The following is a 54,558-nucleotide window of genomic DNA, read 5'->3' as shown; positions in this document are numbered from 1 at the left end:
GTTAGAAAAACGGGGGGTTCGAAGTTCAGTCCAGCCGCCACCATCGGCAAACGTATTTTTCTGGAATCCGCATGAATCCGTCTTTCCCCGCCGCGCCACCGGTCGAGCGCGCGGCCGAACCCACCGAGGCCAATATCCGCGAGCTCGTCTACGGCTTTTACGATCGTGTGCGCGCCGATCCGCTGCTCGGTCCGGTCTTCGACGCGAAGCTCGAGGGCCGCTGGGACGACCATCTGCCGAAGATGTGCACGTTCTGGAACAGCCTTGTGCTCGGCGCGAAGCAGTATCGCGGCAACGTGCAGCAGGTGCATCAGCCGCTCGAAGGCATCGAGCCGCAGCACTTCAGCCGCTGGCTGTACCTGTTCCTGGATACGGTCGAATCGCGCTATCAACCGGCCGCGGCGGTCCGTTTCATGGAGCCGGCGCTACGGATTGCGCAGAGTCTGCAGCTGAGCCGTTACGGCTGGGATTACAAGATTCCGGCGGAGCAGCAGGCGCTGCTCGAGCGGGTGGCGCCGAAGCGTCGGCCCCGCGATGCTGACGACGATGGCGAGCAGCCGTCGCGGCCGGCTGGGGAGCCGTTTCCCGTGCCGATCATCGGACGCTCACGGGACCAGTGAACGTCGGTCGGCGCCGACCCGCCTGACACAAACGCGCCGCGTGCGTCACCGCAGCGCCGTGGCCCGCGGTTCGGCTACTCCGCCGTCTGGTTTCCCGATGCGATGCCCCAGCGCGCGAGCGCGGCATCGTCGGTCACGCGCGCGTCGACCCAGCGCTCGCCCGCGTCGGTTTTCTCTTTCTTCCAGAACGGCGCTTCGGTCTTCAGATAGTCCATCACGAATTCGCACGACGCAAACGCGTCGCCGCGATGCGCGGCCGTCGTCGCCACGAGCACGATCTGATCGAGCGGATACAGCTTTCCGACACGATGCACGATCAGCACCTCGATGCCCGGCCAGCGTTCGCGCGCACGCTCGACGATCGCCTCGAGCGACTTCTCCGTCATGCCCGGATAGTGTTCGAGCTCCATCGTCTCGACAGCGCTGCCCTCGTTCAGGTCGCGCACGGTGCCGACGAAGCACGCGACCGCGCCGATCCTCGGATTGCGAGCGCGCAGCGCGGCCACCTCGTTGCTGAGGTCGAAGTCTTCGATCTGGACGCGAACGGGCATGGGTGACTCCTGAGGGCTTTTGTCGCTGGCGTGAACGTGATGATGGGCGTGAGCGCGGCTCAGCCGCCTGTGACGGGCGGAAAGAACGCGACCTCGCAGCCCTCGGTAATACGCGTGCTCGCGTCGGTCATCACGTGGTTGCAGGCCATGCGCAGCGCGCGGCCTTCGGCGAGCGTCTCGGCCCAGATGCCGCCACGCACGCGCAGCCACGCGCGCACGTCGCCGACGGTCGCGATGCCGTCGGGCACCTCGACGGTTTCGTCGGAGGTATTGAGCGCTTCACGTACGCTCGCAAAGTATCGAAGTTCAATCTTCATCGGGATACCGCCGGTTTGTGCCGCGCATGCCGCGCATGCCTCGGATAGCCTGCCTCAGTTCAGCAGTTCGGAAAACGGAATGAAGCGCACGGTTTCGCCGGCGCTGATCGCGTGGTTCGGCGGATTGTCGATCAGGCCGTCGCCCCACACGGTCGACGTCAACACGGCCGAGCTCTGATTGGCAAACAGTTCGAGCCCGCCGGCCGCGTTGACGCGCGCGCGCAGGAATTCGTTGCGACGATCGGCCTTGCCCTGCGTGAAGTCCGCGCGCAGCGACAGCGCGCGCGGCGCGACCGCCTGCACGCCGGCCAGCCGCAGCACGAACGGACGCACGAACAGCAGGAACGTGACGAAGCTCGATACCGGATTGCCGGGCAGGCCGATGAAAAACGTTTCGGCCGTGCCCACCGCGCCACGGCGCACCGCGCCGAACGCGAGCGGCTTGCCCGGCTTCATCGCGATCTGCCACATCGACAGACGCCCTTCGGCCTCGACCGCCGGCTTCACGTGATCCTCCTCGCCGACCGACACGCCGCCGCAGGTGAGAATCAGATCGTGCGCCTCAGCGGCCTCGCGCAGCGTTGCACGGGTCGCGTCGAGCTGATCGACGACGATGCCGTAGTCGGTCACGTCACAGCCGAGCTTCTCGAGCAGGCCGCGCAGCGTGAAGCGATTCGAGTTGTAGATCGCGCCGGGCCTCAGCGGCTCGCCGGGCATCGTCAGTTCGTCGCCGGTGAAAAACACGGCGACCTTCACGCGCCGACGCACCTCGAGCTGCGCGCATCCGACCGACGCGGCAAGCCCCAACGCCTGCGGCGTGAGTCGCGTGCCGGCCGGCAGGATCACCGAGCCCGCGCGAATATCGGCGCCCTGCGCGGTGATCCACTCGCCCGCCTGCGGACGATGCACGATCGTCACCTCGTCGCCGGCCACCTCGGTCTGCTCCTGCATCACGACCGCGTCCGCGCCAGCGGGCACCGTCGCGCCGGTGAAGATGCGTGCCGCGCTATTGGGCGCGAGCGGCGCCGGCGCATGGCCGGCCGGAATCCGTTGCGAGACCGGCAGGCGGCTGCCGTGCGCGAGATCGGCGATACGGACTGCGTAGCCGTCCATCGCGCTCGTGTGCATCGGCGGCACGTCGAGCGGCGACGTGACGTCGGTGGCGAGCACGCGATTCAGCGCGTCGAGCGTCGGCAGCGTTTCGATACCGTCGATCGCTCGCGCGGCGTCGAGCAGGATCGCCAACGCATCGGCAGTGGCGAGCATCGGAGCGCGGGGCGTGGATGTGGACATCTGGAGTGTCGAAGCCGCAGGTTAAAAGAACATTGTAGCGGCCGATGCCGTTAGCCTGGGCGGCCGGGCGTCATGGAGAGTTTTTTGCGATTTTCGCTGCGTGGCCGCCGAGGGTGCGGCCAGCGCTTTTTCGTAGGGGGGCGGGCGTCGGGATGCCGCGTGAGCCGAAAACAGCCCACACGGCCCGCTTGCCCTCGCCGGTCGCCCTTATTCGCCGGTATTCGCGACGATGAAGTCCTTCACCTTCTGCGCATCCGCGGGCACGACCTCGAAGCGCTGCGGCAGCGATTCGAGCCCCGTGAACGCCGCCGGCCGCTCCGGTTCGCGCAGCAGCGCTTCGCGGATCGTCTCGCCGAACTTGATCGGTTGCGCGGTCTCGAGCACGATCATCGGAATGCCCGGTTGCAAATGCTCGCGCGCGACCTTCACGCCGTCGGCCGTGTGCGTGTCGATCATCGTGTCGTAGCGCTGGAACACGTCGCGGATCGTCTCGATGCGGGTGTCGTGGCTGCTGCTGCCGGACACGAAACCGAACTCCCTCACGCGCGCGAAGTCGCCGCTCGCCGCGAGGTCGAAACCGCCCTTCTCCTCGACGTCGCGGAACAGTTGCAGCACGCGCGCCGGATCGCGGCCGAGCAGGTCGTACACGAAACGCTCGAAGTTCGACGCCTTCGAGATGTCCATGCTCGGGCTGCTCGTGTGATACGTCTCGGCTGCCTTGCGCACGCGGTAGATACCGGTGCGGAAGAACTCGTCGAGCACGTCGTTCTCGTTGGTCGCGACGACGAGCTTCTCGATCGGCAGGCCCATCATGCGCGCGATGTGACCCGCGCACACGTTGCCGAAGTTGCCAGACGGCACCGTGAACGACACGCGCTCGTCATTCGACTTCGTCGCGGCAAAGTAGCCCTTGAAGTAATAGACCACCTGCGCGACGACCCGCGCCCAGTTGATCGAATTGACCGTCCCGATCTTGTACTTCGCCTTGAACGCGTGATCGTTCGACACCGCCTTCACGATGTCCTGCGCGTCGTCGAACACGCCTTCCACCGCGAGGTTGAAGATGTTCGGGTCTTGCAGGCTGTACATCTGCGCGGTCTGGAACGCGCTCATCTTTTTGTGCGGCGACAGCATGAACACGCGGATGCCCTGCTTGCCGCGCATCGCGTATTCGGCGGCACTGCCGGTATCGCCCGAGGTCGCGCCGAGAATGTTCAGCGTTTCGCCGTGCTTCGCGAGCGCGTACTCGAACAGGTTGCCGATCAGCTGCATCGCCATGTCCTTGAACGCGAGCGTAGGCCCGTTCGACAGTTCGAGCAGCGACAGCGGCGCGCCGTCTTCGACGCCGAGCGTCTTCAGCGGCGTGATCTGCGCGGCGCTTTCGTCGTCTCGCACGTTGCAGTAGGTCGCGGCCGTGTAGGTCTTGCGCGTCAGCGCGCGGAGGTCTTCTGCGGGGATGTCGTCGCAGAACTTCGACAGGATCTCGAACGCGAGATCCGCGTACGGCAGCGTGCGCCAGCGCGTGAGTTCATCCGCGGTGACGCGCGGATATTCGGCCGGCAGATACAGGCCGCCGTCTTTCGCGAGACCGCCGAGCAGGATGTCGGAGAAGGTATGGCGCTCGCCGGCTCCGGCGCCGCGCGTGGAGAGGTAGTTCATAGTTCGGCCTAGTTCAGCGCTTCCATGCGAAGCTTCGTGACTTGCGAGACGACGGTCTGCAGCGCCTCGATCGACTTGATTGCGGCGTTGACCTGCTTTTCGACCGTCTCGTGCGTGATCAGCAGGATGTCGGTTTCGCCCTTGCCGTTCGCGTCGACGAGTTCCGATTCCTTCTGCAGCAGCGCGTCGATCGAAATGCCGGTGTCCGCCAGAATGCGCGTGATGTCGGCGAGCACGCCGGTCACGTCGGCGACGCGCAGGCGCAGGTAGTAGCCGCTCGTGACTTCTTCGATCGGCAGGATCGGCGTGTTCGACAGGCTGTCCGGCTGGAACGCCAGATGCGGCACGCGGTGCTCGGGGTCGGCCGTGTGCAGACGCGTCACGTCGACCAGATCGGCGACCACCGCGGACGCCGTCGGCTCTGCGCCTGCGCCCTTGCCGTAGTACAGCGTCGTGCCGACCGCGTCGCCATGCACGACGACCGCGTTCATCGCGCCTTCCACGTTCGCGAGCAGGCGCTTTTCCGGAATCAGGGTGGGATGCACGCGCAGTTCGATGCCCTTGTCGGTGCGCCGCGTGATGCCGAGCAGCTTGATGCGATAGCCGAGTTCCTCGGCGTATTTGATGTCGATCGCGGCGAGCTTGCTGATGCCCTCGACGTACGCGCGGTCGAACTGCACCGGCACGCCGAACGCGATCGCGCTCATGATCGTCGCCTTGTGCGCGGCGTCGACGCCCTCGATGTCGAAGGTCGGATCGGCTTCCGCGTAGCCGAGCTCCTGCGCGGCCTTCAGCGCGGTCGCGAAATCGAGCCCGCGGTCGCGCATCTCCGACAGGATGTAGTTCGTCGTACCGTTGATGATGCCGGCGATGTACTGGATACGGTTCGCCGTCAGGCCTTCGCGCAGCGCCTTGATGATCGGAATGCCGCCCGCCACCGCCGCTTCGAACGCGACCATCACGCCGTTGGCGCGCGCCGCCTCGAAAATCTCCGTGCCATGTACCGCGAGCAGCGCCTTGTTGGCGGTGACCACATGCTTGCCGTTGCTGATCGCGCGCAGCACGAGGTCGCGCGCGATGCCGGTGCCGCCGATCATTTCCGCGACGATCGCGATCGACGGATCGTCGACGACCGCGTTGAAGTCATCGGTCAGCGCCACGCTGCCGGCTTCGCCGCCGAGCGCCGCCGTCGCCTTGGCCGGGTTGCGCACGGCGATGCGCGCAATCTCGATGCCGCGGCCCGCGCGACGTTTGATTTCTTCCTGATTGCGGCGCAGTACCGTGAAGGTGCCGCTGCCTACCGTGCCGAAGCCCAGCAGTCCAACTTTGATCGGTTCCATGCAGCGTGTGTTTCTAATAGAGGTTTGAAAAGGGTGTCTGGGGTGGCACGAGCGGCGCGCCTGATGCGCCGCGTCACGCGCCACATCGTACGCGAGGCCGGCTCAGGCTGTGTGACGCTTGCGGTAGCCATCGAGGAAGCGCGCGATCCGGTTGATCGAATCCGCGAGGTCGTCGACGTTCGGCAGGAACACGACGCGGAAGTGATCCGGCGTCTTCCAGTTGAAGCCGGTGCCCTGCACGAGCAGCACGCGCTCTTCGAGCAGCAGGTCGAGGATGAACTGCTGGTCGTTCTGGATCGGATACACCTTCGGGTCGAGGCGCGGGAACATGTACAGCGCCGCTTCCGGTTTCACGCAGCTTACACCGGGGATCGCCGTGAGCATCTCATACGCGAGCTCGCGCTGCTTGTACAGGCGCCCGCTCGGCACGATCAGGTCGTTGATGCTCTGATAGCCGCCGAGCGCGGTCTGGATCGCATACTGGCCGGGCACGTTCGGACACAGCCGCATCGATGCGAGAATGCCGAGCCCTTCCAGATAGTCTTTCGCGAGCCGGCGGTTCTCGCCGGTCAGGCCCGAAATGGCCATCCAGCCGGCGCGGTAGCCGCACGAGCGGTAGCTCTTCGACAGGCTGTTGAACGTAACGGTCAGCACGTCTTCGGACAGCGACGCCATCGACGTGTGCTTCTTGCCGTCGTAGATGATCTTGTCGTACACCTCGTCGGCGAAGATCACGAGGCCGTGCTGGCGCGCGATCTCGATCAGGCCGAGCAGCAGTTCGTCCGAATACAGCGCGCCGGTCGGGTTGTTCGGGTTGATCACGACGAGCGCGCGCGTGTTCGGCGTGATTTTCGCGCGGATGTCGTCGAGGTCGGGCATCCAGCTATTCGACTCGTCGCAGATGTAGTGCACCGGCGTGCCGCCCGCGAGGCTCACGCCGGCGGTCCACAGCGGATAGTCGGGCGCGGGCAGCAGCACTTCGTCGCCGTCGTTGACGAGGCCCTGCAGCGCCATCACGATCAGCTCGGACGCGCCGTTGCCGATGTAGATGTCGTCGAGCTCGACGCCGTGCACGCCCTTTTGCTGCGTGTAGTGCATGATCGCCTTGCGCGCGGCGAACACGCCCTTCGAATCGGAGTAGCCCGACGAGCTGGGCAGGTTCAGGATCATGTCCTGAATGATTTCATCGGGTGCCTCGAAACCGAACGGCGCCAGATTGCCGATGTTCAGCTTGATGATGCGGTGGCCCTCTTCTTCGAGCCGCTTCGCGTGTTCGAGGACGGGCCCGCGAATGTCGTAGCAGACATTCAACAATTTGTTGGATTTGAGAATCGGTTTCACGGCGGGCACTTCATCCTGGTTGATGGCTGGGGCAAACCTTGGGCAAACGGGGCCCGGCTGACGTCACCGGGCAGCTCGGATTCACCGATACGGGAATTCGGACGCGGCGGCGCCACCGAAGGGGGCCAACTGCGAAATGGGGTCGAACTGTCGAGCGGCCGCGGCTTTCCGGGTTCCGGCGCGGGGAAAAAACGCAGCGATAGCGGGCGATGCCAGCACAGGTAGCCGGTGGGCCACGCCGATGCGCCCAGCGCGGCTTGTGGCGGCACTTGAGCGAGGGGCGCCGCAAGGCGGCTAAAAAGTTATAATTTAGCGGATTTTGGCCGACTTCCGCAATGCACCACCCGCAACGGCAAGCCTTTTCGGCCTTCTCGTGCGTCACACGCGTCGAACCGCACGGCCTGTGCGACGTGCATCCAGGCCGGTAATACGCATGACGTCTCACGACGACTTCGGAAAACCAATTTGAAATTACATCAGGATTCCAGCGGCGCGCTGAATACCGTTACCGGCTACGGCGCCGACTACGTCGAAATCAATCTGGTGCGTCACGCGGGCAGTATTCTCGTGCTGCCGGACGCGCCGGTCATTCCCTGGCCCGTCTCGTCGTTCGAGCAGCTGAGCGCCGAGCATTTCGCGATGCTGGTCGACACCGCGCCCGAAGTGGTCGTGTTCGGCAGCGGCGAGCGGCTGCGCTTTCCGCACCCGCGGTTGACCGCCGCGCTCACCGCGAAACGCATCGGCGTCGAAACGATGGACTTCAAGGCCGCCTGCCGCACCTACAACATTCTGATGGCCGAGGGCCGCAAGGTCGCGGCCGCGTTGCTGATCGAAGCCTGAGCGGGCCCGGCGCCGGCGCATCCCGCACGAGCCCGCGCCGGCGCCGGCCCCGTTCTGGCCCCCGCGCCGCGCCCGTGCGCGCGTCGTCGATAACAAGAAGGGTTGATATTTCATGAACGATACGCCGTCGAGGCTACCGCTCAACCGCACCGCAATCCTGTTGCTGGTGCTGTTTCTCGCCGTGATCTGGTTCGTGCCGCTCGGCTGGCGCCATCTGCTGCCGAGCGACGAAGGCCGCTACGCCGAAATGGCGCGCGAAATGTTCCTGACCGGCGACTGGATCACGCCGCGCTACAACGCCTACAAGTACTTCGAGAAGCCGCCGCTGCAAACCTGGGCGAACGCGTTGACGTTCGCGTGGTTCGGCATCGGCGAATGGCAGGCGCGCCTCTATACCGCGCTGACGGGCTTCGCCGGCGTGCTGCTGATCGGCTTCACCGGCGCGCGCGTGTTCAACGCGGCGACCGGCGTGTTCGCGGCGCTCGTGCTCGCCTGCGCGCCGTACTGGAACCTGATGGGCCACTTCAACACGCTCGACATGGGCCTGTCGTTCTGGATGACCCTCACGCTGTGCGCGCTGCTGCTCGCGCAGCGCCCGAACCTGCGCCTCCCGTGCGTGCGCGGCTGGATGTGGGTGTGCTGGGCGTCGATGGCGCTGGCGGTGCTCTCCAAGGGCCTCGTTGGGCTGATCCTGCCGGGCGCGGTGCTGGTGCTCTACACGCTGATCGCGCGCGACTGGGCGCTGTGGAAGCGGCTTCACCTGGTGAGCGGCCTGATCGTCTTTTTCGCGATTGTCGCGCCGTGGTTCGTCCTCGTGCAGCAGCGCAATCCGGAATTCCTGAACTTCTTCTTCGTCGTCCAGCAGTTCAAGCGCTATCTGACGCCCGAGCAGAATCGCCCCGGCGCGTTCTACTACTTCGTGCCGGTGCTGCTGGTGGGCTTCCTGCCGTGGCTGTCGGTAACCGTGCAAAGCGTGCGCCACGCGTGGCGTCAGCCGCGCCAGCCGAACGGCTTCGCGCCGGTCACGCTGATGCTCACGTGGATCGTCTTCATCTTCCTGTTCTTCAGCGCGTCGCACTCGAAGCTGCTGTCCTACACGCTGCCGATCGCGCCGCCGATCGCGATGCTGATCGGCATGTACCTGCCGCTCGTCACGCGCGAGCAGCTGCGCCGGCATCTGGCGGGCTACGCGCTGTTTTTCGTGGTCGCCGCGTTTGCCGCGCTGTTCCTGCCGCGCCTCGGCTCCCAGCGTAATCCGGCCACGCTGTACGCCGAGTTCCGCGTGTGGGTGCTCGCCGGGCTGGCCGTGGCTTTCGTGCTCACGCTGGTCGCGTTGTGGCTGAACCGCCGCGGCGAGGATGGCGTGGGCGCCAACGCGCGGGTCGGCCTCGGCAGCCTCGCCGCGTTCGGCGCGGGCTGGCTGCTGCTCGCCACGATCGCGGGCACCGGCCACGACGTGTTCGGACGCCTGAGCTCCGGCGCGCCGCTCGCTCCCGCGATCAAGGCAAAACTCGCGCAGCTGCCGCCCGACACGCCGTTCTACTCGGTCGGCGTGCTCGACCACACGCTGCCGTTCTACATCGGCCACACGATGATCATGGTCGCGCACCCGGACGAGCTCGCGTTCGGCGTGTCCGTCGAGCCGCAAAAATGGGTGCCGACGGAACAAGCATGGATCGAACGCTGGAAGGCCGATCGCTACGCGCTCGCGCTGATCCCGCCGCCGACCTACGAGCGCCTCGTCAAGCAAGGCGTGCCGATGCAGGTGATCGCGCGCGATCCGCGTCGCGTGGTGGTGATGAAGCCGCTCGCCGATGGGGCTCCCGCCGCCGCCCCCGCCTCCACGCCCGCGGCAAAGCCCTAATCCTCTCGAGAACCAGACCGTTCGATGAACCCGATTTCCCTCTTCTGCATCCTCGCCGGCGTCACGCTGAACGCCGGCGCGCAGCTGCTGCTCAAGGCCGGCACGAATGCCGTTGGACACTTCGAATTCACCCGTGCGAACATCCTGCCCATCGGCTTCAGGCTGGCAACCCAGCCGCCGATCATCGGCGGGCTCGCCTGCTACGTGATCAGCGTGGCGGTATGGATCATCGGGCTCTCGCGTGTGGACGTGTCGATCGCGTATCCGATGCTGTCGCTTGGCTACGTGGTCAACGCAATCGCCGCGTGGTACCTGTTCGGCGAAGTGATGTCGGTGCAGAAGCTGGTCGGCATCGGCATCATTCTGGTCGGCGTGGTCGTGCTCGCGCGCAGCTAGGCGCCGGGCCTCGCGCAGGAACCCGCGCGGCACACGAGCCGCCTAAGCCTGACGTAAGGTAGGGCGCGGTAAGCTGCACGGTTGCGTTTTTTCCGCCGCGGCCTTGGGTTTGCGCGTAGTTTGTGGTTTACTTCGCGCCCGTCGGGCCGCGCCCCTTTCAATCGAGCGATGCATTCATGAGCCAGTCACAAGTCCCGTTTTTGCCGTTTGTCAAACCCGAGATCGACGAGGAAACGATCCAGGGCGTCGCCGACGTGCTGCGTTCCGGCTGGATCACCACCGGCCCGCAGAACCAGAAGTTCGAGGCAGCGCTGTCCGAGTTCTGCGGCGGCCGCCCGGTGCGCACGTTCAATTCCGGCACGGCGACGCTCGAAATCGGCCTGCGCATCGCCGGCGTCGGTCCCGGCGACGAAGTCATCACGACGCCGGCCACCTGGGTGTCGACCTGCAACGTGATCCTCGAAACCGGCGCGACGCCGGTGTTCGCCGACATCGACCCGGTCACGCGCAACATCGATCTCGATCTGCTCGAAAAAGCCATCACACCGCGCACCAAGGCGCTGCTGCCGGTGTTCCTGTCCGGCTTGCCGGTCGACATGGACCGTCTGTACGCGATCGCCCGCGAGCACAAGCTGCGCGTGATCGAAGACGCCGCGCAGGCGTTCGGCTCGACCTGGAACGGCGAGCGCATCGGCAAGCTCGGCGACATCGTGTCGTTCAGCTTCCACGCGAACAAGAACCTGACCTCGGTCGAAGGCGGCGCGCTCGTGCTGAACAACGAGGAAGAAGCGGTGCTCGCTCAAAAATACCGGCTGCAGGGCATCACGCGCACCGGCTTCGACGGCATGGACTGCGACGTGCTCGGCGGCAAGTACAACCTGACCGACGTCGCCGCGCGCGTCGGCCTCGGCCAGCTGCCGCATCTGGAGCGCTTCATCGCACAGCGCAAGAAGCTCGTGCGCGCGTACTTCGCGCAGTTCGAAGGCGGCGCGGCCGTGAAGCTCGGCGTCGGCCTGCCCGTCGCGGACTTCGAAAACAGCAACTGGCACATGTTCCAGATCACGCTGCCGCTCGAAAAACTGTCGATCGACCGCGCCGGCTTCATGGGCGAACTGAAGGAGCGCGGCATCGGCTCGGGCGTGCACTACCCTGCGCTGCACCTGTTTTCCCTGTACCGCGCGCGCGGCTTCAAGGAAGGCATGTTCCCGCACGCCGAACGCTTCGGCGCCACCACCGTCACGCTGCCGCTCTTCACGCTGATGAACGAAGGCGACGTCGAGCGCGTGTGCCGCGCGGTCAACGAAATTTGCGAACACTACGGAAAGTAAGCGGACATGACTTATTCGGAACATCGCGCCGTCGCACCGGAAGTGTCGATCATCATTCCGGTGTACAACGAGGAAGCCGGACTGGCCGCGCTGTTCGCGCGCCTCTATCCGGCGCTCGATGCGCTCGGCACCGGTTATGAAGTGATCTTCATCAACGACGGCAGCCGCGACAAATCCGCGGCGCTGCTCGCCGGACAGTTCCGCGCGCGGCCCGACACGACGCGCGTGATCCTGCTGAACGGCAACTACGGCCAGCACATGGCAATTCTCGCGGGCTTCGAGCAGTCGCGCGGCGACATCGTAATCACGCTCGACGCCGACCTGCAGAATCCGCCCGAGGAAATCGGCAAGCTCGTCGCGAAGATGCGCGAGGGCTTCGACTACGTCGGCACGATCCGCCGGCAGCGCCAGGACAGCCTGTGGCGCCGCAAGGCGTCGCGCGCGATGAATCATCTGCGCGAGCGCATCACGCGCATCAAGATGACCGACCAGGGCTGCATGCTGCGCGCGTACAGCCGTCACATCATCGATACGATCAACCGCTGCGGCGAAATCAACACGTTCATCCCCGCGCTCGCGTACACGTTCGCGCAGAATCCGGTGGAAGTCGAGGTCGCGCACGAAGAACGCTTCGCCGGTGAGTCGAAGTACTCGCTGTACTCGCTGATCCGCCTCAATTTCGACCTCGTCACCGGCTTCTCGGTGGTGCCGTTGCAATGGCTGTCGTTCATCGGCGTGATCCTGTCGCTAGGCTCCGCGGCGCTGTTCGTCCTGCTGCTGATTCGGCGCTTCATCATCGGCGCGGAAGTTCAAGGTGTGTTCACGCTGTTCGCTATCACCTTCTTCCTGCTCGGCGTGATCATCTTCGCGCTCGGCCTGCTCGGTGAATACATCGGCCGGATCTATCAGCAGGTGCGTGCGCGGCCGCGTTATCTGGTCCAGACCATTCTCGAAGAACGCGACGGCGGCGCCGTCGCCGAAGCGCCGCGTCAGACAGTCGCGCAAGGCGTGCAGCCGGTGCCGGTCGCCGATCAGGGACACCAGCCATGAAGCCGCGCGCCGTCGTATTCGCGTATCACAACGTCGGCGTGCGCTGCCTGCAGGTGCTGCTCGCGCGCGGCGTCGACGTCGCGCTCGTCGTCACGCACGAAGACAACCCGAGCGAGAACATCTGGTTCGGCAGCGTGGCATCGGTGGCGGCCGAGCACGGCATCGCCGTCGTCACGCCGGCCGATCCGAAGAGCCCGGAACTGCGCGCCGCGGTGAGCGCCGCGCGGCCGGACTTCATCTTCTCGTTCTACTACCGCCACATGCTGCCGCCCGATCTGCTTGCGATCGCCGCACGGGGCGCTTACAACATGCACGGCTCGCTGCTGCCGAAGTATCGCGGCCGCGTGCCGACCAACTGGGCGGTGCTCAACGGCGAGAGCGAAACCGGCGCGACGCTGCACGAAATGGCCGCCAAGCCCGACGCCGGCGCGATCATCGCGCAGACCCCGGTGCCGATCCTGCCCGACGACACCGCCGCGCAGGTCTTCGACAAGGTCACGGTCGCCGCGGAGCAGACGCTGTGGCGCGTGCTGCCGGCGCTGCTCGCGGGCGAGGCGCCGCATCTGCCGAACGATCTCGCGCACGGCAGCTACTACGGCGGGCGCAAACCGGAAGACGGCCGCATCGACTGGAGCCAGTCCGCGCAGCAGGTCTACAACCTGATCCGCGCGGTCGCGCCGCCGTATCCGGGCGCTTTCACCGATCTGAACGGCCATCGGTTCATCGTCGCACGCGCGCGTCTGGCCGTGCCCGGCGCGCTACGCTCGGATTTGCCGCCGGGCCTGCACGTAAGCGATAATGCCGTTTTCGCAATTTGCGGCGACGGCCGCGCAATCAACATCCACGAATTGCGGCACCAGCACGATGGCGGCGAGACTGCCGTCAGTCCGGCGAAATTCGCCCAGCTCATCCAATCTCATTCATGAAAAAAGTCCTGATTCTGGGTGTGAATGGCTTTATCGGCCATCACCTGTCCAAACGCATTCTCGAAACGACCGACTGGGAAGTGTTCGGGATGGACATGCAGACCGAACGTCTCGGCGACCTCGTCAATCATGAGCGGATGCACTTCTTCGAAGGCGACATCACGATCAATAAGGAATGGGTCGAATATCACATCAAGAAGTGCGATGTGATCCTGCCGCTCGTCGCGATCGCCACGCCCGCCACCTATGTGAAGCAGCCGCTGCGCGTGTTCGAACTCGACTTCGAAGCGAACCTGCCGATCGTGCGTTCGGCCGTCAAGTACGGCAAGCACCTCGTGTTTCCGTCGACCTCCGAGGTCTACGGCATGTGCACGGACGAGCAGTTCGATCCGGAAGAATCGCAGCTGTCGTACGGCCCGATCAACAAGCCGCGCTGGATCTACGCGTGCTCGAAGCAGCTGATGGACCGCGTGATCTGGGGTTACGGCATGGAAGGCCTGAACTTCACGCTGTTCCGTCCGTTCAACTGGATCGGCCCGGGCCTCGACTCGATCTACACGCCGAAGGAAGGTAGCTCGCGCGTGGTCACGCAGTTCCTCGGCCACATCGTACGTGGCGAGAACATCAGCCTCGTCGACGGCGGCGCGCAAAAGCGCGCATTCACGGATATCGACGACGGCATCAGCGCGCTGATGAAGATCATCGAGAACAAGAACGGCGTCGCCACCGGCAAGATCTACAACATCGGCAATCCGACCAACAACTTCTCGGTGCGCGAGCTCGCGCACAAGATGCTGGCACTTGCGGCCGAATTCCCCGAATACGCGGACTCGGCCAAGAAAGTGCAACTGGTCGAAACGTCGTCGGGCGCGTACTACGGCAACGGCTATCAGGACGTGCAGAACCGCGTGCCGAAGATCGACAACACGAAGCAGGAACTCGGCTGGGCACCCACGTCGACTTTCGACGAAGCGCTGCGCAAGATTTTCGAAGCGTATCGCGGCCACGTCGCGGACGCCCGCGCACTCGTCGAACAGCAATAAGGGCGCATCCTTGGCTCGCATCGTCCTGAAGATCGACGTCGACACGCTGCGCGGCACCCGCGAAGGCGTGCCGAATCTCGCGCGCATCTTCGACCGTTTCAAGGCGCGCGCCACCTTCCTGTTCAGCCTCGGGCCCGACCACACCGGTTGGGCGATGCGCCGCGTGCTGCGGCCGGGTTTTCTGAAGAAGGTGTCGCGCACGTCGGTGGTCGAGCATTACGGCGTCAAACAGCTGATGTACGGCGTGCTGCTGCCAGGTCCGGACATCGGCGCGAGGGCGGCGGCCGAGATGCGCGCGATCCACGAAGCCGGCTTCGAGTGCGGCATCCATACCTGGGATCACGTGTACTGGCAGGACAACGTGCGCGCCAAAGATCGCGCGTGGACCGTCGCGCAAATGCAGCAGAGCCACGCGCGCTTCATCGAGGTATTCGGCACGCCGCCCGTCACGCACGGCGCGGCGGGCTGGCAGATGAACGGCCACGCGTTCGAGCAGATCGACGCGTGGGGCATGCACTACGCGTCTGATGGTCGCGGCCACTCGCCGTATCTGCCGGTGGTCGACGGCAAGACGCTCAAGCACGTGCAGATGCCGACCACGCTGCCGACGCTCGACGAAGTGCTCGGTGTCGATGGTGTCGACACGCACAACGTCGCCGCGTGGATGCTGAAACAAACCGAAAAAAATCCGCACGACCAGGTGTTCACGCTGCACGCGGAACTCGAAGGACAGAAGCTCGCGCCGGTATTCGAACAGTTGCTCGAAGGCTGGCGCGCGCAGGGCCACACGTTCGCCACGATGGGCGATTACTACGCCACGCTAGACCGCGACACGCTGCCATCGTACCCTGTTACGTGGGGTGAAATTCCGGGGCGCTCCGGCGAGTTGATCGTCCAGCCCTGAAGGGCCGCGGCGCGTTGCGAAGGTCGTCGGTAAGCACGCCGCTTGCTGCCTGCCCGTTCGCCGCGTGGCCGTCCGATCGGGCAGCCGCAAGGCAACCTCAAGGCAACCGCAAGGCCGCACGCCGACCGAATCCCCGAACAACAACAACCTCGACGACAGACCGGCCGACGCCGCGGCACCTAGCGACGCCGGCCCCAACCACCGGAGAACCTCGTGTCCATCGCAGTCGACCAACCCATCCCCGACTTCACCGCCGCCGCGACGGGCGGCGAAATCACGCTGTCAAAGCTGCGGGGCAAGAAGGTGGTGCTGTATTTCTATCCGAAGGACAACACGCCGGGCTGCACGACCGAAGGTCTGCAGTTCCGCGATCTGTATACGAAGTTCAAGAAGGCCGGCGCGGAAGTGATCGGCGTGTCGCGCGACAGCTTGCGTTCGCATGACAACTTCAAGGCCAAGCTCGAACTGCCCTTCCCGCTGATTTCCGATCCGGAAGAAACGCTGTGCGCGCTCTTCTCCGTCATCAAAATGAAGAAAATGTATGGCAAAGAGGTACGGGGAATCGAGCGCTCCACGTTTCTCATCGACGCCGCTGGCGTGCTGCGCCAGGAGTGGCGCGGCGTCAAGGTGCCGGGTCACGTCGACGAAATTCTGGAGGCTGTACAAGCGCTTTGATGCGCGTTATATTGGGCCGCAATGAGTGCCTGTCCACCCCATATTTTTCTCCGCTGCGCCAGCTCTGACGGCCGCTTGACCGGGTCCACCGGTGCCGTTCCGAGCGTGAGGCGCAATGCGAGCATCATCGTCGAGCCGCTAGCCCCGAATACCGGGGCGGCGGCTTTTTTAATTGCGCGCGACCGCTCGTTCACTGGTTCGCGCGCTTCCGTCAAGGAGCCTATCGAAGACCAGGCGAACCGGCATCTCTAGACCGAATGCGCGCCTCCTCGCGCAGACTGGGTGTTCCATGAGGACATCGTCAGAATGCGACGGGCGGCGCACGATATGCGACCCGATCATTTCGAGGGAAACCATGCCTTTGCCTACTCCCCCCAGCAAGCTCGGCAATCTTTTGTCGCCTGACGAATACAAGGCCAAAGCCGTCACGCCCGCGCGCTCCACTGCGAAAAAACAGGCGCGTGAAGGGGAATCCGCAGAGTCGGCCGATTACGGCCGCGCCAATGTTGCCACCCCGATGGCGCACGCCGCCAACGCCGCCACCACGTTGTGGCCCGTGCCCGCCGTCGAATCGCCGCCCGCCGCGCAACCCGCGCCGGCGCGTGGCCGCAAGACCAAGCAGACCGCCGCGCTGTTGCAGCCGGTTCCATCCGGACGCTCGCAGCTCGGGGGCGACGAGGCCGCAACGCAGCCGGTCGTCGCACGCGCGAAGCACCCCACGGCCGAAACAGCCGCCGCACCCGCCGCGGCGACCCCGGCCACCGCGCGCAAGAAACGCGGCACCAGCGCCGCGCCAGTCGAGGTGCAGAAGCTTTTCGTGCTCGACACCAACGTGCTGATGCACGATCCGAGCTGCCTGTTCCGCTTCGAGGAGCACGACGTCTATCTGCCGATGATGACGTTGGAAGAGCTCGACAACCACAAGAAGGGGATGTCGGAAGTCGCGCGCAACGCGCGTCAGGTGAGCCGCACGCTCGACGCGCTCGTCGCGAACGCGGGCGACATCACCGGCGGCATTTCGCTCGCGCGGCTGGGCAGCCGCGAGGCATCCGGACGCCTGTTCTTCCAGACCCGGCTGACCGCGATCGAGCCCGTCGAAGGGCTGCCCGAAGGCAAGGCCGACAACCAGATCCTCGGCGTCGTGCGCGCGCTGCAGCGCGATCGCGCGGATCGCCAGGTCGTGCTGGTGTCGAAAGACATCAACATGCGCATCAAGGCGCATGCGCTCGGCCTGCCCGCCGAAGATTACTTCAACGACCAGGTGCTCGAGGACAGCGACCTGCTGTACACGGGCATCCGCGCGCTGCCGCAAGACTTCTGGACCCGGCACGCGAAGGGCATGGAAAGCTGGCAGGACACCAAAACCGGCACTACGTACTACCGTGTGACGGGTCCGCTGTGCGCTTCGATGCTGGTCAACGAGTTCGTTTATCTGGAGCCGCAAAACGGCGAGCCGGCGTTTCATGCGCTGGTGCGTGAGCTGAACGGCAAGACCGCGCTGCTGCAAACGCTGCGTGACTATGGCCACCACAAGAACAACGTGTGGGGCATCACGGCGCGCAATCGCGAGCAGAATTTCGCGCTGAACCTGCTGATGAATCCGGAAATCGACTTCGTCACGCTGCTCGGCCAGGCTGGCACCGGCAAGACGCTGGTCGCGCTCGCGGCGGGCCTCGCGCAGGTGCTCGACGACAAGCGCTACAACGAGATCATCGTGACGCGCGCGACGGTGCCGGTCGGTGAAGACATCGGCTTCCTGCCGGGCACCGAAGAGGAAAAGATGCAGCCGTGGATGGGCGCGTTCGACGACAACCTCGAAGTGCTGCAAAAAACCGACGACGCCGCCGGCGAATGGGGCCGCGCCGCGACCCAGGAGCTGATCCGTTCGCGCCTGAAGATCAAGAGCATGAACTTCATGCGCGGCCGGACGTTCGTCGACAAGTATCTGATCATCGACGAGGCGCAGAACCTGACGCCGAAGCAGATGAAGACGCTCGTCACGCGCGCGGGTCCGGGCACGAAGATCATCTGCCTCGGCAACATCGCGCAGATCGACACGCCTTACCTGACCGAGGGCAGCTCGGGCCTGACCTATGTGGTCGATCGCTTCAAGGGCTGGGCGCACAGCGGACACGTGACGCTCGCGCGCGGCGAGCGCTCGCGCCTCGCTGACTACGCGTCGGAGATTCTCTAGGCGTTCGGAAGTCCTTTTCCGGCTTTTCATTGCAAGCCGCGTCCGGTTCGTTCCGGGCGCGGCTTTTTTATTGCGCCGACGTTCTCCGCAGGCAACACTTAGCGCACAAACTTCAAGTAATTTATCAACAATTCTTGCGGCAGCCTTGTTGGGCGGCTACCATCCCGACATCTTCAGTGAGTAAATGGGCGCTTACCGCCCGTGCCGTCTTCATGCGCCGACTCGCCCTATCGCTGCTGCCCGTCCTGCTGCTCGCCGCCTGCGCCGGCGCGCCGCCGAAGAGCTCGCGCGGGTCTGGCGGCACCGTCGTCGCGAACGGCGCCTATCACGCGCCGCCGCCCGGCTTGCCCCATTTCGTCGATCACAGCATCGGCCGCGAGGAAATCTCGATTCAGGCGATGAGCCTCGTCGGCGTGCCCTACCGCTGGGGCGGCAACACGCCCGACAGCGGCTTCGATTGCAGCGGTCTCGTGCGCTACGTGGTGCTGCGCGCGGCGTCGGTGAACCTGCCGCGCACGACGGCCGAGATGAGCGGGCGCGGCGAATCCGTCGAGCCCGAGGAAATCGCGCCCGGCGATCTGATCTTTTTCAATACGACGGGGCGCGCGCATTCACACGTCGGCATCTACGTAGGCAAGCTGCGCTTCGTCAACGCGCCATCGACCGGCGGCACGGTGCGGCTCGACTATCTGACCAATCCCTACTGGGCGAAGCGTTTCGACGGCATCCGCCGGATGGCGGGACCGGCGGCGACGCCCGCGCCATTCGATACGCCGAGCTATCAGGCGGCGGCGCCGCAAACGGAGCGCGCTGCCGCGGGCGCCGCCGCGACGGTGGCGGTTCGGCCAGCATCGACCTCTACCGGCGCGATCCCCGCGACCGGTGCAGGTGGCGGCACGCCCGTCGCGCAAACCGATCAATTCGAGCCGCCGCCGTCGGGCCTCAGCGACGCGCAACTGCAGGCGCGCTCGGCGGGCGCCGTGGCACCGCCGCTGATCCCGGCGGCTCAGACACGCATGTACGAAAGCGGCGCTCCTTCCCCCGCTCAACCGATGCAGACCGCCACGACCGCCCGCGTCCTCCCGGCAACCGCAACCGACGCGATCGACGCCGCCGCCGATGCATTCGAACCACCGCCGCCCGCTTCCATCGCGGAACGCCAGGCCCGTCAGGCACAGCAGACCGACGGCGCTGGAGCAGTGCAGCTGATGCGCGCGTCGACTGCTTCCCACGGCGCGCCCGCACCCACGCAAAGCAGCGACGACCCGATCGCCCGTTTCGCGAACGGCAACTTCTGAGGCCGTGATCTGCTATCGTCATCGATATTCTTTCGACGGCGGGTAACGACCATGGAACTCGGACTCAAAAATAAGGTGGTGCTCATTACCGGCGGCAGCAAAGGCATCGGTTTCGCCTGCGCGCGGGCCTTCGCACAGGAAGGCGCGAAGGTCGCGATCGTGTCGCGCGACCCCGCCAACCTCGCGCGCGCCTACGAACAGCTGAAACAGGAAGGATTCCACGTGCATCGCACGCGTGCCGACCTGCACGAACCGCATAGTGCCGCCGATATCGTCGAAGAAGTCAGCGCCGCGGTAGGCCCGATCGACGTGCTGATCAATAGCGCCGGCGCCGCGCGCCGGTACGACCCCGAGACACTCGATGCCGACGCATTTCGCGCGACGATGGAGGCGAAGTATTTTCCGTATATCTATCCGCAGCAGGAAGTGCTGCGCCGTATGGCCCAGCGCGCAAAGGCCAACGGCGGCGCCGAGCCGGGCACGATCGTCAATATCATCGGCATGGGCGGCAAGGTCGCGAGCGACATCCATATCGCGGGCGGCGCGGCCAACGCGGCGCTGATGCTCGCAACCGTCGGCCTCGCGCACTACTACGCGCGCTATGGCATCCGCATCAACGCGATCAATCCGGGTGCGACGCTGACCGAGCGGGTCGAGGAAGCGGTCCAGCTGGAGGCGGCGCAGCAAGGCATCGGCAATGAGGAGGCGCTCGCGCGCGGCCAGGCCCGGATGCCGCTCGGCCGCTACGCAAAGCCTGAGGAAATCGCCGACGTGGCGCTGTTCCTCGCGAGCCGCCGTGCAAGCTATGTGACGGGCGCGATCATCCCGATGGACGGCGCAAACGCACCGCTTATCTGAACGGATCGAGCGACGCGCCGGTCCTCAGGACGACGCAAGCGCGCTTTCAATCGAACTGCGTAGGGAAACCGATGCGATGCAACGGGCGGCATCAAGCCGAAGCCCGCGCGTGCTGTTTAGCCAGACTCAACCAAATCGAGCAGCGCAGGCCTGCATCGCAAGGTGATTACAGGAAGTGGTGACCCAGCCACCATGCTCCGCCGGACAGCAGCGCGGACGCCGGGATGGTCAGAATCCACGCCCACACGATGTTACCGGCGACGCCCCAGCGCACCGCGCTCAACTTCTGTGTCGCGCCGACCCCGACGATCGCGCCGGTGATCGTATGCGTGGTGGAGACGGGGATACCGAGCGCCGACGCGGTGAACAGCGTGAGCGCCCCGCCCGCCTCCGCACAGAAGCCGCCGACCGGCTTCAGCTTCGTGATTTTCTGCCCCATCGTGCGCACGATTCTCCAGCCGCCGAACAGCGTGCCGAGACCCATTGACAGATAGCAGCCGCCGATCACCCACAGCGGCGGCGCATTCGCCTTCATCGACGCAAAGCCGGTTGCGATCAGCAGCATCCAGATGATGCCGATGGTCTTCTGCGCGTCGTTGCCACCGTGACCCAGGCTGTACAGGCCAGCGGAAAGCAGTTGCAGACGGCGGAAGCGCCGGTCGACCTTGCTCGGCGGAGTGCGGAAGTACAGCCACGACACCAGCAGCATGAAGAACGAGCCGAGCACGAAGCCCAGCAGCGGCGAAACGAAGATGAACGCGACGGTTTTCATCAGACCGTCCCAGTTCAGCGCCCCCCAGCCCGACTTGGCGAGCGCCGCGCCCACTAGCCCGCCGATCAGCGCGTGCGACGAACTGGACGGAATGCCGTAGACCCAGGTGATCACGTTCCAGGCGATCGCGCCGACCAGCGCGCCGAAGATCACGTAGTGATCGACGATGTCCGGATCGATCGTGCCCTTGCCGACTGTTGCGGCCACCTTCAGGTGAAACACGAAATACGCGATGACGTTGAACGCCGCCGCGAACGCCACCGCCTGCTGCGGCTTCAGCACGCCGGTCGATACGACCGTGGCGATCGAATTCGCCGCGTCGTGAAAACCGTTCATGAAGTCGAACACCAGCGCAATGGCAACCAGGCCGGTTACGACCCAGATAGCGAGTTGTATCGATTGCATTATGCGTTTTCCAGCACGATGCCTTCGATGATGTTCGCCACATCCTCACACTTGTCCGTGATCGTTTCGAGCAGCTCGTAGATCGCCTTCAGCTTGATCAGGACCTTGACGTCGTCTTCCTCGCGGAACAGCTTCGACATCGCCGCGCGCAGCACGCGGTCGGCTTCCGATTCGAGCCGGTCGATTTCCTCGCAGGCCTTCAGGATCTGGCTCGCCTGCTTCATGTCCGACAGCAGGCTCACCGCGAATTGCACGCGCTCGCAGGTCGCCGTGCAGATATGCGCGAGCTGGCTCGCCTCCGACGTGACCGCTTGCACGTCGTACAGCGAGATCGCGGTGGCGACGTCCTCCATCAGGTCGAGGATGTCGTCCATCGTCGTGATCAGCTTGTGGATCTCGTCACGGTCGAGCGGCGTGATGAAAGTCTTGTGCAGCAGGTCGATGGCTTCGTGCGTGAGCTTGTCGGCCGCTTTCTCGGCCTTTTGCACGTTTTGCTTGTGGATTTCGGCGTCCTGCAGATTGTCGATCAGGAGCTCGAGTTCGCGGCTTGCCGAGATGATGCACGTTGCGTGCGAATTGAAGATTTCAAAGAACTTGCCCTCGGTGGGCATGAATCGACCGAACATTGGGATCCTGGAAATGGGTCACGTAATGGCTGACATAAAACCGCCATATTGTACCGTTCCGCCATCATTGCCGCACTCGCTACAGCGCCGTTACAACAGCCCCCGGCGCGTCGCGTCACTCGCTGCCGTAGAAGTTCTGCGCACCCGCAAAATTGTCGAATTTCGTGTATTGACCATGGAACGTGAGGCGAACCGGGCCGATCGGACCATTCCGCTGCTTGCCAATGATGATCTCCGCGGTGCCCTTGTCGGGGCTGTCCGGGTTGTACACTTCGTCGCGGTAGATGAACAGGATCACGTCGGCGTCCTGTTCGATAGCGCCCGATTCGCGCAGGTCCGACATGATCGGCCGTTTGTTCGGCCGCTGCTCGAGGCCGCGATTCAGCTGCGACAATGCGATCACCGGCACGTCGAGCTCCTTCGCGAGGCCCTTCAGCGAACGCGAGATTTCCGAGATTTCGGTCGCGCGGTTTTCGCCCGCCGACGAGCCGCTCATCAGCTGCAGATAGTCGATGATGATCAGCCCGAGCTTGCCGCACTGGCGCGACAGCCGGCGCGCGCGCGAGCGCAGTTCCATCGGGTTCAGACCGCCGGTTTCGTCGATGAAGATCTGTGCCTCGCTCATTTTCTGCACCGCGTGCGTGAGCTTCGGCCAATCTTCGTCGGTCAGACGCCCGGTACGCATGCGATGCTGATCGAGCCGGCCGACCGAGCCCAGCATACGCATCGTGAGCTGCGTGCCCGGCATTTCCATCGAGAACACCGCGACGGGCAGTCCGTACTCGACCGCGACGTACTCGCCGATGTTCATCGAAAACGCCGTCTTACCCATCGACGGACGGCCCGCGACGATGATCAACTCGCCGCCGTGCATGCCCGAGGTCATGCGGTCCAGATCGACGAAGCCGGTTGGCGTGCCGGTCACGTCGCTCGGATTGGCGGTGTGATAGAGCGTATCGATCCGTTCGACCACCTGGGTCAGCAGCGGCCCGATCTCGAGAAAGCCCTGGGTGCCGCGCGCGCCGTCTTCGGCAATCGAAAACACCTTCGATTCCGCTTCGTCCAGCAATTGCCGGACTTCCTTGCCTTGAGGGTTGAACGCGTCGGCGGAGATTTCATCGGCGACCGACACGAGCCGGCGCAGCACCGCGCGGTCGCGCACGATTTCCGCGTAGCGGCGGATATTGGCCGCGCTCGGCGTGTTCTGCGCGAGCGCGTTCAGGTAAGCGAGGCCACCGACCTCTTCCGCCTTGCCCGAAGTGCCGAGCGCTTCGTAGACGGTGACCACGTCGGCCGGACGCGTGGCCGCGATCAGCTTGCCGATGTGCTCGAAGATGATGCGGTGGTCGTAACGGTAGAAGTCGCTCTGCGCGAGGAAGTCGGCGATGCGGTCCCATGCCGCGTTGTCGAGCAGCAGGCCGCCCAGCACCGATTGCTCGGCTTCGATCGAATGCGGGGGGACTTTCAGCGACTCGAGTTGGGGATCTTTGGACGGTGCGTTCATGGGGAGGAATTATCGGGCAATCCGACGACGGCTGCGAGCGGAAAAAACGCCAACTCGGGGATACTCGACGCATAGTCGGGCACAAAAAAAGCAGGGGCCGGTTACCCGGCCCCTGCCCTTCACCAGCGAAGTGCTGGCTGATCCTGCGTAATGCTCAGCGGTCGACTTAGACGTGCTCGCCGATCACGGCCACCGTCACATCGACGAGAACGTCGGTGTGCAGCGAAACTTGGACCGGGTGCTCGCCAACCATCTTCAGCGGGCCTTCCGGCAGACGCACTTGCGCCTTTTCCACCGCGAAGCCTTGCTTGCCCAGTGCTTCAGCGATGTCGGCATTCGTCACCGAACCGAACAGACGGCCGTCGACGCCAGCCTTCTGATTGATCTGAACCGTCTGGCCTGCCAGCTTTTCGCCTTGAGCCTGAGCGGCTGCCAGCTTTTCAGCGGCGACCTTTTCGAGTTCTGCGCGGCGCACTTCGAATTCAGCCAGGGCTTCTTTCGTTGCACGGCGAGCTTGCTTGTTCGGAATCAGGAAGTTACGTGCGTAACCGTCCTTGACCTTCACGATGTCGCCCAGGTTACCCAGATTGACGACTTTTTCCAGAAGAATGATTTGCATTCGGATGCTCCTTATCGCGTCGTCGGGTTAGGCCTTGTGCTGGTCGGTGTACGGCATCAGCGCGAGGAAACGCGCGCGCTTGATAGCCGTGTCCAGCTGGCGTTGATAGTGCGCCTTGGTACCCGTGAGACGTGCCGGCGTGATCTTGCCGTTCTCGCCGATAAAGTCCTTCAGCGTTTCGATGTCTTTGTAGTCGATGTACTCGACGCCAGCGGCCGTGAAACGGCAGAACTTCTTGCGCTTGAAGAGCGGGTTCTGTTGCTGACGACGCTTGTCGAATTTCTTACCAGTCGGGCGGGGCATGATTAGTCCTTTCCAATGTCCTGCAATGCTGTGATGTGAAATACCAGAGTTCGCGCGTTTCGGTGCTTTTTAGCCAGAAAACCTGTGAAGAGCGTTTCGACGCCCATCTGACAGTTTTCGAGCTTGCCGCTCGCTTCGCCCGCGGCGACCGCCTGCATGGTCAGTTCGACCTGACGGGCAATGCCCGCCTCGACGACTTCCGTGCGGTGGTGCAACGTGCAGCTTGCAATCGGAACGCCGGCGGGCGTGTACCGCACCGCTTCGCGTTCGACGACGCTCGCCGTGAGTTGCAGCCGGTTCATGTACTTGAGATGCCTTCGTGTACGTGAGCGGAGCGACGCTGCGTGTCTGGTAGCTTAAATAGTGTGTCTTAAGCCTGCGCTTCGGTCGGCTGAGCGGCTGCCGACTTCTTGGCTTCTTCGCGCTGCACTTCCTTCATCATCGGCGACGGGCCGGTTTCGGCCTTCTTCATCTTGACGATCAGGTGACGCAGAACGGCGTCGTTGAACTTGAACGCGTGTTCCAGCTCGTCGAGCGTGGTCTGGTCGCATTCGATGTTCATGCAGACGTAGTGAGCCTTCGCGAGTTTCTCGATCATGTAGGCCAGTTGGCGACGGCCCCAGTCTTCGACGCGGTGGATCTGACCACCGTGCGACGTGATCGTGCTCTTGTAACGCTCGATCATGGCGGGCACTTGCTCGCTTTGATCGGGATGCACGATAAAGACGATTTCGTAATGACGCATTACACACTCCTTGTGGATTAAAGCCGCCCGGGCGTCGGAACCGGTGCGGCAAGTGAGAAGCCCAAAAGTGTAACCCGAATGGGGACGGGTTGCAAGGCATTCCGCCGATTAGACGGCGGAATCGGATGTATTTTCAAGAGCTTAGGGGTTACAGAACCGGGGAAATCGGGCCGCGGCAGCCGCTCAACCCGCTTCCGTGCGTTGACTGCCGCTCTGCAAACGCGCTCTGAGCGCCGCTTCGAAGCCTGTGAGCGCATTGGGCGCGGCGTCCGTGATCGCCCACCAGGTCATGCCCGCCGCGTCCCAGTGCGCGATCGAATAGCCGTCGTGACCGAGCGCCGCCGGCGCCGCGCCCTCCGCCGTGGACTGCGGAAACACGTACACGTCGATCACGTGCTTGCCATAGCGGTACACGAGCACCGCGACCCGCTGATGCGCGAGGTAGTCGAGCCGGCCGCCCTGAAGCGCGAAGCCGGCCGCCGCGAGGTCCTCGACCGGCGGCGAATAGTCGAGCCTGCCGTTGAACCACGGCTTCACGGTGTGACGGTCCGTCGAAATCACGTCAATGTCGCGGCCGGAGACCTGCGCGCGCACATGGCTTTCGACAAGTTCGTCGGTGAACGGCGAGGAATCGGCCGGACGATGCAGCGTCAGCGTCAGGACCGCGGCGGCCGCGCACAACGCGATCACCAGTGCCGCAAGACCGCCGTGCGCGGCCGCGCGGTTTGCACCGCCCGCGCCGAGCGGCCCGCCGAAGCCCCCGAGCCATCCGTCGAGCCACGCGGGCCACCATGCCCCGCGACGCTGACGCCCAGGTTGCTGCGTCACCGGCTGCGTCATCCCGGCGGCGGACTTCTTCGGTAGATCGTCGGGCGCCGCCGTCGCGGCCGACACCGCGGCCCCTTCGTCGACGACGCCGGGCAAGCCCGCCACGATCCGCGCCCGCAACGACTGCGGCGCCCGATGATACGGCGCCGCGCGCAGCGCGCCGCTCAGCGCGCGCACGTTGTCGCTCGCGCGCCGGCAATCGTCGCAGCTCTCGATATGCTGCTGGACCCGGCGCGCATCGGGCGCCGGCAATTCGTGATCGGCATTCGCATCGAGGAGCGGCCGTGCTTCGTTACAGTCCATCCGGCGTCTCCTGAGCGGGGTCGGCGGCAGCGCCGGGAATGTTGAGGGGCCGGCCGTCGGCAAACGCCCGGAGCTGTGTCACTGTTGCGGTGGCGGGCATACCCGCCGACGATGCCGGGCGACCGTCGCCGGAACCTTTTGTCGGCTGGGCGCAGGGGGCGGGGGGCGCGGTGGCCGCCGACCTCGCGAGTCGCCCGGACTGCGCGTCCCTATCCGACGGCGCCTCCTGCCGGCCACCCTGCCCGCCTTTACGCCCCTTGCCTACCGGCTCCCCTCCGCCTCGCTGCTGCGCCATCAACACCTCCGCCAGCTTGCGCCGCCCACGCGCGAGCCGGGACATCACCGTACCGATCGGCACATCGGCCACCACCGCGATCTCCCGATATCCCATCTCTTCGAGCTCACGCAAGATCAGCACCTCGCGATACTCGACTGGCAAACGCGCCAGCGCATCGTGCACCAGTCGCACATCCTCGTCGCGGATCAGCAGTGTCTGCGGATCGTCACCGCCTGCGCTCCAGCCGTCGAGGGTCGCGTCGTCCATCGTTTCGTCGAATTCGAGCATGTCGTGCGCCGGCGCGCGCCGCCGCCATTCCGTGTACCAGGTCCGGCGCACGATCGCGAGCAGCCACGGCCGTGCGGAGTCGCCCCGAAACGTATCGAAGAAGCGGAACGCCCGCATGAACGCTTCCTGCACGACGTCCTCGGCATCGTTCGGATTGCCGCACAGCCAGCGCGCGAGGTTGTACGCGGCGTCCAGATGCGGCAACGCCAGCTGCTGGAAGCGGCGGCTTTTCGCGGCATCGGAATCGGCATCGGCGGCGGCGCGGGCACTAGGCTCGCCCCGCGCGCGGGCGGCGTCTGAGTCGGTGGTCTGGACCACGTGGGTCCCTCCAAGGGCATGGCGGCTGCGTCGTGCGGGTCGCTGCTGTCGAGCGCCCCGCGTGGTGTGCTGACGTGTCTTTCACAGCAGAACTGGCCATAGACCCAGTTTATTCCCGACTTCCGCCAGCAATCGCCAAAAGTTCGGGCTCGCCCGCGCGCGTCTCGCCAACTGATACGCCCGCTAGTACGACGGCCGGTTCCAGTAGTCGTCGCTTGCGTACACGTCTTTCAGATAGTCGATGAAATAGCGCACCCGCGCCGGCACGTAGCGCTGCTGCGGATAGACCGCGAGGATGTCGTAATCGGGCAGCGCATACTCGTCGAGGACGGTTTCGAGCTCACCGCGCGCGAGCTGCTGCTGGATTTCCCATGTCGAGCGCCAGCCGAGTCCGAGCCCTTCCGAAACCCAGCGATGCAGCAGTTCGCCATCGTTGCAGTCGAGCGAGCCCCCCACCCGTACCGTCGCGAGCTTGCCGTTGCGGCGAAAATACCAGCCGCGGTTCTGGCCGCCTTGCAGATTGAACGCGAGGCAGTTGTGGGCCGGCAGATCCTTGAGCGTCTTCGGCTTGCCGTGACGACGGAAATACTCGGGCGTACCGCACACCACGCGCCGGTTCGACGCGAGCTTCACCGCGACGAAGTTCGGATCGACCGTGCCGCCGATGCGAATCGACAGGTCGTAGCCCTCGCGCACCAGATCGACGACCCGGTCGGTCAGATTGAACGACATCTGCAACCCGGGTTTGTCGCGCAGAAATGCGGGCGCGAGCGGCGCGACATGCTTGCGGCCGAACGCGGCCGGCGCCGACACGATCAGATGGCCATTCACCGCGCGGCGCCCCGCGCTCAGTTCGTTTTCCGCCTGATCCCACTCGCTGAGGAGCCCGCGGCAGCGCTCGAGAAACGCCGCGCCGTCCTCGCTGACCACCAGCCGCCGCGTCGTGCGATACATCAGCTTCACGCCGAGGCGCTTCTCCAGCGCGTCGATGCGCCGCCCGAGAATCACCGGCGACACGCCCTCCTCCAGCGCCGCCGCCGCGAGACTGCCCGCATCGGCGACCCGCACGAAGGTTTCGATCTGTTTGAAGCGATCCATGCTCGTCTCCCACCTGTCTCTTGCCGGGCTGATGCCGGCCGTGCGCCGGGCGTCACGCCATTCCATACTTTTTGTTTCGGAATAAGCGACCCGGACTGATCTTATCAAACCTTTGGCGCAGGCCTACAGTGTCCCTCAACCGACGTAATTACCGACATTGAGGAGACATCCATGGCCAAGATGAGAGCCGTCGACGCCGCCGTTCTGGTGCTCGAAAAAGAAGGCATCGATACCGCGTTCGGCGTGCCGGGCGCCGCGATCAACCCGTTCTACTCGGCGATGCGCAAAGCCGGCGGCATCAGCCACGTGCTCGCGCGTCACGTCGAGGGCGCGTCGCACATGGCCGAGGGCTATACGCGTGCCCAGCCGGGCAACATCGGCGTGTGCATCGGCACGTCGGGCCCCGCGGGCACCGACATGATCACCGGTTTGTACTCCGCCCAGGCCGACTCGATTCCTATTCTGGCTATCACAGGTCAGGCGCCGCGCGCGCGTCTGTACAAGGAAGACTTCCAGGCCGTCGATATCGAAGCGATCGCGAAGCCCGTCACCAAGTGGGCCGTGACCGTGCGCGAGCCGGCCCTTGTGCCGCGCGTGTTCCAGCAGGCGTTCCATCTGATGCGCTCGGGCCGCCCGGGCCCGGTGCTGGTCGACTTGCCGATCGACGTGCAGCTCGCCGAAATCGAATTCGATATCGACACGTACGAACCGCTGCCGGTCTACAAGCCGAAGGCGACCCGCAAGCAGATCGAAGCGGCGCTGACGCTGCTCAACGATGCCGACAAGCCGTTGATCGTATCGGGCGGCGGCGTGTTGAACGCGGTGGCCGAAGACCTGCTCGTGAAGTTCGCCGAAACGGTCGGCGTGCCGGTGATCCCGACGCTGATGTCGTGGGGCGCGATTCCCGACGACCATCCGCTGATGGCCGGCATGGTCGGTCTGCAGACCTCGCATCGCTATGGCAACGCGACGATGCTCGCATCGGACTTCGTGCTCGGCATCGGCAACCGCTGGGCCAATCGTCACACCGGCAGCGTCGATGTGTATACGAAGGGCCGCAAGTTCGTGCATGTCGATATCGAACCGACGCAGATCGGCCGTGTGTTCGGCCCGGATCTCGGCATCGTGTCGGACGCCAAGGCCGCGCTCGAACTGTTCGTCGAAGTCGCCGGCGAATGGAAGGCCGCTGGCAAGCTCAAGGATCGCAGCGCGTGGGTTGCCGATTGCCAGCAACGCAAGCGCACGATGCTGCGCAAGACGCACTTCGACAACGTGCCGATGAAGCCGCAGCGCGTCTATGAAGAGATGAATCAGGTGTTCGGCCGCGACACCTGCTACGTGAGCACGATCGGCTTGTCGCAGATTGCCGCCGCGCAATTCCTGCACGTGTACAAGGCACGCAACTGGATCAACTGCGGCCAGGCCGGCCCGCTCGGCTGGACGATTCCGGCGGCGCTCGGTGTGCGCGCAGCCGATCCGCAACGGCCGATCGTCGCGCTGTCCGGCGACTATGACTTCCAGTTCATGATCGAAGAGCTCGCGGCGGGCGCGCAATTCAAGCTGCCGTACGTGCACGTCGTCGTGAACAACTCGTATCTCGGGCTGATCCGCCAGGCACAGCGCGCGTTCGAAATGGACTACTGCGTGCAGCTCGGCTTCGAAAACATCAACTCGCCGGAGACCAACGGCTATGGCGTCGATCACGTCGCGGTCGCCGAAGGTCTCGGCTGCAAGGCGATTCGAGTGTTCAAGCCGGAAGAGCTGAAGCCGGCGCTGCAAAAAGCGCAGTCGATGCTCGCCGAGTTCAACGTGCCGGTGATCGTCGAAGTGATTCTCGAACGTGTGACCAACATCTCGATGGGCACCGAGATCGACGCGATCAACGAGTTCGAGGAACTCGCGGAAAAGCGCGAGGACGCGCCGACGGCGATCAGCCTGCTCGACTGAGTGTCACGCGTTCGCGGTACCCGCGGCATTCAGCGCGCACGATGCGCGAGGGCCGGGCTCACGCTCCGCGCCCTCGCCTCATCACGCCCAGCGCCATTCCCTGACCGACCTGAGAGACAAAAGCACCATGCCGAAATTCGCAGCGAACCTGACGATGCTGTTCAACGAAGTGCCGTTCCTCGACCGTTTCGCGGCAGCAGCCAATGCCGGCTTCCACGCGGTCGAATTCCTGTTTCCGTATCCGTATTCGATCGTCGAGTTGAGCGAACGTCTGCAGCAGAACCGCCTGAAGCTGGTGCTGCACAACCTGCCGGCGGGCAACTGGGAAGCCGGCGAACGCGGCATCGCGTGTCTGCCCGATCGGGTCGCCGAGTTCCAGGAAGGCGTCGGCCGCGCGATCGAATACGCAAGCGCGTTGAAGGTGCCGCAACTGAATTGCCTCGTCGGTATTCCGGGCGCGAACGTTTCCGCCGACACCGCCCGCGCGACGATCGTCGAGAACCTGCGCTTTGCCGCGCGCGAGTTGCAGAAGGCCGGCATCCGGCTGCTCGTCGAGCCGTGCAACTCGTACGACATTCCGGGCTTCGCGCTAAACCGCTCCCGCGATGGACTCGACGTGATTCGCGAAGTCGGCTCGGACAATCTGTTCCTGCAATACGACATCTATCACATGCAACGGATGGAAGGCGAACTCGCGGCGACGATCGAGAAGAACCTCGCGCAGATCGCGCATATCCAGCTTGCGGACAACCCCGGACGGCATGAACCGGGCACCGGCGAGATCAACTATCCGTATCTGTTCGCGCTGCTCGACTCGCTCGGCTACGACGGCTACGTCGGTTGCGAATACAAGCCGCGCACGACGACCGAGGCCGGCCTCGGCTGGGTGCAAAGCGTCGCTGGTCAGGCACGCGGCGCGGCACATGCGGCGGCTTGAGACTCGTCACGCTCAACGCACGCCCCCTATAACCCTGGAGATTCACACATGGCAAAGATCGGCTTCATCGGGCTCGGCATCATGGGCGCGCACATGGCGCGCAACCTCATCAAGGGCGGTCACTCGCTGTTCGTGAACGGCGCGTATCCAGTGCCGGACGACGTCGCGAAGAGCGCGAGCGTGGTGGCCAGTTCGACCGCGGTCGCGCAGGCTGCCGACATCGTCATCATCATGGTGCCGGACACGCCTGACGTCGCCAACGTGCTGTTCGCCGACGACGGCGTTGCCGCCGGCCTCAGCAGAGGCAAGCTCGTGATCGACATGAGCTCGATCTCGCCGCTCGACACCCAGGCGTTCGCGAAGAAGATCAACGCGCTCGGCGTCGACTATCTCGATGCGCCGGTGTCCGGTGGCGAGATCGGCGCACGAGACGCGTCGCTGACGATCATGGTCGGCGGTCCCGAGAAAGCCTTTGCTTTAGCCAAGCCGCTGTTCGAGCTGATGGGCAGGAACATCTCGCTGATCGGCGAGAACGGCGCGGGTCAGACCTGCAAGGTCGCGAACCAGATCATCGTCGCGCTGAACATCGAAGCGGTCGCGGAAGCGCTGCTGTTCGCGTCGCGCTCCGGCGCCGATCCGGAGCGCGTGCGCCGCGCGTTGATGGGCGGTTTCGCGTCATCGCGGATTCTCGAAGTGCATGGCGAGCGCATGACGAAGCGCACCTTCAATCCGGGTTTTCGGATCGAGCTGCATCAGAAGGACCTGAATCTCGCGCTCGATGGCGCGCGCAAGCTTGGCATCGCGCTGCCGCATACCGCGAGCGCGCAGCAGTTGTTCAGCGTGTGCGCGGCAAACGGCGGCAAGGCATGGGATCACTCGGCGATGGTGCGCGCGCTCGAGATCATGGCGAATCACGAGGTCGCGCAAACGCCGGATAGCAAGGAGGCGAAGGCGGCCTGAGGTCTGCCTTCGTGGTTCCTGTGTGATTGAGCTCGTCGTCGACTGCGCTGATGGCGGCTTCGGCATCCGCGCGGTAATGATGAGCACAGGTGGGGCGCCCGTTCGTCGCCCGGCGGCTTCGGCTGCTGGCGCGGTGGAACGGGCAAATCGCGCCGCTCTGGGCTGAGAGCGGCAAGTGGGGTCCGCAGCGGCACCCGGCGACGCCGAGGAAGCCTTGGTCGGTCAGACGTCGTCGTCGGGTGTCCGGCTGTCGGATTCGACAATCAGTATGTATCGAACACCTTCTGCAACGCAGCCGGCGCCGTATGGCCCGCTGCCAGCGCCAGCATCAGCAGCACGCGCGCCTTGTACGGATTCAGCGTACCCGCGCTGACGAAGCCGAGCGCGTCGTCGGCGGCGGCGCCGTTGCGCATCACATGCCCCGAGCCGACACGCGACGAGCGCACCACCGCGATACCGCGCGACACCGCCTCGGAGAGCGCCTGCTGCAACGCCTGATGGAACGAGCCATTGCCCGTGCCCGCGACGACGATGCCGCGCACGCCCGCGGCGACGAGCGCATCGACGGCAATGCGCGACACACCCGCATAGCTCGCGACGATCTCCACGTGCGGCCACGCCGTATCGATCGCGAACTCGCTCGCAAGCGTATGCGCGCGCACCACGCCGCGCTGAAACTCGACGCGGCCATCCTGCACCCAGCCGAGCGCACCGATTTCCGGCGACTGGAACGCGTCGACCGCATAGGTGCTCGTCTTCACGACGTCGCGCGCGCTATGAATGCGGTTGTTGAATGCGACCAGCACGCCCTGCCCGCGGGAAGCCGCATGCGCCGCGACCGTCACCGCGTTCAGCAGATTCAACGGACCATCGGCCGATAGCGCCGACGCCGGCCGCATCGCCGCGGTCAGCACGACTGGCTTGTCCGACTTGACGGTCAGATGCAGCAGGTAGGCGGTTTCTTCGAGCGTGTCGGTGCCGTGCGTGACGACCACGCCGTCGACGTCGTCGCTCGCGAGCAGCGCGTTGATACGTTGCGCGAGCGTGGTCCACAGCGGCAGCGCCATGTCCTTGCTGTCGACGCTGGCGATCTGCTCCGGCGCGATCCGCGCAACCGTCGACAGCGCCGGCACCGCCGCGAGCAACTGATCGACGCCGACGACGCCCGCCTGATAGCCGGACGTGTTGGCGGCGTCCGCTGCCGCGCCGGCGATCGTGCCGCCGGTCGCGAGCACGGCGATGCGTGGCAACGAGGAAGTGGCGCCCGGCGTGCTGGGAGGAGTCGGGAGAGAGGAAGTCGAGGTATTCATGGCGGCGATTGTAAGCGATGCGCCGCGCGCCGCCATGCGTGAAAGCGCGAAGCTTAAGCGGCCTCGCGCAACTGCGCGGCGATATCGGTTTCGCTCAATTGCGGCGCGAACATCTCGATCAGCCGATACGCGTACGCGCGCAGGAACGCGCCCTTGCGCAAACCGACGCGCGTGGTGCTCGCCTCGAACAGATGCTGCGTATCGAGCGCGACGAGTTCGGTGTCGCGCTTCGGGTCGTAGGCCATCGCCGCGACCACGCCGATGCCCATGCCGAGCTCGACGTAGGTCTTGATCACGTCGGCGTCGATCGCGGTCAGCACGACGTCGGGCAATGCGCCTGCTTTCGCGAATGCCTGGTCGATATGCGAGCGGCCCGTGAAGTCCTGGTCGTACGTGACGATCGGGAATTCGGCGATCTCGTCGAGCGTCAGGTTTTCGCGGCCGACCAGCGGATGATCCTTCGGCACCACCACCACGTGATGCCACGAATAGCACGGGAACGTGACGATGTCGGGGAAGCGGTCGAGCGCCTCGGTCGAGATGCCGATATCGGCCTCGCCGTTGATGATCATCTGCGCGATCTGCTGCGGGCTGCCCTGGCGCAGCGCCAGATGCACTTTCGGGAACACCGACGTGAACTGTCGAACCACCTTCGGCAGCGCGTAGCGGGCCTGCGTGTGGGTGGTCGCGACGACGAGGTGGCCGCTGTCCTGGTCCGCGTACTGACGCGCGACGCGGCGCAGATTCTCCGCATCGAGCAGCATCCGCTCGATCAGCTGATGCACGGCCTTGCCCGGTTCGGTGAGGCCCGTCAGCCGCTTGCCGCGGCGAATGAAAATGTCGACGCCGAGTTCGTCCTCGAGATCCTTGATCTGCTTGGACACGCCCGACTGCGACGTGTACAGCACATTCGCCACTTCGGTCAGATTCATGTTCTGCCGCACGGCCTCGCGCACGAAGCGCAATTGCTGGAAATTCATCGATATGTCTCCGGTTCTGCCAGAGTTGAGTTATTAGAGCCGCCAAATGCCAAATGGAACCACTCGGTACGGCCGATACGTTTCTCTCCTGCTTCGAGCGCCGCACGGCGGCGCTGCCATCTCACTGCGCCGGAAACACCCGCAGCGCGCGCGGCACCGCGGTCACGCCGTCGCCGACCGCGAGTTGCAGATCACGCCACGTTTCGCGATCGAGTTCGGCTTCGAGCAGATTGCCCGCGCGACCGGCGAGCTCGACGCGCACCGAGCCGCCGAGCGTCACCACGCGCCGCACGTCGACGACGATGCCGTCGCGATGCCCGGCCGCCTGCGGATACAGCTGCAGGTCATGCGGCCGCACATAGGCGAACGCCGGACCGCTGAAACCCGCCGTGATCGCGACCGGCAGCGCGGCGCCATCGACGACGAAGCCTTGCGCATCGACGTTGCCGTGCAGACGGTTCGCCGCGCCGAGAAACTCGTAGACGAACGGCGTCTGCGGATGGTCGTACACGTCCTGCGGGCTGCCCACCTGCTCGACATGGCCGCGATTGAGCACGACGATGCGATCGGCCACTTCGAGCGCCTCTTCCTGATCGTGCGTGACGAAGATCGTCGAGATATGCAGATCGTCGTGCAGGCGGCGCAGCCAGCTGCGCAGTTCCTTGCGCACCTTCGCGTCGAGCGCGCCGAACGGCTCGTCGAGCAGCAGCACCTTCGGCTCGACGGCCAACGCGCGCGCAAGCGCGATGCGTTGCCGCTGACCACCGGACAGCTCCGACGGATAGCGTTGCGCGAGCCAATCGAGTTGCACGAGCTTCAGCAGTTCATGCACCTTCTCGCGAATCACCTTCTCCGACGGACGTTCCTTGCGAGGCTTCACACGCAGGCCGAACGCGACGTTCTCGAATACCGTCATATGACGGAACAGCGCGTAGTGCTGAAACACGAAGCCCACCTCGCGCTCGCGCGCGCCGACCGCCGCGACGTCCTGACCTTGCAGCTCGACCTGGCCGCCGTCCGCGTATTCGAGGCCGGCAATCACGCGCAGCAGGGTCGTCTTGCCGCAACCCGACGGCCCGAGCAGCGCGACGAGTTCGCCCGGCGGAAAGTCGAGCGACACGTTATCGAGCGCGACGAAATCGCCGAAGCGCTTTTGCAGGTTACGAACGGTGATACCCATTTACAGCTCTCCTTGCTTGAGCGGATGTCGCTGCGACGCAGGCGTGGCGTTGACGAAAAACGAATGAGAAGCGGACTGCGCGCTATTGGCCTGTGACGCATCGGCCGGCGCCGGTCCCGCATGCGCGGGCACCTCACGCGCCGCCGACAGTTCCGCCGACATATGACGCTCGGCCAGCAGCTTGAGCCCCAGTGTGACCAGTGCCAGCAGCGCGAGCAGCGAGGCCACGGCGAACGCGGCCGAGAAGTTGTACTCGTTGTAGAGGATTTCGACGTGCAGCGGCATCGTGTCGGTCTGCCCGCGAATATGGCCGGACACCACCGACACCGCACCGAACTCGCCCATCGCGCGCGCATTGCACAGAATCACGCCGTACAGCAGGCCCCACTTGACGTTCGGCAGCGTCACACGACGGAACGTCTGCCAGCCCGATGCGCCGAGCACGTGCGCGGCTTCTTCCTCGTCGTTGCCCTGCGCCTGCATCAGCGGAATCAGTTCGCGCGCGACGAACGGGAACGTGACGAAGATCGTCGCGAGCACGATGCCCGGCACCGCGAAGATGATCTGCACGTTGTGATCTTCGAGCCACGGGCCGAACCAGCCCTGCGCGCCGAACATCAGCACGTAGATCAGACCGGAGATCACCGGCGACACCGAAAACGGCAGATCGATCAGCGTGGTCAGCAGTGCCTTGCCGCGGAAGTCGAACTTCGCGATACACCACGACGCCGCGAGGCCGAACACGAGGTTCAGCGGCACAGCGATCGACGCGGTGAGCAACGTGAGCTTGATCGCCGACAGCGCATCCGGATCGGCGAGCGCTTCGAAGTAAAAACGCAGCCCCTTATTGAGCGCCTGATAGAACACCGCGGCGAGCGGCACGACCAGAAACAGCGCGAGAAACAGCAGTGCGACGCCGATCAGCAGCCAGCGCACCACGGGCGATTCGCTGACCGGATCGGGGCGACGCGCACCGCTCGCCGGGTTGGTCGGAACGCGGCTCATTGCACACCTCCACCGATTGCCGCGACGCTCGTGGCCACTGGCGCCGGCCCCGCATTGCCGCGGCTCGTGCGCCGCTGCAGCCACCACTGCAGCGTGTTGATCAGCAGCAGCATCAGGAACGACACGACCAGCATCACGACCGCGAGCGCCGTCGCGCCCGCATAGTCGTATTGCTCGAGCTTCGTGATGATCAGGAGCGACGTGATCTCCGACTTCATCGGCACATTGCCGGCGATGAAGATCACCGAGCCGTATTCGCCGAGCGCGCGCGCGAAGGCGAGCGCGAAGCCGGTCAAGAGCGCCGGGAACACGGCCGGCAGCACGACGCGGCGAAACGTGAGCCAGCGCGACGCGCCGAGGCACGCGGCCGCCTCCTCCTGCTCGCGCTCGAACTCCTCGAGCACCGGCTGCACCGTGCGCACGACGAACGGCAGGCCGATGAACGTCAGCGCGACCAGCACACCGACCGGCGTGAACGCGATCTTGATGCCGAGCGGCGCGAGGAACTGGCCGATCCAGCCGTTACCCGCATACACGGCCGCGAGCGAAATGCCCGCGACCGAGGTGGGCAGCGCGAACGGCAGATCGACGACCGCATCGACGATGCGCTTGAACGGAAACGTGTAGCGCACCAGCACCCACGCGACGAGAAAGCCAAACACCGCGTTGATCAGCGCGCCGCCGAGCGCCGAGAAGAACGTCAGCCGATACGACGCGAGCACGCGCGGCGACGCCACCGCGCGCACAAACTGGTCCCAGTCGAGCGTCGCGGTTTTCAGAAAGGTCGCCGCCAATGGAATCAGCACCACGAGGCTCAAATAAGCCACCGTGATGCCGAGTGTCAGGCCAAAGCCGGGCAATGCGCTCGGCTTGCGGAAGGTCAACGTGGTCATGCTGGATACTCGTTCATGGTTGATGCTCGCGCGGTTGTTCGTGTTGCGGTGTTGCGGTACTACCGCCCTGCTGGCCACCGGGTCCCGGTTAGCCGAAAGCGCGCCCATTGGGCGCGCCCTTGTTGCCTGTGCCCGTGCTTCAGGCGATGGTTGTTACTGCGGCTGATAAATCGAATCGAATACGCCGCCGTCCGCGAAATGGGTCTTCTGCGCGTTGGTCCAGCCGCCGAACGAATCGTCGATCGTGTACAGCTTCAGCTTCGGAAACTTCGCGGTCAGATCGGCCGGCACCTTGTTCGAACGCGGACGATAGAAATTGCGCGCGGCGATCTCCTGCCCTTCCTCGCTATACAGGAAGTTCAGATACGCGTCGGCCAGCTTGCGCGTGCCGTGTTTGTCGACGACCTTGTCGACCACCGCGACCGGCGGCTCGGCCAGGATGCTCACCGTCGGCACCACGATCTCGAACTTGTCCGGACCGAACTCCTTCACCGACAGAAACGCTTCGTTTTCCCACGCGATCAGCACATCGCCGATACCGCGCTGCACGAAGCTGGTGGTCGCGCCGCGCGCGCCCGAATCGAGCACGCCGGCGTTCTTGTACAGCTTGCTGACGAACTCCTTGGCCTTCTGGTCGTTGCCGCCCGGCTGATGCTCGGCGTACGCCCACGCGGCCAGGTAGTTCCAGCGCGCGCCGCCCGAGGTCTTCGGATTCGGCGTCACGATCGACACGCCCGGCTTCACCAGATCGTCCCAATCCTTGATGTGCTTCGGGTTGCCCTTGCGCACCAGAAACACGATCGTCGACGTGTACGGCGATGCGTTGTCCGGCAGACGCTTCTGCCAGTTCTTGTCGACCAGCCCCTTGTTCGCGATGGCGTCGATGTCGTAAGCGAGCGCGAGCGTCACGACGTCGGCCTGCAGACCGTCGACCACCGAGCGAGCCTGCGCGCCCGAGCCGCCGTGCGACTGCTTGAAGGTGACGGCTTCGCCGGTCTTGGCCTTCCATTCTTTGCCGAATGCCTGATTGATGTCCTGATACAGCTCGCGCGTCGGATCGTAGGACACGTTCAGCAGCGTGGTGTCGGCGTGCGCGACGCCGCTTGCGCCCAACATGCCGAGCGTACCCGCCGCGCCGACGGCAAGCGCCGTGATCAGTTTTCTGGTTCGAGCCGCGAGCCCCGTATGCCGATGGTCCATTTCAATATTTCTCCGCGTGATGTCCGCTGTTGAGCGTCTGGTGTTGTTTTGCGTCGCGGTCACGTGCACATGAGCGCTAACCGGAAGCCAGTCTATCGAAGGGCTTTCATCATTAAAAATAATGTTTCTTCATTTTTTAATGCCCAAAAGTGGTAACGGCAGACGCGCTGGCTGCTCAGACGCCGAAATCGTCGCCATGTCGCCGATAAACGACGCCCCAGCGCGCCCCTTGCGTCGAACTTAAAGTAAAGCTTGAAATGCACCGAATACTGTATAAAAATACAGTCACCTGTTCATACATACAGTGGCCATGACCAAACTCACCGCACGACAGCAGCAGGTTTTCGATCTGATCCGCCGCGCGATCGAACGCACCGGCTTTCCGCCCACTCGCGCGGAAATTGCCGCCGAACTCGGTTTCAGCTCGGCCAATTCCGCGGAAGAGCATCTGCGCGCGCTGGCGCGCAAGGGCGTGATCGAACTCGCGGCCGGCGCGTCGCGCGGCATCCGCCTGCTGTCCGGGCAGGAGGATGCGCCGCACCAGTTCACGCTGCCGCATGCGGGCCTGATGCAGTTGTCACTGCCGCTGATCGGCCGGGTCGCGGCGGGTAGCCCGATCCTCGCGCAGGAACATATCTCGCAGCACTACGCGTGCGACCCGGCGCTGTTCTCGAGCAAGCCCGACTACCTGCTGAAGGTGCGCGGCCTGTCGATGCGCGACGCCGGCATTCTCGACGGCGACCTGCTCGCGGTGCAAAAGCGCAGCGAAGCGAAAGACGGCCAGATCATCATTGCGCGGCTTGGCGACGACGTGACGGTCAAGCGTCTGAAGCGCCGGCCGAACGGCCTCGAACTGATCGCCGAAAACCCCGACTACGACAACATCTTCGTGGAAACCGGCAGCGCGGATTTCGCGCTCGAAGGGATCGCGGTCGGGCTGATTCGCCCCAGCGAGTTCTGATCTTTATTGCCGGAACGCTCGCGCCGGTTTGTCCGAACCAAGCCGCATTAACGCCCGCATTAACGCCCGCATTACGCCGCGAATTCAAGCCGCATCGTCTGGAGAGACTCATGGAACGCCTTGCCCGCCTGCTGCCTTTTCGCCAGTTCGGCCGTCTGCGCCATCTGCGCAAGCTAACGCCTTGCGCGCCGATCGAGGCGCCCGCGGCGCGCACGCCGTCGCTGTTCGACGTGCCTGCCGAAGCTTGCGGTCTGCCGTCGTCGTTGCCGGCGTTTGCGCGCGTATCGCTGAATTCGGCGCTGAATATCGCGGAGCCCGCGCGCCGCGCTCCGGTGCGGGTCTATCATGGACCGTCGCGACTGATCATGGTCGGCACCGTCGACGCCGTATGCCGTATGATCGATCGTTGCATAGCCGACGAAGCCAACGTGCACGGCGCGGTGTTCGAAGCCTGAGCGAATTCTGAGCACGCATGCAATAAGCACTTCGGATGTTCAGAGATTCGCGTGGGATGGGATCGTTTCGACCTCGCCGTGGTCGACGTTAGATCATCACTGACGTGGAGTCCCATTCGATGACAATTCCGAAACGCACACAGGGCAGCGCCACCCGGCCGCTGCTGATCACGCTGATCGTGGTGATCGTGATTGCCGCGCTGGGGTTTATTTACGCGTCGCCGTATCTCGCGGTGAACAATCTCAAACGCGCGGCAGACGCGCGTGACGTGCAAACCGTCAATCAGTACGTCGACTTCCCCGCGCTGCGGGATAGCCTAAAGCAGCAGGTGGGCGCCATGCTGACGCGCCGGCTTGAAGCGGATGCCGGCAACAAGATGGCCACGATCGGCGCGGTGATCGGCGTGACACTGATTGGCCCGCTCGTCGATGCCTATGCGACACCCGACGGCGTCGCGGCACTGCTGAACGGCATGCCGCCGCGCGGCACACCGGGCGAGCAACCGTCAGCACCGCCAGCCGCGGGCGGAGAAGCGCCGGCCGCATCGGCCGCGGGCGACACCACCACGCACACAAGCGCGCCACCGCCCGGGCGTCAAAGCACGGCCGGCTATCGGAGTCTCAACGAGTTTGTGGTCACGTACCGGCGCGGCGAAGGCAACGCGAACTATTCGGCCATCTTTCGTCGCGAAGGTCTGGTCACGTGGAAGCTCGCGGCGATCAATCTGAACGAGTGAGGTTCAGGCCGTGAACTGCGGAGATGCGCGGGCTGGCCATTGGAGCCAGCCGCGTGTCAGGTTTGTTCGTATTACGCCGCGGCCGCCTGCTGCTGCTCCTGCGCTGACGAGCACGCCACCAGAATGCTGCACGACACGCGGTCGAGCAGCGGCGTGTTGCCCGCCCCCATCCACCACCTCGACAAACCGGTCCGGCAGCGATGTCCCACCACCACGAGGTCGACGTGCAACTCGTTGGCAAGATTGGCGATCTCGTCGATCGGATGACCGAATGCGAAATGCCCCTGCGCGTTCACGCCTCGCTCGGTCAGCCAATTCACGCCCTCCTGCAGGATTTCGCGGGCCGTTTTTTCGAAGCTTCCGCAGGCCACATCGGTCAATAAGCCCGCGCTTTGCGCGATGCTCGAACGCATGTCTACTACCGACAGCAGATGCGTTTCCGCCTTCAGGTCCAACGCCAGATCGGCGCCGCAACGCAGGGCTTTGCGGCCTTCGCGCGAGCCGTCGTAGCACAACAGGATTTTCTGATAGCTCGCCATCTGTCTTCTCCCATTCGCGCGGAAAGCGCGGTCTGAATCAATCATGGTGCGCCGCAATTCGGCTTGCAAGGGATGGAAAACGCTAAGTGCATAGTCGGTGCGTGCTGAAGCCGTCTGCACAAGCGTTGGGCCATCTGGAGCAGTGTTCGCACACGTTTGCGGCACCGCAAAAGTTCGTATGCGAACGCATCGCATCCCATGCATTACGCGTTCCCGGACACCCACTCGCGTCAGTGGCCGATACCCTAGAATAAGCGGCCTGTGCGCAATGCGTGCGTCGCAGGTATGTTGTGTGTCTTGCGCGTACGTTATGTCTTCTTCCGGAGCCTCGCTCGAGTCATGCCCGCAGCCCCCATCGAATTCCATCAGGTCAGGAAAAACTACGGCGAAAAAACGGTCGTCGACGGATTGTCGTTTCATGTGAACACCGGCGAATGCTTCGGGCTGCTCGGCCCCAACGGCGCCGGCAAGACCACGACGCTGCGCATGCTGCTCGGCATCGCGGCGCCCGACGCCGGCGCGATCCGCCTGTGCGGCGAACCGATCCCTGGCCGCGCGCGCCTCGCGCGCTCGCGCGTGGGCGTGGTGCCGCAGTTCGACAACCTCGATCCCGATTTCACCGTGCGTGAAAATCTGCTCGTGTTCGGCCGCTACTTCGGTCTGAGCGCCGCGCAGTGTCGCGCGGCGGTGCCGGGTCTGCTCGAATTCGCCCGCCTCGAGAACAAGGCGGACGCACGCGTGAGCGAACTGTCGGGCGGCATGAAGCGGCGCCTCACGCTGGCGCGCGCGCTGATCAACGATCCTGACGTGCTGATCATGGACGAGCCGACCACCGGTCTCGACCCGCAAGCGCGCCATCTGATCTGGGAGCGACTGAGATCGCTGCTCGCGCGCGGCAAGACCATCCTGCTGACCACGCACTTCATGGAAGAAGCCGAACGGCTCTGTCATCGACTGTGCGTGATCGAGGAAGGACGCAAGATCGCAGAAGGCGCGCCGCGCGAGCTGATCGAGTCCGAGATCGGCTGCGACGTGATCGAGATCTATGGTCCCGATCCGTTTGCATTGCGCGACGAACTCGCACCGCTCGCCGAGCGCACCGAGATCAGCGGCGAGACCCTGTTCTGTTACGTGAACGACGCCCAGCCCGTGCATATGCGCCTGAAGCAGCGCGCGGATTTGCGCTATCTGCATCGGCCGGCGAATCTCGAAGATGTATTTCTGCGGCTCACCGGCCGCGAAATGCAGGACTGAACCCGCAGCGAGACAATTGATGGACGCACGCACTTACGAAACCCAAGAAGGCACGCCATCGGCGCAAGAGCCGTTCGGCGCCTTCCCCGCCAATGCCACGAACTGGATCGCGGTATGGCGCCGCAACTATCTGGTGTGGAAGAAGCTCGCGATTGCGTCGATGTTCGGCAACCTCGCCGATCCGATGATCTATCTGTTCGGTCTCGGCTTGGGGCTCGGGCTGATGGTCGGGCACGTCGACGGCGTGTCGTATATCTCGTTCCTCGCGGCGGGCACGGTGGCGTCGAGCGTGATGATGTCGGCGAGCTTCGAGTCGATGTATTCGGGCTTTTCGCGCATGCACGTGCAGCGAACGTGGGAGGCGATCATGCATACGCCGCTCACGCTCGGCGATATCGTGCTCGGCGAGGTAGTGTGGGCAGCCAGCAAATCGGTGTTGTCGGGAGTGGCGATCATGCTTGTGGCGGGCGCGCTCGGCTATGCGAGTTTTCCGTCGATGCTGCTCGCGCTGCCGGTCATCGTGCTGGCCGGTCTCGCGTTCGCCAGCCTCGCGATGATCGTCACGGCGCTCGCGCCGTCGTACGACTTTTTCATGTTCTATCAGACGCTCGTGCTCACGCCGATGCTGCTGCTCTCCGGCGTGTTCTTTCCGATCTCGCAGCTGCCCGGCCCCGCTCAAGCGGTGACCGCCGCGCTGCCGCTCGCCAATGCGGTCGATCTGATGCGCCCGGCGATGCTCGGCCGGCCGATGGAGCACGCGGCCCTGCATGTGAGCGTACTGGCCGCTTATGCAGTCGGCGGCTTTATCGTGTCGGCGATCCTGTTTCGGCGCCGCATGATGAAGTAAGCCGAGCGCGCCGGTCGTCGCTATGTGCGTTTGCTATCGTCGCGCGCTCAGTCCTCGTCATCGGTCCACGGAATGTCGACGTCGGAGATGAACGCGACCGTCGCGAACGGGCCGCCCTCGTGACGCCCGATCTTGCCATCGGCGCGCTGCCATTCGACCCGGAACACGGTGGCCGGATCGTCCGCGATGAGCCGCACCGTGCGCAATTCGTCGGGATCGGCATCCTCGACCGGACCGTCGAGCGAGATCAGCAGCGCCTGCGGCCATAAACCATCTGCGGGATCGTAAATCTTGTCGCCGTCGTGAATCAATGTGAAGGCTTCCACGCCGATGGTCGCCGACGCATCGACGATCATCTTGGCGAGCGCACGCAACAGCGCGGTCGCTCTCGCCGAATTTGCCTGGCGGATTGCGAGATCACCGCGCGTGAGCGCCTGCTCGAGTTTCGGATTGGTTTTCTGTTGCGCCATGGATGTGTTGGTCCTATCGCTCTGTTGTGGGCAACGCGCCATCGGGACGACGCGCCGCGTTTCTTTTTGGGGTGCATCTGTTGCCGCTTGTGTGCATCGCAGCATCGCGGGTTGCGCGGCCGGTCCGCGCTTCGACTGCCGTTGTTCTGCCGTTTCCCCTGATCGTGGCGCGCACCGTCAGGGTCGTTTTCTCAGGGCCGTCCTTGCCGTCCACCACAGTTTAGGTCGTGATTCGGATTCCGGGCGAACATTTGCCGCTTAGTGCGTGGCATGTGTCGCATTTCATGCATCGGCTCGCCGGCGACGCGGCGTGCGCTTGCCGCGCCCTCGGTCCGCTTTCGAGGCCTGAGCCCCGGCTGGCTTCGGATCTGCGATCCGTGCGATCAGATGGTCGCGAAACGCCCGCACCGACGGCGGCAACTCGCGCCCCGCCATCGTCTGCACCTGGATACTGCGCTGGCGCATCTGCGGGTCGGTCAGCGGAATCACGACGAAGCCGTCGGCCGCATAGCGGTCGCGCACCGACAGCAGCCCCGTGAACATGATCGAGCCGGACTTCTGCGCATAGCGATAACTCGCGCCACTGTTGTTGCAGATCAGATCCGGCTCGAGCAGGATGCCTTCGAGCGCGCAGGTGATGTCGATCAACTGGCGAAGCGTGGTGCCGGTCTCCGACAACACCAGCGGATAACGGCTCACTTCGGCGAGCGACAGCTTGGCGCGCGCCGCGAGCGGATGATCGGCGCGCACCAGCACGAACACCGGCGCGCGTTCGGTGTGCTCGACCTTGACGCCCTTCTCCGGCGCGAGGCTGAACGACAACGCGATGTCGACGTCACCGTCGCGCACATGCCGGGTCGCGTCGGCCGGCGACATCACGGTCAACGTGAAATCGATGCCGGGATGCTCGGCGCGGAACTCCGCGATCGCGGCGGGCAGGAAGTCGACCGCGAAGCCCTCGGCGGTCGCGATCTTGATCCGGCTGCCGTGCAGGCTAGCGAGACCGCTGAGCTCCTTCATCACGTGCTCGGCTTCCAGCAGGCTGCGTTGCGCGTATGCGACGAGCCGCTCGCCCGCCTCGGATAGCGCCATGCCGCGCGGACGCCGCTCGAATAGCGTGACGCCGAGTTCGCTCTCGAGCCGCGCGATCTGCCGGCTGAGCGCCGATACCGCGACATGCAGCCGTTCGGACGCGTCGCTCAGCGAGCCGCTGCGCGCGACTTCGACGAAATAACGCAACGCGATGCCATGCAGTGAACGTGCCATCCGGGACGCCTCGATCGAATCAGTTGCAACGGTGCGATGACGCTTTGCCTTTCCGGCAATGCAAGCTTCGAAACATGATCATTGTGACAAAAATGACGCGCTTCTAGAATCGATCGCAATGAGATCGCGGACAAATCGCCCGAAGACCCTGCCATCGGTCCGCGGCCCTCTGCCCGCCTCGCCCATCCCCCGCATTGGAGACACCGACATGAGCCGCCACCAGGCCATCGAGCTTGCCACCCGGCACTTCGAATCCGGCGCTTTTCTCGCCGACCTGAACCGCCGCGTCGGTATTCGCACCGAAAGCCAGGAAAGCGATCGCGGCGCGCTGCTGCGGTCTTATCTGACCAACGAAATCCAGCCCCAAGCGGAGCGCCTCGGCTTCAGCACGCGCATCGTCGATAACCCGGTCGACGGTTTCGGTCCGTTCCTGATCGCGAACCGTCACGAAGGCGATCATCTGCCGACCGTGCTGATCTACGGCCACGGCGACGTCGTGCGCGGCTACGACAGCCAGTGGCGCGCGCCGCTGACGCCGTGGGCGGTGACCATCGAAGGCGAGCGCTGGTTCGGTCGCGGCACCGCCGACAACAAAGGCCAGCACTCGATCAACCTCGCCGCGCTCGCGTGCACGCTCGCCGCGCGCGACGGCAAACTCGGCTTCAACACGAAGCTGCTGATCGAAATGGGCGAGGAAACCGGCTCGCCGGGGCTCGATGCGATCTGCCGCGCGCACCGCGACGAACTCGCCGCCGACGTGCTGATCGCCTCCGACGGCCCGCGTCTCGCCGCGCGTCGTCCGACCGTGTTTCTCGGCTCGCGCGGCGCGGTCAATTTCAAGCTGTCGCTGAACCTGCGCGACGGCGCGCATCACTCGGGCAACTGGGGCGGCCTGTTGCGCAATCCGGCGACGGTGCTCGCCAACGCGCTCGCGAGTCTCGTCGATGCGCGCGGCGTGATCGCAGTCGACGGCCTGCGTCCGCCGCCGATCCCGGAGGCCGTGCGCCGCGCGCTTGCCGACATCACGGTGGGCGACGGTCCTGGCGACCCCACCGTCGACGACAACTGGGGCGAGCCGGGGCTTTCGGCGCCCGAGCGCGTGTTCGGCTGGAACAGCTTCGAAGTGCTGGCCTTCAAGGCGGGCAATCCGGAGAACCCGGTCAACGCGATTCCGCCGTCGGCGTTCGCGGTCTGCCAGTTGCGTTTCGTGGTCGGCACGGATTGGGAAAATCTCGGCAAGCATCTGCGCGCGCATCTCGATGCGCACGGCTTTCAGCTGGTCGAAATCGACGTCGAACGCGGCGCACCGGCCACACGGCTCGATCCCGACGATCCGTGGGTCAGATGGGCGCTAGCGTCGCTCGAAGCGACCACCGGCAAGAAGACCGCGCTGCTGCCGAATCTCGGCGGCACGCTGCCGAACGAGGTATTCGCCGACACGCTCGGTCTGCCGACGATCTGGGTGCCGCATTCTTATCCGGCCTGCTCGCAGCATGCGCCGAACGAGCACCTTCTAGGCCCGGTGGTGCGTGAGGGCCTGCAGATGATGGCGGGACTGTTCTGGGATCTCGGCGAGAATTCGCCGCTTGCGGCGAAGCGCGAGGAAGTGGATGCGGCAAAGGCCGCGACTTGAGTTCGGCTCGCGCCGATTGATTCGCGGTGCCTGCCGCGGCCGCCCCGGCATTCTACCGGGGCGACCGCGGCAAGCGCGTCGCGCTTACCGCGGCACCGACATCAAGGCGCGGGATTCGGCTGCAGCTCGTGCAGCTTGTCGATTTCCGCAAGAACTTCCGGCGACAGCTTGACGTCCGCGCTCGCGATGTTTTCCTTCAACTGCTCGAGCGACGTCGCGCCGATCAGATTGCTGGACACGAACGGTCGGCTGTTGACGAACGCGAGCGCGAATTGCGCGGGCGACATGCCGTGGCGCTTCGCGAGCTCGACATAACGGGTGGTGGCCTGCACGGCTTGCGGCTTGCTGTAGCGCGCGAAGCGCTCGAACAGCGTGATGCGTGCGCCGGCCGGACGTGCGCCGCCTTCGTACTTGCCCGACAGCCAGCCGAACGCGAGCGGCGAGTACGCGAGCAGACCGATGTTGTCGCGATGCGCGTACTCGGACAGACCCGCTTCGTACGTGCGGTTCAACAGGCTGTACGGATTCTGGATGCTGACGATGCGTGGCAAGCCGAGCTTTTCGGCCGCGCGCAGAAACTGCGCGACACCCCACGGCGTTTCGTTCGACACGCCGACATGGCGCACCTTGCCGGCCTTCACGAATTCGGCGAGCACAGTCAGCGTTTCCTCGATCGGCACCGTGTACGCGTCGTCGACCCACGGATATGACGCGCGGCCGAAGGTCATCGTGCTGCGATCGGGCCAATGCAGCTGATACAGATCGACGTAATCCGTTTGCAGACGTTTTAGGCTGTCGTTGAGCGCCTCGGTCAGGTTCTTGCGGTCGAACTGGTTGCCTTCGCCGCGAATATGGCGAGGATTGTGCGGCTGACGCGCGGGACCCGCGATCTTGGTGGCGAGCACGATCTTCTCGCGCGCGCTCTTGTGCTGCGCGAGCCACGTGCCGATGTAGCGCTCCGTCGAACCTTGCGTTTCGGCGCGCGGCGGCACCGGATACATTTCGGCGGTGTCGATCAGGTTCACGCCGTGATCGAGCGCGTAGTCGATCTGCGCGTGTGCTTCCTGCTCGGTGTTCTGCTCGCCCCACGTCATCGTGCCGAGACCAATCAGGCTGACCTGCACGTCGGAGTCGCCGAGTCTGCGGTATTCCATCTAACTTGTCCTGTTGAAGAGGTGAACGGAAAGCGCAGACGTTACCACGCCGGCGCATTACCTGCAGCAAGGCTAGAATGCGGGGCCATGCGTTGCTGCGCGCCGCCTGGCGATTTGCGTAGTACACGCTTTGCGCTCATGAGGCGCGCTTCATCATGACTTCGTTGCCATGAATCACGAACACCTCGAATTGCTGGTCACGCGCGTGATGCCCTACGGGAAATATAAAGGCCGCGTGATCGCCGACCTGCCCGGCCACTATTTGAACTGGTTCGCGAGCCAGGGCTTTCCGCCCGGCGAGATCGGCCGGCTGCTCGCGTTGATGCACGAGATCGATCACAACGGTTTGAAACCGCTGCTCGATCCGTTGCGCAAACCGAAGCCCAACGAGCGTTGAGACCGTCTCCGTGAAAGCGTTGCCAAGCCCGCCGAAAGTCGCGGCGCAGGCAGGCCGCAAGCAATGTCGCGCAGTCCGAATTCAGACAGGTTTTTTCCTTGCGGATCGCGATTGCATGGCCTTTAATCGGCTTAGGTCGTCGCGCTGTGGAACGTCGATAGTGAAGTGGTTCAGTCATCGTTCACTCCACTGTTTCCTTGTGTTCCGGCGCCGTGCGATCCCCCGCCTTCGTGACTGCCTGTATGTCCATGTCGCAATTCAACCTGTCCGCGTTGCTCGACTTCATCGGTCACGATCTGTCGCCGGTGCGTGCGGTCATCCTGTTCTTCGTGATCGGCTACGTCGTGGTCGGACTACCCGTGCATTTCCGCCAGGGCGCGGCCTCGCGTGACGTGTGGGGCACGGCTGCCGGCGTGACGATGGCGGCGATCTATGCGGCGTTCATTGCCGGCGTGTACCCGTGGCTGCATCACGTGCCGGTGATCGCGCATTGAGCGCCGGCCGCCGCCAGCTCGGGGCCGAAGCCTTCCCATAGCAGTTCGAGCAATTCGCGTCGCGGCCGCCAGCGCCGCATCGACGTGCGATACAACGGCCGGCGCACCTGCGCCGAACTCGCGGCGCTCACAGGCCGCGTCGTCTCGTGAAGTAGGAGGCAACTTTCGTCCCACTCGAGTCCGCGATGCGCGAGCATACGACGCACGTTCGGCTCGAGATCGTCGGCCAGTTCCTCGTATTCGATCTCGAGCCTCAAGTCCCGGGGGAAGGACGCGCCGTTAGTGAGCCGTCAACTGATCGTAGGCGCGGTGACCGATAGTCCGCGCCGAGAGCACTCCACTGCGCCGCGCCCGCTTTGTTCAACGTCTCGACGTCGATCCGCAGCGAATTGTCGGCGTCGCATCGCTTGCGACTCAAAAGACGAATCGTCCGACGGCAGTTAGCAGCGATGCCCTTGAGTAGCGTTTCGAATGGTTAACGAAGTGTTACCGCAGCGCCGTTCGGTAAGACGCGGGAAGATTGGCGCAAAGGTCGAGCGTCGCGGCAACGGCTCGGATGGTCGAAGCCCCAAGCGCACAGCGGCACCGCCGACGCCGGTAACGCTCGGACACAAACGCGGCCGAACTTCATTGCGCGCGGTTTTTCTGAGGTTTACGTGAAGGAGAAAATCGTGACCAGGCTCATTGCATCGATGACGCTGCTAGCGGCCGTGGCAGCGAGCATCACTGGATGCGCCGTCGCGCCGCCGGCGGACTACGGCTATGCGCAACCCTATTATCCCTACGCGTACGGACCGCCTTACTACGGGCCGGTGTACGGCTCGATTGGTTTCTACGGCGGTTTTGGCGGGCCGTGCTGCTATTACGGCCATGGCTATTGGCATGGTCGCGGCGGATGGCATGGCGGTGGTTGGCACGGCGGGCACGGCGGATGGCATGGGGGGGCCGGCGGATGGCACGGCGGCGGATTCGGCGGCATGCACGGCGGCGGCAGCGCGTGGACCGGTGGTGGCGGGATGGGGGGACATGGACACTGAGGCATTCAGGCATTGAGGCATCGACGAACCGGTGCCCGCCTCCGTCGCGACAATGACACGGCTTCGGCGCGCCCGGCGCTTTCTGGCCTTGCGGTAAAATTATCGTTTTGATTCAAGCCCGCTCGGCCGTTCCATGTCTTTACCCCGCACTCCCAGCCCCCGCCGCGTGTCCGTCGCCCCGATGATGGACTGGACGGATCGTCATTGCCGCTCGCTGCATCGAATGATTTCGCGCCATACGTGGCTTTACACGGAAATGGTGACGACCGGTGCGCTGCTGCACGGCGACGTGCCGCGTCATCTCGCGTTCACGCCCGACGAAGCGCCGGTCGCGCTGCAACTCGGCGGCAGCGAGCCCGACGATCTCGCGCGTTCGGCAAAGCTCGGCGAGCAATGGGGCTATGACGAAATCAACCTGAATTGCGGCTGCCCGTCCGAGCGCGTGCAACGCGGCGCGTTCGGTGCATGCCTGATGAACGAGCCGCAACTCGTCGCCGATTGCGTGAAGGCGATGCGCGACGTCGTATCGGTGCCGGTCACGGTCAAGCACCGCATCGGCGTCGATACGGTCGAGGAATACGGCTTCGTCCGCGATTTCGTCGGCACGATCGCGCAAGCCGGCTGCGACGTGTTCATCGTTCATGCGCGCAACGCGATCCTGAAGGGCTTGAGCCCGAAGGAAAACCGCGAGATTCCACCGCTCAAGTACGACTACGCGTATCAGTTGAAGCGCGATTTTCCGCAGTTGGAAATCATCATCAATGGCGGCATCAAGACGCTCGACGAAGTCGACACGCATCTTCAGCACGTCGACGGCGTGATGCTCGGGCGCGAGGCGTATCACAACCCGTACTTGCTCGCCGATGTCGACGCGCGCTTCTATGGGGCAACGCATGCGCCGCTGACGCGCGATCAGGTCGAAGCGAAACTGATCGAGTATTGCGCGACCGAAATGGCGCACGGCACCTATCTCGGCGCGATCACACGCCATGCGCTCGGGCTGTATCGCGGCGAAGCTGGCGCGCGCGGTTGGCGGCGAGTTTTGTCCGACAGCAAGCGGCTTGCAGCCCGCGATCTGACCATCTTCGACGAAGCGAGACAGCATCTGCGCGAGCCCCTCGAAATTTTTGAATAAAGGACTAGGCAAAGCCAGATCTAGTCCCTATAATCTCGTTTCTTCGTCGGCGAGACAGGTTTTTAAAGCAAGTCAAGCGGATGTTAGTGGTGGCTGTAGCTCAGTTGGTAGAGTCCAGGATTGTGATTCCTGTCGTCGTGGGTTCGAGTCCCATCAGCCACCCCAAAGAATTCAAGCAAACGGCGTTGTGAGCAATCACAACGCCGTTTTCGTTTTGCTGGCAGCCTTCTGCGTTTTCCATGATGAACGTGCGGTCTTCGGGCCCGCATCACCCCTTCCCGCCTCCTCCCTATCCTCGAAAACCGCTTGGCCAGCAGGGCCGGATCACCGCTCTGCCTTGCAGCGCTTACGTCTGAACGATTGTTTCTTCGTCGGGAATAGTAATTTCAGATTATCGGCACAAATTCTCGATAGTAGGGGTATACACTGCCTTCCATCGACGTTGCAGACACCTGGTTCACTGGCTCCTGCAACATCTTCCTGAAATGCAGTCGAAACGTTATCGGAGTCCTACCATGAAGACCAAGTTTATCGCCGCCCTGCTGGTTGCCGCTTCCGCCTCGATCGCCGCTCCCGCTTTCGCAAGCGGCTATGGTCCGGCGCCGTACTATCGTCCGTCGGTTGGCGCGCCGGCTTCGCAACAAGGCCAGAACGCGCAGACCGTCGCTGCTGAAAGCGCCAACGCGCAATCGAATGCGTACGGTGGCGTGAATAGCGTGTCGACCCAATCGGGCTCGCGCAGCGAGTCCAAGTCGGGCCCGCAATCGGTGTACTTCGGCCACTAAGCCGCCAGCAGTAGCAGTACCGTCGGATCCGCTGCCTCTGCAGGCAGCGATCAAACTGGGCGCCGCGCATGCAGTATCGATGCCGGCGCCCAGTTGCGTTTGCGCCGGCTGTAGTGCGCCCGGCACCGTTCCGTCGCGACGCGGCTATCCGCCATTAGCTTGCCAGCCCCGCATCGATCAACTCGCGCGCCGCACTGAAAGCCGCCTGGGCGGCCGTATGCTCGGTGGACCACAAGCTATCGATATGCACGAGCTGCCAGTCGACCACCGTTGAATCGTCGCGCAGCACCCGGAAATGCGCCTTGACGCCGGTCAGCACCTGTTCGACCGCCACCTCGATGTCATAGTCGCCATAACGCGCCTGATAGTCGCCCATGTCGACGCCCTTCGGCTCCATGTTCGTCTCCGTGGTTTCGCTGATCGCGGGCAAACGAACGCGCGCGACTCACCCGCGACGCCTCGCTCTTCACCCCGGCCGCGCGGCCGGCCGCCGATCAGCGGATCAGTTGCAGTCGCCGGAAAGATACTGCCGGCCGTTGCAGTTGATTTCGACCCCACCGCTGCCCGCTTCGGCGACGAGGTCGCATGCCAGCAACTCCGCCGCGACGGACTGCGCGACTTCGGGCGCCGTCTGTCCGACGCCGACGTCGTTCAGACGCCGCAACGCTTCGACCGCTTCGGGACTCAAGGACTTCGACATGGCCGTCTCCGTCGGAATGGTCAATTCATCGTAGCAAGTTTCATCGGCGGATGCAGGCGTGCGCGCCCGCAGCGGCCCCGGAACACAGTCTGCTACTAGTGAATCGTGCACACAGCCGCGTGTCTACAGACGACGCGCGACATCGAAGGAGAACGACATGAAGCGAGGCAATTGGGCCACCCTAACGGCCACTGCTGCAGCGCTGGCGGCGCTGCTCGCGAGCGGCGCGAACGCCGTCGCGCAGACGGCGTCCAGCGCGCCGCCGGACAGCCATGCGCCGATGGCCAAACCGCCCGAGGCGGCATCGGGCGCCGGGGGTTCGAGCAACCCGGACAACATGCCGATCAAGCGACCGACGAAGCCGACCAACGATCACATGTCGCACGAGCCGCCAGCAAGCGGCGCAAACGCGAAGTAGCCGCTGCGCACGCCGCTCGCGCTAGCGCAACGTCGTCAAAGCCGCGCAATCGACACCTCGGTCGACTTCACGAGCGCGACCACCTCCGAGCCGACTTTCAGTTCGAGTTCGTCGACCGAGCGCGTCGTGATCACCGACGTGACGATGCCGAACGGCGTCTCCACGTCGACTTCGGACACCACCGAGCCGCGAATGATTTCCTTGACCTTGCCTTTGAATTGATTGCGCACGTTGATGGCGGAAATGCTCATTTCAGATAACTCCACAGAAGCGGTTGATAACGGAATGGATCAGATGGGATCGATTTGCTGGAAAGCTCAGACGGCCCAGCGCACCTCGGTCGGCCGCGTCAGACGGCCCGGTTCCGGCAAGCCGTACGGGTCATAGGGCTCGTACGCGCGATGCGCGAGCGTGTCGTCGTTCGGCGCGTTTTTGAGTACGCGTTGCAACACGTGATCTTCAAGCGCGGCGAAGCCCGCCGACGCCCGCGCCCGCGGCCGCGCAAGCGCGACCGGCTGATCGAGCGCGATGCGGCCCTCCTCGATCAGCAAAATCCGGTCGCCGAGCGCGACGGCTTCGTGCACGTCGTGCGTGACGAGCAGCGCGGTGAAGCGATGCTCGCGCCACAGCCGTTCGATCAGCGTGTGCATTTCGATGCGCGTCAACGCATCGAGCGCACCGAGCGGCTCGTCGAGCAGCAGCAGTTGCGGACGATGCACGAGCGCGCGCGCTAGCGCGACGCGCTGCCGCTGACCGCCCGAGAGTTGCGCGGGCCAGTCGTTCGCGCGTTCGAGCAGGCCGACTTCGGCAAGCACCGCGCGCGCATCGTCGCGCGCGCCCCGGCCGCGGCCGAGGCCGAGCATCACGTTCTGCAGCACGCTTTTCCACGGCAGAAGACGCGCATCCTGAAACATGATGCGGGTGTCGAGCGGACCGCCACTGCCGGCGCGTTTTTCGAGCACGCCCGAGCTGGCTTCTTCGAGACCGGCGACGAGTCGCAGCAACGTCGACTTGCCGCAGCCGCTGCGGCCGACGATCGCGACGAAGCTGCCGCGCTCGATCGACAGATCGAAGCCCGACAGCACCTCGCGCTCGCCATAGCGTTTGCCGACGCCGCGCAATTGCACCGCGTAGTCGCTTGCGGGGCGCGCGTCGCTGCGGGCCAGTGCAATGGCGGGTTGCAAGCCGGCCGCCCCGTCCCGCTCGATCTCCGCGGCCTCGTTCGCGTCGTGATCCGCGAGCCGCGGCTGCGCGAGCTCGGTCTCGAGGTCGCTGCCCGCG

At 64.6% G+C, this 54,558-nt stretch carries 59 protein-coding genes and 1 tRNA gene (1 of these 60 only partly in view); 29 read left to right on the top strand and 31 right to left on the bottom strand.

Annotation, left to right across the window (positions count from 1 at the left end; genetic code table 11):
* Positions 1 to 71: 71 nt before the first annotated feature.
* Positions 72 to 620: a group III truncated hemoglobin gene (locus AB3X95_RS02310; protein ID WP_176368866.1), complete on the top strand. Its 549-nt coding sequence runs from the start codon at positions 72 to 74 to the stop codon at positions 618 to 620.
* 74 nt (positions 621 to 694) lie between these two features.
* Here the strand turns inward: AB3X95_RS02310 and moaE are convergent, their stop codons facing one another.
* The 6 genes from moaE to AB3X95_RS02280 form a co-directional block, all read right to left on the bottom strand.
* Entirely contained in the window at positions 695 to 1,171 is a 477-nt protein-coding gene (moaE, locus tag AB3X95_RS02305; RefSeq protein ID WP_368620568.1) for a molybdopterin synthase catalytic subunit MoaE, read from the bottom strand.
* Between the two features lie 59 nt (positions 1,172 to 1,230).
* Positions 1,231 to 1,488, bottom strand: a complete 258-nt coding sequence (moaD, locus tag AB3X95_RS02300) for a molybdopterin converting factor subunit 1 (protein ID WP_176108666.1) — start codon at positions 1,486 to 1,488, stop codon at positions 1,231 to 1,233.
* A 54-nt stretch (positions 1,489 to 1,542) separates the two neighbouring features.
* Entirely contained in the window at positions 1,543 to 2,754 is a 1,212-nt protein-coding gene (gene glp / locus AB3X95_RS02295) for a gephyrin-like molybdotransferase Glp (RefSeq protein ID WP_368620770.1), read from the bottom strand.
* Positions 2,755 to 2,988: 234 nt separating this feature from the next.
* Positions 2,989 to 4,440 (bottom strand): threonine synthase, encoded by a 1,452-nt coding sequence (gene thrC / locus AB3X95_RS02290; protein WP_176368864.1) that lies wholly within the window; start codon positions 4,438 to 4,440, stop codon positions 2,989 to 2,991.
* Positions 4,441 to 4,448: 8 nt separating this feature from the next.
* On the bottom strand, positions 4,449 to 5,780 hold the full coding sequence (locus AB3X95_RS02285; RefSeq protein WP_368620567.1) for a homoserine dehydrogenase: 1,332 nt from the start codon (positions 5,778 to 5,780) through the stop codon (positions 4,449 to 4,451).
* Between the two features lie 102 nt (positions 5,781 to 5,882).
* Complete coding sequence (locus AB3X95_RS02280; RefSeq protein ID WP_309235140.1) at positions 5,883 to 7,130, bottom strand: pyridoxal phosphate-dependent aminotransferase; 1,248 nt, start codon at positions 7,128 to 7,130, stop codon at positions 5,883 to 5,885.
* A 456-nt stretch (positions 7,131 to 7,586) separates the two neighbouring features.
* Here AB3X95_RS02280 and AB3X95_RS02275 point away from each other — a divergent pair, with 456 nt between their 5' ends.
* The 12 genes from AB3X95_RS02275 to AB3X95_RS02220 all read left to right on the top strand — a co-directional run bounded on the left by AB3X95_RS02275 (position 7,587) and on the right by AB3X95_RS02220 (position 20,497).
* Complete coding sequence (locus tag AB3X95_RS02275) at positions 7,587 to 7,961, top strand: Mth938-like domain-containing protein (RefSeq protein WP_176119904.1); 375 nt, start codon at positions 7,587 to 7,589, stop codon at positions 7,959 to 7,961.
* A 112-nt stretch (positions 7,962 to 8,073) separates the two neighbouring features.
* Positions 8,074 to 9,825 carry a glycosyltransferase family 39 protein gene (locus tag AB3X95_RS02270; protein WP_368620566.1) on the top strand — a complete coding sequence of 584 codons (1,752 nt, stop codon included), beginning with the start codon at positions 8,074 to 8,076 and terminating at the stop codon, positions 9,823 to 9,825.
* A gap of 24 nt (positions 9,826 to 9,849) precedes the next feature.
* Positions 9,850 to 10,221: an SMR family transporter gene (locus AB3X95_RS02265; RefSeq protein ID WP_184043915.1), complete on the top strand. Its 372-nt coding sequence runs from the start codon at positions 9,850 to 9,852 to the stop codon at positions 10,219 to 10,221.
* 176 nt (positions 10,222 to 10,397) lie between these two features.
* Positions 10,398 to 11,549 (top strand): DegT/DnrJ/EryC1/StrS aminotransferase family protein, encoded by a 1,152-nt coding sequence (locus AB3X95_RS02260; RefSeq protein ID WP_176108673.1) that lies wholly within the window; start codon positions 10,398 to 10,400, stop codon positions 11,547 to 11,549.
* Positions 11,550 to 11,555: 6 nt separating this feature from the next.
* A complete protein-coding gene (locus tag AB3X95_RS02255; RefSeq protein WP_176119907.1) occupies positions 11,556 to 12,599 on the top strand; it encodes a glycosyltransferase in 1,044 nt (347 codons plus the stop codon).
* Positions 12,596 to 13,525 (top strand): formyltransferase, encoded by a 930-nt coding sequence (locus AB3X95_RS02250; RefSeq protein WP_176119908.1) that lies wholly within the window; start codon positions 12,596 to 12,598, stop codon positions 13,523 to 13,525. Before AB3X95_RS02255 ends, AB3X95_RS02250 begins: the two co-directional genes overlap by 4 nt.
* The gene (locus AB3X95_RS02245) at positions 13,522 to 14,568 is read left to right on the top strand and encodes a bifunctional UDP-4-keto-pentose/UDP-xylose synthase (RefSeq protein ID WP_176108676.1); all 1,047 of its coding nucleotides are present in this window, start codon (positions 13,522 to 13,524) and stop codon (positions 14,566 to 14,568) included. Before AB3X95_RS02250 ends, AB3X95_RS02245 begins: the two co-directional genes overlap by 4 nt.
* Positions 14,569 to 14,578: 10 nt before the next feature.
* Positions 14,579 to 15,472, top strand: coding sequence for a polysaccharide deacetylase family protein (locus tag AB3X95_RS02240; RefSeq protein ID WP_176119909.1), 894 nt, complete (start codon positions 14,579 to 14,581; stop codon positions 15,470 to 15,472).
* Positions 15,473 to 15,685: 213 nt separating this feature from the next.
* Positions 15,686 to 16,147: a peroxiredoxin gene (locus AB3X95_RS02235; RefSeq protein ID WP_176119910.1), complete on the top strand. Its 462-nt coding sequence runs from the start codon at positions 15,686 to 15,688 to the stop codon at positions 16,145 to 16,147.
* Positions 16,148 to 16,502: 355 nt separating this feature from the next.
* Entirely contained in the window at positions 16,503 to 18,341 is a 1,839-nt protein-coding gene (locus AB3X95_RS02230) for a PhoH family protein (protein WP_368620565.1), read from the top strand.
* Positions 18,342 to 18,553: 212 nt separating this feature from the next.
* The gene (locus AB3X95_RS02225) at positions 18,554 to 19,639 is read left to right on the top strand and encodes an NlpC/P60 family protein (protein WP_368620564.1); all 1,086 of its coding nucleotides are present in this window, start codon (positions 18,554 to 18,556) and stop codon (positions 19,637 to 19,639) included.
* A 51-nt stretch (positions 19,640 to 19,690) separates the two neighbouring features.
* A complete protein-coding gene (locus AB3X95_RS02220) occupies positions 19,691 to 20,497 on the top strand; it encodes an SDR family NAD(P)-dependent oxidoreductase (RefSeq protein WP_176108681.1) in 807 nt (268 codons plus the stop codon).
* A gap of 166 nt (positions 20,498 to 20,663) precedes the next feature.
* On the opposite strand, the gene AB3X95_RS02215 is transcribed toward AB3X95_RS02220, so the two are convergent.
* The 10 genes from AB3X95_RS02215 to AB3X95_RS02170 form a co-directional block, all read right to left on the bottom strand.
* On the bottom strand, positions 20,664 to 21,674 hold the full coding sequence (locus AB3X95_RS02215; RefSeq protein ID WP_176119913.1) for an inorganic phosphate transporter: 1,011 nt from the start codon (positions 21,672 to 21,674) through the stop codon (positions 20,664 to 20,666).
* A complete protein-coding gene (locus tag AB3X95_RS02210) occupies positions 21,674 to 22,300 on the bottom strand; it encodes a DUF47 domain-containing protein (protein WP_176119914.1) in 627 nt (208 codons plus the stop codon). Before AB3X95_RS02210 ends, AB3X95_RS02215 begins: the two co-directional genes overlap by 1 nt.
* A gap of 115 nt (positions 22,301 to 22,415) precedes the next feature.
* Positions 22,416 to 23,804 (bottom strand): replicative DNA helicase, encoded by a 1,389-nt coding sequence (locus AB3X95_RS02205; RefSeq protein ID WP_176119915.1) that lies wholly within the window; start codon positions 23,802 to 23,804, stop codon positions 22,416 to 22,418.
* A gap of 166 nt (positions 23,805 to 23,970) precedes the next feature.
* The gene (gene rplI, locus AB3X95_RS02200; protein WP_013089313.1) at positions 23,971 to 24,423 is read right to left on the bottom strand and encodes a 50S ribosomal protein L9; all 453 of its coding nucleotides are present in this window, start codon (positions 24,421 to 24,423) and stop codon (positions 23,971 to 23,973) included.
* A 27-nt stretch (positions 24,424 to 24,450) separates the two neighbouring features.
* The gene (gene rpsR / locus AB3X95_RS02195) at positions 24,451 to 24,726 is read right to left on the bottom strand and encodes a 30S ribosomal protein S18 (protein ID WP_008922421.1); all 276 of its coding nucleotides are present in this window, start codon (positions 24,724 to 24,726) and stop codon (positions 24,451 to 24,453) included.
* Between the two features lie 2 nt (positions 24,727 to 24,728).
* Positions 24,729 to 25,028: a primosomal replication protein N gene (priB, locus tag AB3X95_RS02190; RefSeq protein ID WP_176108684.1), complete on the bottom strand. Its 300-nt coding sequence runs from the start codon at positions 25,026 to 25,028 to the stop codon at positions 24,729 to 24,731.
* Positions 25,029 to 25,096: 68 nt separating this feature from the next.
* Positions 25,097 to 25,471, bottom strand: a complete 375-nt coding sequence (gene rpsF / locus AB3X95_RS02185) for a 30S ribosomal protein S6 (RefSeq protein ID WP_013089311.1) — start codon at positions 25,469 to 25,471, stop codon at positions 25,097 to 25,099.
* Positions 25,472 to 25,654: 183 nt separating this feature from the next.
* Positions 25,655 to 26,602 (bottom strand): anti-sigma factor, encoded by a 948-nt coding sequence (locus tag AB3X95_RS02180; protein ID WP_368620563.1) that lies wholly within the window; start codon positions 26,600 to 26,602, stop codon positions 25,655 to 25,657.
* Complete coding sequence (locus AB3X95_RS02175; protein WP_368620562.1) at positions 26,592 to 27,485, bottom strand: RNA polymerase sigma factor; 894 nt, start codon at positions 27,483 to 27,485, stop codon at positions 26,592 to 26,594. Before AB3X95_RS02175 ends, AB3X95_RS02180 begins: the two co-directional genes overlap by 11 nt.
* Before the next feature lie 183 nt (positions 27,486 to 27,668).
* The gene (locus tag AB3X95_RS02170) at positions 27,669 to 28,583 is read right to left on the bottom strand and encodes a LysR family transcriptional regulator (RefSeq protein ID WP_368620561.1); all 915 of its coding nucleotides are present in this window, start codon (positions 28,581 to 28,583) and stop codon (positions 27,669 to 27,671) included.
* 171 nt (positions 28,584 to 28,754) lie between these two features.
* Here AB3X95_RS02170 and gcl point away from each other — a divergent pair, with 171 nt between their 5' ends.
* The 3 genes from gcl to AB3X95_RS02155 all read left to right on the top strand — a co-directional run bounded on the left by gcl (position 28,755) and on the right by AB3X95_RS02155 (position 32,427).
* On the top strand, positions 28,755 to 30,530 hold the full coding sequence (gcl, locus tag AB3X95_RS02165) for a glyoxylate carboligase (RefSeq protein ID WP_152851937.1): 1,776 nt from the start codon (positions 28,755 to 28,757) through the stop codon (positions 30,528 to 30,530).
* A 127-nt stretch (positions 30,531 to 30,657) separates the two neighbouring features.
* Positions 30,658 to 31,467, top strand: a complete 810-nt coding sequence (gene hyi, locus AB3X95_RS02160) for a hydroxypyruvate isomerase (RefSeq protein ID WP_368620560.1) — start codon at positions 30,658 to 30,660, stop codon at positions 31,465 to 31,467.
* A 48-nt stretch (positions 31,468 to 31,515) separates the two neighbouring features.
* Positions 31,516 to 32,427, top strand: coding sequence for a 2-hydroxy-3-oxopropionate reductase (locus tag AB3X95_RS02155; protein ID WP_176119921.1), 912 nt, complete (start codon positions 31,516 to 31,518; stop codon positions 32,425 to 32,427).
* Positions 32,428 to 32,690: 263 nt separating this feature from the next.
* Here the strand turns inward: AB3X95_RS02155 and AB3X95_RS02150 are convergent, their stop codons facing one another.
* The 6 genes from AB3X95_RS02150 to AB3X95_RS02125 form a co-directional block, all read right to left on the bottom strand.
* Positions 32,691 to 33,737, bottom strand: coding sequence for an asparaginase (locus AB3X95_RS02150; RefSeq protein WP_368620559.1), 1,047 nt, complete (start codon positions 33,735 to 33,737; stop codon positions 32,691 to 32,693).
* A gap of 53 nt (positions 33,738 to 33,790) precedes the next feature.
* Positions 33,791 to 34,717: a CysB family HTH-type transcriptional regulator gene (locus AB3X95_RS02145; RefSeq protein ID WP_013089301.1), complete on the bottom strand. Its 927-nt coding sequence runs from the start codon at positions 34,715 to 34,717 to the stop codon at positions 33,791 to 33,793.
* Between the two features lie 121 nt (positions 34,718 to 34,838).
* On the bottom strand, positions 34,839 to 35,897 hold the full coding sequence (locus tag AB3X95_RS02140; protein WP_176108692.1) for a sulfate/molybdate ABC transporter ATP-binding protein: 1,059 nt from the start codon (positions 35,895 to 35,897) through the stop codon (positions 34,839 to 34,841).
* Complete coding sequence (gene cysW, locus AB3X95_RS02135) at positions 35,898 to 36,902, bottom strand: sulfate ABC transporter permease subunit CysW (protein WP_368620558.1); 1,005 nt, start codon at positions 36,900 to 36,902, stop codon at positions 35,898 to 35,900.
* Positions 36,899 to 37,795 (bottom strand): sulfate ABC transporter permease subunit CysT, encoded by an 897-nt coding sequence (gene cysT, locus AB3X95_RS02130; RefSeq protein WP_176119925.1) that lies wholly within the window; start codon positions 37,793 to 37,795, stop codon positions 36,899 to 36,901. Before cysT ends, cysW begins: the two co-directional genes overlap by 4 nt.
* A gap of 153 nt (positions 37,796 to 37,948) precedes the next feature.
* Entirely contained in the window at positions 37,949 to 38,995 is a 1,047-nt protein-coding gene (locus tag AB3X95_RS02125) for a sulfate ABC transporter substrate-binding protein (protein WP_176119926.1), read from the bottom strand.
* Between the two features lie 310 nt (positions 38,996 to 39,305).
* Between AB3X95_RS02125 and lexA the strand changes: the two genes are divergently transcribed.
* The 3 genes from lexA (at position 39,306) to AB3X95_RS02110 (ending at position 41,148) form a co-directional block, all read left to right on the top strand.
* Entirely contained in the window at positions 39,306 to 39,956 is a 651-nt protein-coding gene (gene lexA / locus AB3X95_RS02120; RefSeq protein ID WP_176119927.1) for a transcriptional repressor LexA, read from the top strand.
* Between the two features lie 110 nt (positions 39,957 to 40,066).
* Complete coding sequence (locus tag AB3X95_RS02115) at positions 40,067 to 40,411, top strand: hypothetical protein (RefSeq protein WP_176367783.1); 345 nt, start codon at positions 40,067 to 40,069, stop codon at positions 40,409 to 40,411.
* Positions 40,412 to 40,530: 119 nt separating this feature from the next.
* Complete coding sequence (locus AB3X95_RS02110) at positions 40,531 to 41,148, top strand: DUF2939 domain-containing protein (RefSeq protein ID WP_184225789.1); 618 nt, start codon at positions 40,531 to 40,533, stop codon at positions 41,146 to 41,148.
* A 71-nt stretch (positions 41,149 to 41,219) separates the two neighbouring features.
* On the opposite strand, the gene AB3X95_RS02105 is transcribed toward AB3X95_RS02110, so the two are convergent.
* Positions 41,220 to 41,687, bottom strand: a complete 468-nt coding sequence (locus AB3X95_RS02105; protein WP_013089294.1) for a universal stress protein — start codon at positions 41,685 to 41,687, stop codon at positions 41,220 to 41,222.
* A 339-nt stretch (positions 41,688 to 42,026) separates the two neighbouring features.
* Here AB3X95_RS02105 and nodI point away from each other — a divergent pair, with 339 nt between their 5' ends.
* Positions 42,027 to 42,941 carry a nodulation factor ABC transporter ATP-binding protein NodI gene (gene nodI, locus AB3X95_RS02100; RefSeq protein ID WP_176108698.1) on the top strand — a complete coding sequence of 305 codons (915 nt, stop codon included), beginning with the start codon at positions 42,027 to 42,029 and terminating at the stop codon, positions 42,939 to 42,941.
* A gap of 19 nt (positions 42,942 to 42,960) precedes the next feature.
* Positions 42,961 to 43,788: an ABC transporter permease gene (locus tag AB3X95_RS02095; RefSeq protein ID WP_368620557.1), complete on the top strand. Its 828-nt coding sequence runs from the start codon at positions 42,961 to 42,963 to the stop codon at positions 43,786 to 43,788.
* A gap of 47 nt (positions 43,789 to 43,835) precedes the next feature.
* Here the strand turns inward: AB3X95_RS02095 and AB3X95_RS02090 are convergent, their stop codons facing one another.
* Positions 43,836 to 44,258 (bottom strand): hypothetical protein, encoded by a 423-nt coding sequence (locus AB3X95_RS02090; RefSeq protein ID WP_013089291.1) that lies wholly within the window; start codon positions 44,256 to 44,258, stop codon positions 43,836 to 43,838.
* Positions 44,259 to 44,540: 282 nt separating this feature from the next.
* A complete protein-coding gene (locus AB3X95_RS02085) occupies positions 44,541 to 45,524 on the bottom strand; it encodes a LysR family transcriptional regulator (protein WP_368620556.1) in 984 nt (327 codons plus the stop codon).
* 208 nt (positions 45,525 to 45,732) lie between these two features.
* Here AB3X95_RS02085 and AB3X95_RS02080 point away from each other — a divergent pair, with 208 nt between their 5' ends.
* Positions 45,733 to 47,157: a M20 family metallopeptidase gene (locus AB3X95_RS02080; protein WP_368620555.1), complete on the top strand. Its 1,425-nt coding sequence runs from the start codon at positions 45,733 to 45,735 to the stop codon at positions 47,155 to 47,157.
* Between the two features lie 101 nt (positions 47,158 to 47,258).
* Here AB3X95_RS02080 and AB3X95_RS02075 read toward each other — a convergent pair whose 3' ends face one another.
* Positions 47,259 to 48,311: an NADP(H)-dependent aldo-keto reductase gene (locus tag AB3X95_RS02075; protein ID WP_368620554.1), complete on the bottom strand. Its 1,053-nt coding sequence runs from the start codon at positions 48,309 to 48,311 to the stop codon at positions 47,259 to 47,261.
* A 169-nt stretch (positions 48,312 to 48,480) separates the two neighbouring features.
* Here AB3X95_RS02075 and AB3X95_RS02070 point away from each other — a divergent pair, with 169 nt between their 5' ends.
* Entirely contained in the window at positions 48,481 to 48,708 is a 228-nt protein-coding gene (locus AB3X95_RS02070; protein ID WP_176108703.1) for a DUF3820 family protein, read from the top strand.
* Between the two features lie 248 nt (positions 48,709 to 48,956).
* A complete protein-coding gene (locus tag AB3X95_RS02065) occupies positions 48,957 to 49,202 on the top strand; it encodes a hypothetical protein (RefSeq protein WP_368620769.1) in 246 nt (81 codons plus the stop codon).
* Here the strand turns inward: AB3X95_RS02065 and AB3X95_RS02060 are convergent.
* Positions 49,178 to 49,459 carry a hypothetical protein gene (locus AB3X95_RS02060; protein ID WP_368620553.1) on the bottom strand — a complete coding sequence of 94 codons (282 nt, stop codon included), beginning with the start codon at positions 49,457 to 49,459 and terminating at the stop codon, positions 49,178 to 49,180. The two genes, AB3X95_RS02065 and AB3X95_RS02060, sit on opposite strands and share 25 nt — an antisense overlap.
* A gap of 414 nt (positions 49,460 to 49,873) precedes the next feature.
* Between AB3X95_RS02060 and AB3X95_RS02055 the strand changes: the two genes are divergently transcribed.
* The 4 genes from AB3X95_RS02055 to AB3X95_RS02040 all read left to right on the top strand — a co-directional run bounded on the left by AB3X95_RS02055 (position 49,874) and on the right by AB3X95_RS02040 (position 52,159).
* Positions 49,874 to 50,239 (top strand): hypothetical protein, encoded by a 366-nt coding sequence (locus AB3X95_RS02055; protein ID WP_176377903.1) that lies wholly within the window; start codon positions 49,874 to 49,876, stop codon positions 50,237 to 50,239.
* Positions 50,240 to 50,372: 133 nt separating this feature from the next.
* Positions 50,373 to 51,374: a tRNA dihydrouridine(20/20a) synthase DusA gene (gene dusA, locus AB3X95_RS02050; protein WP_368620552.1), complete on the top strand. Its 1,002-nt coding sequence runs from the start codon at positions 50,373 to 50,375 to the stop codon at positions 51,372 to 51,374.
* Between the two features lie 89 nt (positions 51,375 to 51,463).
* Positions 51,464 to 51,539: transfer RNA gene (locus tag AB3X95_RS02045), tRNA-His, on the top strand.
* Positions 51,540 to 51,889: 350 nt separating this feature from the next.
* Positions 51,890 to 52,159 (top strand): hypothetical protein, encoded by a 270-nt coding sequence (locus AB3X95_RS02040; RefSeq protein WP_176377905.1) that lies wholly within the window; start codon positions 51,890 to 51,892, stop codon positions 52,157 to 52,159.
* A 154-nt stretch (positions 52,160 to 52,313) separates the two neighbouring features.
* On the opposite strand, the gene AB3X95_RS02035 is transcribed toward AB3X95_RS02040, so the two are convergent.
* Entirely contained in the window at positions 52,314 to 52,556 is a 243-nt protein-coding gene (locus AB3X95_RS02035; RefSeq protein ID WP_176119939.1) for a DUF6566 family protein, read from the bottom strand.
* 105 nt (positions 52,557 to 52,661) lie between these two features.
* Positions 52,662 to 52,859, bottom strand: a complete 198-nt coding sequence (locus tag AB3X95_RS02030) for a hypothetical protein (RefSeq protein ID WP_013089281.1) — start codon at positions 52,857 to 52,859, stop codon at positions 52,662 to 52,664.
* A gap of 157 nt (positions 52,860 to 53,016) precedes the next feature.
* Between AB3X95_RS02030 and AB3X95_RS02025 the strand changes: the two genes are divergently transcribed.
* Entirely contained in the window at positions 53,017 to 53,277 is a 261-nt protein-coding gene (locus tag AB3X95_RS02025) for a hypothetical protein (protein WP_176119940.1), read from the top strand.
* A gap of 35 nt (positions 53,278 to 53,312) precedes the next feature.
* On the opposite strand, the gene AB3X95_RS02020 is transcribed toward AB3X95_RS02025, so the two are convergent.
* Both AB3X95_RS02020 and AB3X95_RS02015 read right to left on the bottom strand, forming a co-directional pair.
* Positions 53,313 to 53,528: a molybdopterin-binding protein gene (locus AB3X95_RS02020; RefSeq protein ID WP_008922916.1), complete on the bottom strand. Its 216-nt coding sequence runs from the start codon at positions 53,526 to 53,528 to the stop codon at positions 53,313 to 53,315.
* Between the two features lie 66 nt (positions 53,529 to 53,594).
* Positions 53,595 to 54,558: the 3' portion of an ATP-binding cassette domain-containing protein gene (locus AB3X95_RS02015; RefSeq protein ID WP_176119941.1), read on the bottom strand. It continues 38 nt past the right edge of the window; 964 of the gene's 1,002 nt are visible here — the last part of the coding sequence; its start codon lies off the right edge, out of view; its stop codon occupies positions 53,595 to 53,597.

The organism is Paraburkholderia sp. BR13444 (assembly GCF_040948755.1).
Classification (GTDB): Bacteria; Pseudomonadota; Gammaproteobacteria; order Burkholderiales; family Burkholderiaceae; genus Paraburkholderia; species Paraburkholderia youngii.
This window is presented reverse-complemented; position numbering and strand designations above follow the sequence as displayed.

Bases quoted from the DNA above. Each gene is read 5' to 3' on its own strand.
- AB3X95_RS02310 (WP_176368866.1), top strand. From the start codon at position 72: ATGAATCCGTCTTTCCCCGCCGCGCCACCGGTCGAGCGCGCGGCCGAA.
- moaE (WP_368620568.1), bottom strand. From the start codon at position 1,171: ATGCCCGTTCGCGTCCAGATCGAAGACTTCGACCTCAGCAACGAGGTG.
- moaD (WP_176108666.1), bottom strand. From the start codon at position 1,488: ATGAAGATTGAACTTCGATACTTTGCGAGCGTACGTGAAGCGCTCAAT.
- glp (WP_368620770.1), bottom strand. From the start codon at position 2,754: ATGCTCGCCACTGCCGATGCGTTGGCGATCCTGCTCGACGCCGCGCGA.
- thrC (WP_176368864.1), bottom strand. From the start codon at position 4,440: ATGAACTACCTCTCCACGCGCGGCGCCGGAGCCGGCGAGCGCCATACC.
- AB3X95_RS02285 (WP_368620567.1), bottom strand. From the start codon at position 5,780: ATGGAACCGATCAAAGTTGGACTGCTGGGCTTCGGCACGGTAGGCAGC.
- AB3X95_RS02270 (WP_368620566.1), top strand. From the start codon at position 8,074: ATGAACGATACGCCGTCGAGGCTACCGCTCAACCGCACCGCAATCCTG.
- AB3X95_RS02265 (WP_184043915.1), top strand. From the start codon at position 9,850: ATGAACCCGATTTCCCTCTTCTGCATCCTCGCCGGCGTCACGCTGAAC.
- AB3X95_RS02260 (WP_176108673.1), top strand. From the start codon at position 10,398: ATGAGCCAGTCACAAGTCCCGTTTTTGCCGTTTGTCAAACCCGAGATC.
- AB3X95_RS02255 (WP_176119907.1), top strand. From the start codon at position 11,556: ATGACTTATTCGGAACATCGCGCCGTCGCACCGGAAGTGTCGATCATC.
- AB3X95_RS02250 (WP_176119908.1), top strand. From the start codon at position 12,596: ATGAAGCCGCGCGCCGTCGTATTCGCGTATCACAACGTCGGCGTGCGC.
- AB3X95_RS02245 (WP_176108676.1), top strand. From the start codon at position 13,522: ATGAAAAAAGTCCTGATTCTGGGTGTGAATGGCTTTATCGGCCATCAC.
- AB3X95_RS02230 (WP_368620565.1), top strand. From the start codon at position 16,503: ATGCCTTTGCCTACTCCCCCCAGCAAGCTCGGCAATCTTTTGTCGCCT.
- AB3X95_RS02225 (WP_368620564.1), top strand. From the start codon at position 18,554: ATGCGCCGACTCGCCCTATCGCTGCTGCCCGTCCTGCTGCTCGCCGCC.
- AB3X95_RS02220 (WP_176108681.1), top strand. From the start codon at position 19,691: ATGGAACTCGGACTCAAAAATAAGGTGGTGCTCATTACCGGCGGCAGC.
- AB3X95_RS02215 (WP_176119913.1), bottom strand. From the start codon at position 21,674: ATGCAATCGATACAACTCGCTATCTGGGTCGTAACCGGCCTGGTTGCC.
- AB3X95_RS02210 (WP_176119914.1), bottom strand. From the start codon at position 22,300: ATGTTCGGTCGATTCATGCCCACCGAGGGCAAGTTCTTTGAAATCTTC.
- AB3X95_RS02205 (WP_176119915.1), bottom strand. From the start codon at position 23,804: ATGAACGCACCGTCCAAAGATCCCCAACTCGAGTCGCTGAAAGTCCCC.
- rplI (WP_013089313.1), bottom strand. From the start codon at position 24,423: ATGCAAATCATTCTTCTGGAAAAAGTCGTCAATCTGGGTAACCTGGGC.
- rpsR (WP_008922421.1), bottom strand. From the start codon at position 24,726: ATGCCCCGCCCGACTGGTAAGAAATTCGACAAGCGTCGTCAGCAACAG.
- priB (WP_176108684.1), bottom strand. From the start codon at position 25,028: ATGAACCGGCTGCAACTCACGGCGAGCGTCGTCGAACGCGAAGCGGTG.
- rpsF (WP_013089311.1), bottom strand. From the start codon at position 25,471: ATGCGTCATTACGAAATCGTCTTTATCGTGCATCCCGATCAAAGCGAG.
- AB3X95_RS02180 (WP_368620563.1), bottom strand. From the start codon at position 26,602: ATGGACTGTAACGAAGCACGGCCGCTCCTCGATGCGAATGCCGATCAC.
- AB3X95_RS02170 (WP_368620561.1), bottom strand. From the start codon at position 28,583: ATGGATCGCTTCAAACAGATCGAAACCTTCGTGCGGGTCGCCGATGCG.
- gcl (WP_152851937.1), top strand. From the start codon at position 28,755: ATGGCCAAGATGAGAGCCGTCGACGCCGCCGTTCTGGTGCTCGAAAAA.
- hyi (WP_368620560.1), top strand. From the start codon at position 30,658: ATGCCGAAATTCGCAGCGAACCTGACGATGCTGTTCAACGAAGTGCCG.
- AB3X95_RS02155 (WP_176119921.1), top strand. From the start codon at position 31,516: ATGGCAAAGATCGGCTTCATCGGGCTCGGCATCATGGGCGCGCACATG.
- AB3X95_RS02150 (WP_368620559.1), bottom strand. From the start codon at position 33,737: ATGAATACCTCGACTTCCTCTCTCCCGACTCCTCCCAGCACGCCGGGC.
- AB3X95_RS02145 (WP_013089301.1), bottom strand. From the start codon at position 34,717: ATGAATTTCCAGCAATTGCGCTTCGTGCGCGAGGCCGTGCGGCAGAAC.
- AB3X95_RS02140 (WP_176108692.1), bottom strand. From the start codon at position 35,897: ATGGGTATCACCGTTCGTAACCTGCAAAAGCGCTTCGGCGATTTCGTC.
- cysW (WP_368620558.1), bottom strand. From the start codon at position 36,902: ATGAGCCGCGTTCCGACCAACCCGGCGAGCGGTGCGCGTCGCCCCGAT.
- cysT (WP_176119925.1), bottom strand. From the start codon at position 37,795: ATGACCACGTTGACCTTCCGCAAGCCGAGCGCATTGCCCGGCTTTGGC.
- AB3X95_RS02125 (WP_176119926.1), bottom strand. From the start codon at position 38,995: ATGGACCATCGGCATACGGGGCTCGCGGCTCGAACCAGAAAACTGATC.
- lexA (WP_176119927.1), top strand. From the start codon at position 39,306: ATGACCAAACTCACCGCACGACAGCAGCAGGTTTTCGATCTGATCCGC.
- AB3X95_RS02115 (WP_176367783.1), top strand. From the start codon at position 40,067: ATGGAACGCCTTGCCCGCCTGCTGCCTTTTCGCCAGTTCGGCCGTCTG.
- AB3X95_RS02110 (WP_184225789.1), top strand. From the start codon at position 40,531: ATGACAATTCCGAAACGCACACAGGGCAGCGCCACCCGGCCGCTGCTG.
- AB3X95_RS02105 (WP_013089294.1), bottom strand. From the start codon at position 41,687: ATGGCGAGCTATCAGAAAATCCTGTTGTGCTACGACGGCTCGCGCGAA.
- nodI (WP_176108698.1), top strand. From the start codon at position 42,027: ATGCCCGCAGCCCCCATCGAATTCCATCAGGTCAGGAAAAACTACGGC.
- AB3X95_RS02095 (WP_368620557.1), top strand. From the start codon at position 42,961: ATGGACGCACGCACTTACGAAACCCAAGAAGGCACGCCATCGGCGCAA.
- AB3X95_RS02090 (WP_013089291.1), bottom strand. From the start codon at position 44,258: ATGGCGCAACAGAAAACCAATCCGAAACTCGAGCAGGCGCTCACGCGC.
- AB3X95_RS02085 (WP_368620556.1), bottom strand. From the start codon at position 45,524: ATGGCACGTTCACTGCATGGCATCGCGTTGCGTTATTTCGTCGAAGTC.
- AB3X95_RS02080 (WP_368620555.1), top strand. From the start codon at position 45,733: ATGAGCCGCCACCAGGCCATCGAGCTTGCCACCCGGCACTTCGAATCC.
- AB3X95_RS02075 (WP_368620554.1), bottom strand. From the start codon at position 48,311: ATGGAATACCGCAGACTCGGCGACTCCGACGTGCAGGTCAGCCTGATT.
- AB3X95_RS02070 (WP_176108703.1), top strand. From the start codon at position 48,481: ATGAATCACGAACACCTCGAATTGCTGGTCACGCGCGTGATGCCCTAC.
- AB3X95_RS02065 (WP_368620769.1), top strand. From the start codon at position 48,957: ATGTCGCAATTCAACCTGTCCGCGTTGCTCGACTTCATCGGTCACGAT.
- dusA (WP_368620552.1), top strand. From the start codon at position 50,373: ATGTCTTTACCCCGCACTCCCAGCCCCCGCCGCGTGTCCGTCGCCCCG.
- AB3X95_RS02040 (WP_176377905.1), top strand. From the start codon at position 51,890: ATGAAGACCAAGTTTATCGCCGCCCTGCTGGTTGCCGCTTCCGCCTCG.
- AB3X95_RS02035 (WP_176119939.1), bottom strand. From the start codon at position 52,556: ATGGAGCCGAAGGGCGTCGACATGGGCGACTATCAGGCGCGTTATGGC.
- AB3X95_RS02030 (WP_013089281.1), bottom strand. From the start codon at position 52,859: ATGTCGAAGTCCTTGAGTCCCGAAGCGGTCGAAGCGTTGCGGCGTCTG.
- AB3X95_RS02025 (WP_176119940.1), top strand. From the start codon at position 53,017: ATGAAGCGAGGCAATTGGGCCACCCTAACGGCCACTGCTGCAGCGCTG.
- AB3X95_RS02020 (WP_008922916.1), bottom strand. From the start codon at position 53,528: ATGAGCATTTCCGCCATCAACGTGCGCAATCAATTCAAAGGCAAGGTC.